The organism is Thauera sp. 28, from assembly GCF_000310145.2.
Taxonomy (GTDB): Bacteria; Pseudomonadota; Gammaproteobacteria; order Burkholderiales; family Rhodocyclaceae; genus Thauera; species Thauera mechernichensis.
On sequence record NZ_AMXA01000018.1, the window covers coordinates 1 to 55084 of the forward strand.

The following is a 55084-nucleotide window of genomic DNA, read 5'->3' on the forward strand; positions in this document are numbered from 1 at the left end:
CTGCGGGCGCCGCTGCGCCGGTTGCCGCGCCGGTGCAGGCGGTGACGCCGCCGCCGGCCGCTCCCGCCGCCTCGGCCGCGGGTGCTGCAAGCCCGGCCGCGCGCAAGATCCTCGATGAGAAGGGCATCGCCGCCGGCGACGTCGCGGGCTCCGGCCGTGGCGGTCGCGTCACCAAGGAAGACGCCGTCGCCGCCCAGCCCAAGGCTGCCGCTGCTGCTGCCCCGGCGGTGATCGCCGCCGTCGGTGATCGCCCCGAAGAGCGTGTGCCGATGACGCGCCTGCGCGCCCGCATCGCCGAGCGCCTGATCCAGTCGAAGAACGAAAACGCCATCCTGACCACGTTCAACGAGGTCAACATGGCGCCGGTGATGGCGCTGCGCAAGCAATATGGCGACAAGTTCGAGAAGGCCCATGGCGTACGCCTGGGCTTCATGGGCTTCTTCGTCAAGGCTGCGGTGGCCGCGCTGAAGAAGTTCCCGATCCTGAACGCCTCGGTCGATGGCAACGACATCGTCTACCATGGCTATATCGACATCGGCATCGCGGTCGGTTCGCCGCGCGGCCTGGTGGTGCCGATCCTTCGCAACGCCGAGTCCATGTCGATCGCCGAGATCGAGCTCAAGATCGCCGAGTTCGGCCAGAAGGCCAAGGACGGCAAGCTGTCGCTCGACGACCTGTCGGGTGGCACCTTCTCGATCTCCAACGGCGGCGTTTTCGGCTCGATGATGTCGACCCCGATCATCAACCCGCCGCAGTCGGCCATCCTCGGCATCCATGCCACCAAGGATCGCGCTGTGGTCGAGAACGGCCAGGTCGTCGTGCGTCCGATCAACTACCTGGCGATGTCCTACGACCACCGTATCATCGACGGTCGTGAGGCCGTGCTTGGTCTGGTGACGATGAAGGAAGCGCTGGAAGATCCGGCTCGCCTGATCCTCGACGTCTGATCACAACGCACAGGGGCGCGTCACGCCGCCAGGCTGCTTGCCTGTGCGGCGGGGCGGCGCCCCGTTTTCCTGAAGGGAGAGATGAATGTCCAAAGAATTCGACGTCCTCGTCATCGGCGGCGGTCCCGGCGGCTATGTGGCGGCCATTCGCGCTGCACAGCTCGGTTTCAAGACCGCGTGCTGCGAGTCCAACCCCTATGCCGATCCCAAGGGCGAGCCGCGCCTGGGCGGTACCTGCCTGAACGTGGGTTGCATCCCGTCCAAGGCGCTGCTGCACACCTCGCACCTGTTCGAGGAAGCGGGTCACAGCTTCGAGAGCCAGGGCATCAGCGTCGGCACGCCGAAGATTGACGTCGCCAAGATGATCGCGCGCAAGAGCGGCATCGTCGACCAGCTCACCGGCGGCATCAAGGGTCTGTTCAAGAAGAACAAGGTCACGCTGCTGAACGGTCACGGTGCTTTCGTCGGTAAGGGTGACGCCGGTTGGCACGTCAAGGTCGGCGAAGAGCTCGTCGTCGCCAAGCAGGTCATCGTCGCCACCGGTTCGGCGCCGCGCCACCTGCCCGGCATTCCGGTCGACAACAAGATCGTCTGCGATAACGTCGGCGCCCTCGACATCGACGCGGTGCCCAAGAAGCTCGCGGTGATCGGTGCCGGTGTGATCGGCCTCGAAATGGGTTCGGTGTGGCGCCGCGTGGGCGCGGATGTCACCGTGCTCGAAGCCATGCCCGACTTCCTTGCCGCTGCCGATCAGGATGTGGCCAAGGAGGCACTCAAGGTCTTCACCAAGCAAGGCCTCAAGATCAACCTCGGTGTTCAGATCGGCGAGGTGAAGGTCGGCAAGAAGGGCGTCACGATCGCCTACAAGGACAAGGACGGTGCAGAGCAGAAGCTCGAAGCCGACCGCCTGATCGTGTCGGTTGGCCGCGTCCCCAATACTGCCGGCCTCAACCCGGAAGCCGTCGGTCTCAAGATCACCGAGCGCGGCATGATCGAGGTCGATGACCACTGCCGGACGAATCTGCCCGGCGTGTGGGCGGTTGGCGATGTGGTGCGCGGTCCGATGCTGGCACACAAGGCAATGGAAGAGGCCGTGATGGTCGCCGAGCTGATGGCAGGCCAGGCGGGTCACTGCAACTTCGACACCGTGCCCTGGGTCATCTACACCAGCCCTGAGATTGCCTGGGTCGGCAAGACCGAGCAGCAGCTCAAGGCCGCTGGCGTGGCCTACAAGGTCGGCAAGATTCCCTTCCTGGCCAATGGTCGCGCGCTCGGCATGGGCGACCCCACCGGCTTCGTCAAGATGCTAGCCGATGCCAACACCGACCGTATCCTCGGCGTGCACATCATCGGCGCCAACGCGTCGGAGCTGATCTCCGAGGCCGTGGTAGCGATGGAGTTCGCCGGTTGCTCGGAAGACCTGGCGCGTATCTGCCATGCCCACCCGACACTGTCCGAGGTGGTGCACGAGGCTGCGCTGGCCTGCGACAAGCGGCCGCTGCATTTCTAAGCCGCGCCTGCGGTAACGGGGGGTGGGTGCGAGTCCTGCTCGCGCCCACCCCTTCTTGCGTTAACCTGCTGCCCCCAGCACAGCTGAACATCGACCCAAAATGCCTCATCGCATCCTGAACGTTCCCCAGCACGGGATGATCGACGCCTATGAAGCCCAGCTGAAGGCGCGTGGATTCCAGTCCGACCCGGCCCAGCGTGCTGCCGCCCAGCGCCTGCAAGGACTGTACACCGAACTCGTCGGCTTCAAGGCTGCCCGCCAGGGCAGCAGGATCAAGCAGTTCTTCAACAAGCCCCAGATGCCTCGCAGCGTATACTTCTGGGGTGGTGTCGGGCGTGGCAAGAGCTTTCTGATGGACTGCTTTTTCGATGCCGTGCCCTACAAGCGCAAGCGCCGGGTGCACTTCCATGCCTTCATGCAGGAAGTGCAGAACGACCTCAAGAATCACAATCACGAGCCCGACCCGCTGCAGAAGGTAGCGGACCGCATCGCGGGCGCAACCCGGCTGCTGTGCTTCGACGAGTTCCACGTATCGGATATCGCCGACGCGATGATCCTCGGTCGCCTGCTTGACGCCCTGTTTGCGCGCGGTGTCATCTTCGTCATGACCTCGAACTATCCGCCGGATGGCTTGTATCCCAACGGACTGATGCGCATCAATTTCCTGCCCACGATCGAGATGATCAAGCGCCGCTTCGATGTGGTCGAGGTCGACGACGGCACGGACTACCGCTTGCGCACGCTTGAGAAAATGGAGATTTACCTCGTGCCGCACGACGCTGCGGCAGAGGCCAAGATGGGAGAGGACTTCCGCCGTCTCGCGGCCAGCCCGGGCGAGGGCGGCGACATCGAGATCCTCGGACGCAGCTTAGCGGTCGTACGCCAGGCGCCAGGCGTGATCTGGTTTGATTTTGCGACCTTGTGCGGCGGACCACGGTCGCAGAACGACTACCTCGAAATTGCGCGCGAGCACCACACGCTGATCCTGTCCGCCGTACCGAAGATGCTCGTCGGCAATGCGTCCGAGGCGCGCCGCTTCACCTGGCTCATCGATGTGCTCTACGACCACCGCGTCAAGCTCATCATGAGCGCAGAGGTCGAGGCTTACGAGCTTTACACCGAAGGCCACAACGCACACGAGTTCGTACGCACCGTGAGCCGGCTCATGGAAATGCGCACCCGCGACTACCTGGCCGAAGCGCACCGCACTGAATGACAGCCCGTCGCGCTGGGACCACGTAGGAACGGTGCAGGCCGCGCGCTTTTCGGTCGTTGGCAGACGACGTCGCCTTCAACCCCTCGCGGCTTGCGCCGTTCCCACGGCAGCCCCCAGTTGCGGGGGGCCACGCAGGAGCGGCGCAAGCCGCGAGCTTTTCCGCCGGTCAGAGACCGATCACGCCGCCGTCGTTGCGGGTGATGATCACCGTGGCGCAGCGCGGACGCGGGCCCGACGGGTCGACCGTCGTGTAAGGCTGCGGACGATCGGGCCAGTTGCTGGTGAAGTTGCCCGGCGTCGAGCGGTCCCCGGGGTGCTGGTTGTTCACGAACATGGTCTTCCCATCAGGTGTCGTGATGACGCCAGTCACCTCCTGCTCCCTCGGCCCGACATAGAAGCGGCGGATCTCGCCCGTTGCCGGTTCGGCGGCCAGCATCTGGTTCTCACCGAATGGGCCCGAACCCTGCTGCGAGCCGCTCATGTCGGTCTGGATCCACAGGATACCGTTCGGGTCGATCCAAAGGCCGTCCGGGCTGGCATGGATGGCATCCTCGCCCAGCGGCTGAGTGGCGTCGCCGAGTTTGCCGCTGTCGGTCAGCGTGCCGGAAAGCACGAAGATATCCCACTCGAAGCTCAGTGCCGCAGCGTCGTTGCCGGTTTCGCGCCAGCGCACGATATGGCCATAGGGGTTGGGCGCACGCGGGTTGGCCGCGTCGGCAACGGTACGGCTGCTGTTGTTGGTGAGCGTGAAGTACACCTCGCCGGTATGCGGGTGCACCGCGCCCCATTCCGGCCGGTCCATCGGTGTCGCGTCAACCGTGGCCGCGGCGAGGCGGGTGTTCAGCAGCACATCGCCCTGGTCGCTGAAGCTGACGCCCTTGGCCAGGCAGGCAGCCAGGAAGTCGGCGTTGTTGAAGTCGAGCGCGAGCCAGCGACCGCTGCCGTCGGCATCGAAGCGGGCCACGTAGAGCGTGCCGTCGTCCAGCATGCTGCCGTTGGCGGTGGCAGCCAAGTAGTTGGCGCGGGTCACGAACTTGTAGATGTACTCGTTCTGCGAGTCATCGCCCATGTAGAAGACGACGGGGCGGCCTTCGACCACCGGCGCATACACACAGCCCTCGTGCGCGAAGCGGCCGAGCGCGGTGCGCTTGATCGGGGTCGAGTCAGGGTCGAAGGGGTCGATCTCGACCACCCAGCCGAAGCCGTTGACCTCGTTGCGATAGTCCTCGCTGGCGGACGCGGCCTTGACGCTGACGTCGAAGCGCTCGTACTCGTCACCGGCCACGGTCTCCCAGCGGTAACGGCCGCTCGAGGTGGCAACGCCGTATCGGCTGTGTTCGCGCGGACGGCCGGTCTTGTTGACGAAGTAACCGGCCCAGTTCTCCTCGCAGGTGAGGTAGGTGTTCCAGGGCGTGTAGCCGTGAGCGCAGTTGTTGAGCGTGCCGCGCGTGCGGGTGCCATCCGGACTGTACTTGGTGCGCACCTTCTCGTGGCCGCGCACCGGACCACGGATGGCCATCGGGGTGGCGCCGGTGATGCGGCGGTTGTAGGCACCGCGTACGATTTCCCACTGGCCATGGGCGGTGCTGCGAATCTCCACCACCGCGACGCCGTGGGCGGCGATCTCCTTGCGGACCTCGTCGGGCACGGTGCGGATGCCGCCCACCGTCGTCGCGCCATTGGCATGCAGCACGGGCTGCACGATGTACTCGTGGTTCATCACCAGCAGGCCATGAGTCGAACTGCCGCCGATCGGGAAGAAGTGCATGCCGTCATGGCACATCCCCATCTGCTGCTCCTGCTCGGCGCCGGTGTTGGTGCCGTCGGGCTTGTACTCGGGGTAGGTGCCGCAGATCGGCGTGCCGAGCGGCAGGAAGGGCGTGGCCGTGTAGCCGGCGGGCACGGTCGTGGTGTCGGCACGCGTCACCGCGACAGCCTGGAAGCCAAGCTTGGGCTCGCTGAAGCCGGGTGCGGCGGGTGTCTCGACTGCCGGGGTGTCATTGTCGCTGTCCGACACGCAGGCCGTCAGCGTGGTCCCGAACAGGGTGGCTGTGGCCGCAGCCATGCTCCCCTTCATCAATTGCCGGCGCGACATGCGCACGGCAAGGACCTCGTTGAAATGGGGGGAGGGGCAGTCCTCGCGCAGCGGTTCGTCGAGGTAGGCCTTGGTCGGGGAATTGCTCATTGGTGTAAGGCTCCGTGGCCGTGGTTGAGAAACCGACAACTTAGGGGCTTAGCGATACAAAAAAATTATGAATTTCTTGCAGTTTGATTAAAGGCTCCCGTGCCGCCACTGAACTTGTAGCGTGCCGTCGGCCTGACGCTGCATCACGTCACCGGTCAGGGCGCCGAGTTGCTTGACTAGCTCGGGGTCGCCACCGATACGGATGTCGCCACTGCTGCTGCGTGTGGCGTGCACCACCATGCTGGCGCTTGCCTGCAGCCGGTTGTCGCTTGGGCTGACCACGACGATCGATAAGGTGCGCTCTTCAAGTCCGAGCTGTAGCCCGAAGCGACCGAGCGAGGGCCCTGGCAACACGCTGGTCGCAAGGGCGGACAGCTCCAGTGCCATCGCGCCCCTACACCTCATGCGCCAGTTGCATGTGCCTTCGCCTGCAGGCACTGAGGCACGTGCATGCCAACCGAGGCGGGCGGCAGGATGCGTGAGCGTCCGGATCAGTGGTGCGATATCGACCGGGTGGACCTGCCAGCGCAGTTCCAGGCCGCTCTGGCTGGCTGTGACGTTCAGTACTGGCTGGTCGTCGAACTCGACATCCAGTATCGGCCTCCCATGAATGAGCCCGAAGGGGGCGATCTGCCAAGCCACGGTCAGCCAGCGTATATGACCCTGCGGGGTGCTTTCAGCGAGTACGCCCCGGCCTCTCCAGAGCGTTCCCGAGCGCTCGAGCAGACGGATGTGATGTCCGCTATGGGTAGCCAATGCGGTATCGATGAGCGCTGCCGGGGCCTGGGTGACGATGAAGGCAAGCAGGAGGAATGCCGCTAGCAGCCACTGGCGGGATGTTGGTTGGAGGCTGCTCGTCATCAACGTACGAGCGCTGTGGGGTCGAGACGGATCAGGAAGCGACCGTTGCCGGCATCGAAGTCGAGTTCACTCACGCGCAAGCGGTGCCGGGAATGCAGTTCAGCCAGCCACGGCAGCAAGCGTTCCAGGGAGCTCGAACCGGAAACGATGACTGCTGCCTCCTCGACCCGGATGTCGGTGACGAGGCCGTGCGCCATGGCCGACGCTGCCAGTTCTGCGGGGCCGGCTGGTGATGCGGTGGATGGGCTGCGGCGCAGGTGGGCGAGTTCTGCTGCATCTCGCTCCATCATCTGGATGCTGAGGATGAGGGCGGGAAGCTGGCGGTCGAGCCGCGTGCGTTCGGCGATCATCCAGTCGCCGATCATCCATGCCAGCGCACACGGCACGAAAAGGCTGGCGATGCGCAGCACCCATCGTTCGCGTGGTGCGAGGTTGGCGAACTGCATACTCAGGGCGGAGGCGAGGCGTTTCATCATGACGGGGCGTATGGGGGCGTATGGGGGCGTATGGGGCGCGTTCGGAGGGCGGAGAAGCGGGAGACAGTAGCGGTCTCAAGGCTGCGGCTGGAGGTGGATGCGATGGCCCTCCAGCCTGGCGCTCAGACCACGGTGGGCGAGCGGCGCCGTAGCCGGCAGCGGAGACGCGAGCTCCGCCTCGAGCCGCGGCGTGCGGTAGGCCATCTGCAGTGGCAGGGAGCTGTTCGCCTCGATGAGCGCCTGGAGCAGGGCCAACAGGTCGCCCGCGCTGAGCAGGCCGTGATCGCGTCGTGCTTCATCGAGGGCTCGACGCAACTGTAGCTGCGGCGCAATCGCAGGCGTGGCCGGCAAGGCATCGGCGAAGATCGCACGCTCGCGGCCTTCCAGCTCAGCGACCGTGTTGCGGTCGACCGCGATGCCCACCGCAAGCGCGATACCGGCGATGAGGGTGGCGGCGCCGGCTAGAGCGGCCGGCAGGCGCAGGGCGCCCCATATGCCTGTGCCCGCAGATGCTGCGGGGGCGAACGGACCGTGCAGCAGGTTGGCGGCAAGCAGGCTTCGCCCCCACAGCCCATCCAGCGAGCATTGGCTGATCTCCATCGCGCACTGTCGCGACAGCAGTGTCATTTCGGCATCGGTGAGCGGCGTGGCGGTGGTGAAGACGAGTTCGGCCGGCTGCTGTGCCGGTTCGGCCATGGTTGCCAGTGTCAGTGCGCAGGCCAGGGAGTCCCCGCGGGCAGGGGCGGCCGTGGTCGATGGTGTGTGCGGTGGCATGTCGACGGTGATCGCCCCGTCGGGACCCGCGCGCAGGCTGAGGCTGCCCGTTCCGGCATCGATCGCCTGCCAGCACGTGGTGGTCGCAGGCAGGCAGTCGACAAGGGCCACCGCGCGCCCGAGCGGACGGCGAAGGGCTTCGAACTGTGCGCAGATCTGGCGCAGGCGGGCGTGGGCAATCACCACCGCAAGCAGTCGCCGTCCCCCGGGCTGCTCCTCATCGGCGCGTTCGCTCGTGATCGTCACATGCTCATGGTCGATGTCACGCGCCAGACGTGCCTCGAGGGCGTAGCGAATCAGAGGCAGGCGGTCGCGTCGCTTGCTTGGCGGGACGCGGAGGGCGGCGAGCAGGCAGTCCGCGCCGTCGATGAGCGCGACGTGCTCGCCTGCGTTCGGCCAGTGCGACGGTGCACTGCGGCCATGTTCGACGATGCGGCCGTCGCGGTCCAGCAGCGCCCACTCGCAGTCGGGTTGATCTGGCCAGCGTTCGGGGATGATGAGGGCGAGTCGGGTGTTCATTCGATGCGATACCAGATGATGTCCACGCTGGTCTGGCGACGGTCGAGCAAGGCTTGCAGGCGCGTGATGGCCTCACCGTAGCCGGCGTGGATGTGGGCAATGAAGAAGCGGCTGTGTACGTCGAGCGCGCTGGCTGCGGGCAGGTCGAGGCCCGGTCCCAGCAGCGCAGCGATATCGCCGCGGTTGCGGAACCAGGTGTGCGTGCGTGCAGCGACCATGGTCCGGGCCGCAGACAGGTCGAGCCCATCGATGGTGGCGGCAAGGACCTCGGCGCTCGCCATGTTGGCGTTGATCGGGGCTCGGGCCGGCAAGGTGGCGACATGCGGCGTGAGTTGCGCGATTGCCTCCGGCGTGAAGGCGGGGATCGCGATCAGCTCGCCGACCTCGGTGAGCTCGAAGGCCTGCTTGCCGGACTCGGTGCCGGTGGCCGGCTGCAGGTGCGCTTCGAGCGCGTCCGCGAGCAGTCGCGCGCGCACGGCGTCACCGAGCACGAGCGCGAACAGACGCTCGGCTTGCCCGCGTGCGCTGGCGTGCGCGGGATTGCCCGGATGCAGGGCGTTGAGGTCGAAGCGGCCGGACAGCTCGTTGATGCGGCCGCCAACCGTGCCTGCCTTGGGGTCGCGGTCGATGGGTGTGGGCGGGATCTCGATTGCCCACGGCTCGCCGGCGTGGTCGGCTGCACTGGTGCGGCGGTCGTCTGCAAGGACGTTGCGTGTCCAGTCCACGGCGGCGATCGCGAGTTGCCGCGACTGCGCCTGTTCGAAGCGGCCCTCGTGCACTTCGATGCCGAGGCTCAGATCGGCGAGCGCTGCCGCGGCGAGCACGGCGGCGAGGCCGACGGTCAGCAGGGCGAGCACGATCGCGGCACCGCGCTGGCGTGCGTGGCCTTTAGCGCAGCGCGAACACACGGCGAATCGTTCCCACATCCGACAATTCCATTTCGAAGGCGATTGCAGCCGGTAGACCGGCGTCCTGTGGCTGCTCGGGCGGCCACGCTGCGACCCAGCGGTCACCATGCAGGAACCGCCAGTGCAGCGCGTTCACACGGTCCAGAAGGCGCACGCGGCTGGGTTCCGCGGCTGCATCGGGGCCGTCCCAGATCCACCACTCGAGGCGATCGCCCACGAGCAGCAAGGCGGCGTCCTGCACCGGCCCGCCATCGGCCCCAGGCGAGGCAAAGCGCAGCATCACCTGGGCCGGGCCGGTGCCGACCGCTTCGGGTTGCCGGCTGGGGGGCGGCCTGTGGGCTAGGCGGCCGGTGCCGGGCAACGCCTGTAGCAACTCTTCGTCCACGCGTGCGACGGCGGTCGTGATCGCACGCCAGCGCTCGAGTTCGGCTCCGACATGCTGGCGCGTGGTGATCAGGCTGTCGGTCGCTCGCCAGGTGAGCAGGCCGAGCAGCGCGAAGAGCGCGAGCGCAATCATGAGTTCGATGAGGGTCATGCCGCGCGCGTGGTCAATGCGCAGGCTCATCGCGGCGGCCTCGCGACGTACCCGCTCATGCGTCCGAGCGGGCGTTTGTCGTCAGCCGCGCTCACCTCGACGTCGATACGGCGGAAGAGGTTGTTCGGCGTCGCACTGATGCGTTCGGTCCACACATAGCTGCCGCCCGCCATGTCGACCCGACCCTGGCGTTGGCCGAGTGCGGGCCACTGACGGTGGGCGCGCATCTCCGCCAGCCGGTTCTGCGCCACCCAGCTTGCAACGGCGTGTTCGCGCAGGCCTGCCGCGGCATGGATCGTGCTCCCCAGCGCCCGTGTTGCAGAGAGCAGAGCGATCGCCACGATCGATAGCGCCACCAGCATCTCGAGCAAGGTGAAGCCCGCTGCGCGCCTGGCGTTCATCGTCCGGCTCCGGGATGCTCGAGGCGATGGAGCACGCTACCGGCGCGGCTGCCGTCCAGGACGTGCAGTACCCCTTCGTGCGCGAGCGCCAGCCGGTACTGTGGCGGTCTCGTACCAAACTCGATGCGGCGGTGAGCCGGCGAGGCGGTGGTGCCGGCCTGTCGGCTGCTCGTGGCCAGACTGTGCCAGGCCAAGCCTGCTGGCAGGCGCCTGGGCTGCAGGGCAGGATCCGCATCGATGCGCTGCCATTGGCCGTGCCGATCCAGGCTGGTGAAGCGGTAGCCGTCGGCCTGGAACTCGATTGCCAGGCGCTGGCCGCGGATGCTGGCACGGTAGGCGGCGGTCTCTAGCGCCTTGCGCAGCTGCTCTACGGCCACAGCCGGGTCGCGCTCACGGTCGGCAGTCACGGCGAGACTCATCGCCCCGGCCGCGATACCGAGCACGAGCAGGGTGACCAGGACTTCGACGAGCGAGAAGCCGCGGGCGGGGCGCATGGCCTGGTGGCTGGCAGGGAAGCGGGCGGTGCCGGACTGGGCCTGCGCTCAGGGCTGCCAGGAGCCGATGTCGGCATCGAAGCCGTCGCCGCCGCTGCGGCCGTCGGCACCATAGCTCATCACATCGACCTCGCCATTGATGCCGGGGTTCAGATACTGGTACGGGTTGCCCCAGGGGTCGCGCGGCAGGCGCTCGACATAGACTTTCCAGTTGGGCGGCAACGGGGCCAGCGTCGGCCTGCTCACCAGGGCCTCGAGGCCTTGCTGGGTCGTCGGGTAGCTGCGGTTGTCGAGTTTGTACAGTCTGAGCGCCTGCATCAGCGAAGCGATGTCCTGGCGGGCGGCGACCACGCGTGCTTCATCCGGACGGCTCATCACCCGTGGTACGACGAGCGCGGCGAGCACGCCGAGGATGACGATGACGATCATCACTTCGATGAGGGTGAAACCGCGCGCGCACGGCGCCTTGTGGAGCAGCAGTCTGGACATGTGGATTATCTCATCAGGGTGTTGATCTCGATGATCGGCTGCATGACGGCAAGCACGATCAGCAGTACGAAGGCGCCCATCAGCAGCAGCAGGGCGGGTTCGAGCAGGCTGGTGAGGGTGGCGCTGCGACTCTCGAGCTCGAGTTGCTGCAGGCGGGCGGCCTTGTCGAGCAGCGCTGCGATCTGCCCGGTTGCTTCGCCGTTGGCGACCATGTGCAGCAGCAGCGGTGGAAAGCTGCGGGTGGCCGCAAGGGCGCGCGACAAGGCCATGCCTTCGCGCACGCGCTCGGTAGCGCTCGTCACCGCCTCGCGCACCGGAAGACGTTGCACCACGCGGCCACCGGCATCGAGCGCGCGCAGCAAGGGGACGCCGCTGCCGACCAGGATGGACAGGGTGCTCGCGAAGCGGGTGGCGTCGAGGGTGCGCAGGTGGCGGCCAATCAAGGGCAGGCCTAGCAACAGTAGGTCGGCCCGGCGCCGAAAGGCCGTGTCGCGCAGCGCCGCAACGAACGCGAGGCCGAGGATGCTGGCAGCAATCAGCATCACCAGGCCCCATGCCTGGATGAACTCGGACAGCCCGATCGTGATGCGGGTGAGTGGCGGCAGGCTCTGCCTCGACTGGGCAAATACGCCCACCACTTGCGGCACCACCCAGACCATCAGTGCGACGACGATGACGAGCGCGACGCAGGCAACCAGGCAAGGGTAGATCAGTGCCTGTTGGGTCTTGCGGCGAAGGATGTCGTTCTGCTCAAGATGGTCGGCCAGTTGCAGCATCACGCGTGCAAGCTCGCCCGATTGCTCGCCAGCCGCGACCGACGCCCGATACAGGGTGGGGAACTGGGCCGGGAAGCGCTCCAGCGCGGCGGCAAGGCTCAGCCCACCGACGATTTCGCTACGCACTCCGGCGAGCACGCGGCGCACCGGCTCGGTGTCGGCCTGTTCGATCAGCGCCGCCAACGATTGCTCTACCGTCAGCCCGGAGGCAAGCAGGGTGGCCCACTGCCGGGACATCAGGGTAAGCACGCTCGCCGGCAGGCGCGCACGCATGGCAGTGTTCGCGTGCTGGCGGCCGATGCCGCTGACCTCGAGCGGTGCGAGGCCACGTTCGCGCAGCGCGCTGCGGGCCGCGCGCGCGCTGTCGGCCTCGATCACGCCGCGCTGTTCGCGTCCGCCGGCGTCGAGCGCTCGGTACTGGAATGCCGCCATGGTGTTCGCCGCCTCAGTCGCGCATCACACGCTGAAGCTCTTCGAGCGTGGTCGTGCCGTTGGCAACGTGGCGCATGCCGTCGTCGTAGAGGCTGCGACTACCCGTCGCGCGTGCGCGCTGACGCAGCTCGGCTTCCTGGCAGCCGTCGTGGATCAGGCGCGACAGCGTCTCATCCACCGCAATCAGCTCATGGATGCCGAGGCGCCCGGCGTAGCCGGTGTTGCCGCAACTCGGACAGCCGACCGCGCGCCAGCGGCCCTCGCTGCTTTCGGTATCAGCGGGTTGCCGGCATGCGGTACACAGCTTGCGCACCAGGCGCTGGGCAAGCACACCGCGCAGGGTGGATGCGAGCAGGAAGGGCTCGACACCCATGTCGATCAGGCGGGTGACGGCTGCCGCGCTGTCGTTGGTGTGCAGGGTTGCCAGTACGAGGTGTCCGGTCAGGCTGGCCTGGACGGCGATGCGGGCGGTCTCGAGATCGCGGATCTCGCCGATCATGATCACGTCCGGGTCCTGGCGCAGGATGGCTCGCAGTGCGCGCGCAAAGTCGAGATCGATGCGCGCATTGACCTGGATCTGACCGACGCCGGGGAGGTCGAACTCGACCGGATCCTCGACCGTGATGATGTTCATCCGGGTCGCGTCGAGCGTGCGCAGCGCGGCGTAGAGGGTGGTGCTCTTGCCTGAACCGGTGGGACCGGTGACGAGGATGATGCCGTGCGGTTGGGACAACAGAGCCTGGAACTGCCTTATGCTGTCCGGCGCCATGCCGAGGGCGTCGAGCCCGAGCTGCCCCGCGCTCTTGTCGAGCAGGCGCAGCACCAGGCGTTCACCGTGGCTGGTTGGCAGGGTGGAGACGCGCACGTCGATCTGGCGTCCGGCCAGGCGCAGGCTGATGCGGCCGTCCTGCGGGAGGCGTTTCTCGGCGATGTCGAGGTTGGCCATCACCTTGATGCGCGAAGCCATCGCGGCGTGCAGGGCGCGGTGGGGGCGGGCGATGTCCTGCAGCACGCCGTCGCGGCGCAGTCGTACCACGGAGGACTGCTCGTAGGGCTCGATGTGCACGTCAGAGGCACGGTCGCGTACCGCTTGGGCGAGCAGCGCGTTGATCATGCGGATGATGGGGGCGTCGTCCTGGCGCTCGAGGAGGTCCTCGACCGCGGGGAGCTCGGTCATGAGCTGGGCGAGGTCGATCTCCTGGCCGACGTCCGCAACCACCTCGGCCGCATTGCGCTCGCCATCTCCATAGGCCTGCGCCAGCGCAAGCTCGAATGCGCCCGGCGTTGCGGTCTCGATGCGTAGCGGGCGGCGCAGGAAGCGTCTGGCCTCGTTGACCGCGCCGAGTGCGGCACCACTGCGGACGAGCAGTTCGGCTTGCGCTTCGTCGCCGCCACGCAACAGCACGCCTTGGCTGCGTGCGAACGCATAGGGCAGGGAGGGCTGGCTCATCGCGACCCCTCGTCCGCAGGGGGGCGGATCAGCAACTCGGCAACCGGTACGATGCGGGCGTCGACAATCGGCGGTAGTTCGGGGGCGGAGTCCTCGCCGCGCATCAGCTGCCTGGGAAGGGCGCTGGCGCGCTGCTGGCCGATCACATATTCATAGCGAGACTGGGTCATCTCGGCGTAGCTGTCGCGGTCGCGCAGGATCACCGGGCGCAGGAACACCACCAGATTGGTCTTGCTGCGCTTGCGCGTGTTGTAGCGAAACAGGCTGCCGGCGACCGGCAGGTCGCCGAGCATGGGCACCTTCTCCTCGCCGCCCGCATAGCTGTCTTCGACCAGGCCGCCGAGGGCGATGATGGCCCCGTCGTCTACCAGCACCATGGACTCGATCGAGCGCTTGGTGGTAACCGGGCCGGTTGCTGCATCGACGTTGCCGACGACCGCCGAGGCTTCCTGGTAGATCTGCAGGCGAATGGCGCCGCCTTCGGAGATCTGCGGCCGCACCTGCAGGGTCAGGCCGACATCGCGGCGCTCGATGGTCTGGAACGGGTTGGCCGGCGTGGTGCCGCCGCCTGTGTTGGTGTACTGGCCAGTGACGAAGGGCAGGTTGCGGCCGACGACGATCTTGGCCTCCTCGTTGTCGAGGGTGACGATGTTGGGCGTCGACAGGATGTTGGCGCGTACCTCGTTTTCCAGAAAGCGAGCCAGGACGCCCAGGCTCAGTACCTCGCCGATCCCCGGGATGTTGACTCGACCGCCACCGATCGCCAGGTTGAGCCCGTTCCCGGGCAGGCTCGGATTGCCGCTGGCGGTGCTGGCGATGAGCTGCAGCAGGTTGTTGCCGCCGCTGCCGAAGCTGCTCCCGCCGATGATGCCGGTTGCGCCCGAACCGCCACCGACCGAACCTGCCCCGACCCACTGCAGGCCGAACTCGGCCGCGCGCTCGGTGGAGATCTCGGCAATGAGGGCTTCGATGTAGACCTGGGCGCGGCGGCGATCCAGTTGATCGATCACCTGGCGCAGGTTGCGGTAGATGGCGTCCGGTGCGGTGATGATGAGGGCGTTGTTGACTACGTCCGCCTGGACGCTCGCGATGGGATTCGCGCTGCCGCTCGCAAGCGGGACGTCGGCGCTCGGGCGTCCGCCGCCGTCGCCGCCGTCGGCTGCAGTGTTCGCGAAGCCGCGCGCTGTGGTGGCCGCTGCGGCCGGAGTCGCAGTGCCGCTCAGGGCGCTGTTGAGCGTCGCGGCAACATGGCGTGCTTCGGCGTTGCGCAGGTACACGACGTGGATGTTGCCGCCTGCGCCTGGGCGGTCGAGCGAAGCGACGAGCTGACGGATTGCAGTGAGCCGGCTGGGGTTGTCGGCACGTACGAGGAGGGCGTTGCTTCGGGGTTCGGCCATGACCTGGGGCGCCGTGGTGCCGGGTTGGCCAGCGCCGCCCTGCTCGGCCAGCAGGCGAGCGAGGACTGGGGCCAGGTCGGCGGCGGCGGCATGCTGGAGTTCGAGCACGGCGACGTCGGTCTGGCTGATGTCGATGGCGGCGATGACTGCCGCGATCTGCTCGATGTTGGATGCGTAGTCGGTGACGACCAGGGTGTTGTTCGACGGGAACGCGGTAACTGTGTTGTTCGGCGAGACAAGCGGTCTGACAACGCCGAGCATCTGTGTGGCTGACTCGAAGCGCAGGGCGAAGACCTGGGTCACCAGGCGGTCGCCGCGTGCGCTGACCTGGCGGGTGCCGACAGGTGCCGCATGCTGCTTGGCATCGGCCTCGGGAACGATCTTGACCACGCCTTCGCCTTCCACCGCGGTAAACCCCTGCAGGCGCAGCGCGGACAGCAGGATCTGGTAGCTGAGGGCACGCGGCACCGGGGTGTTGGTGACGATGTTGAGCTTGCCCTTGACGCGCGGATCAATGAGGAAGTTCTGCCCGGTGATCTCGCCCACGGCATGGATAACCGCGTCGATCTCGGCATTCTGGAAATTGAGCGAGATGGTCTCTTCACGCTGCTGGGCGCTGGCAGGCATGCTCAACGCGAGCAGAACGGCAACACAACTCGCACGCAGGCACATTGGCAGCAGGGGGAGGATCGACTTTCGGATCGCCTTGCGGATCGATGTTGTGAAGCGGGCTGAAGGCGAAGGTCGGGGAATTGAGGCGACCGGATTGGGCTCAGCGTTGATGCGCACTGCTAGGGGCATTTTCTTGGGCTGCAGATCGGGAAATGGAAGGGGGATGGGGCGGATGCTCGGACTGGTCAGGGGGGTTGCGCCGATGGGGTGACTGGCCGCGGACGTGGGGAGGGGGTTACTCCCCTTGTTCGGCGGTGAGGTGCTGGCCTGCTGCCAGATCAAGCCTCACCGAAGCACCCTCGCGCTCGAGGATGACGTGGTCGGGGTGGATGGACGCCAGTCGCCAGCCGTCGCTGCTGGTGCCTCCAGCCCCGATTGTCTTCACGCTGCCGTCAGCGGTCTTGAACAAGGCGAATCCACCTGCGTCGCCAAAGCCGGTGGCCAGGCCGTGGAGGGACAACGGCGGCCGGGCCGTGGCGCTGCTTGCGCTGCTCGGCCCGGGCGTGCCGCCGGTGCCGGCGATACGCAGGATGCCTTCGGCAGCGCTGACCGGATCGGTTTCATGGAACGCCAGCGCCGCAGCTTGCGGTGTCGCGTGGAAGGACCAGTACGCCGCAGCCGCCAGCCAGCTGGTGAAGCTCAGGGCCAGAATCCAGGCCAGCGGCGCAATCCACCGCATCGCCAGCATTGCGGCTCGCCTCTGTGCCTCCCCCCTCAATGACATGCGTACTCCGGCTGACCGTTACAAATTCGTTGCGGATGATGCATGGCTTGTGTGACGCGAGTGTTATCTGCCCCGGCGCAGTGCTTTGGAGGCCGGCTGTGGAACTGCCCGGGTCGCTGGTGGGTCTTTACGGGCCGGACATGAAGGAGTTCCGTTTTGGCACGTAAGCTCATTCCCTTGTTTACCCTGATCGTCCTGCTTGCGCTCGCAGGCCTGTTCTCCGCAGCGGCGCTGGCTGCCGCAGCCGCCCCCGTGGATCCGACTCAGCCGCCACATCAACGTCTGGCGGACCTGCTCGAGGATGACGCCACCCGCAGCGTGCTGATCGAACAGCTACGCAGCCTGGGCGAGGAGGGTGCCGCGCGTGCGCTTGAACCCGAGGCGCCCGTCGAGTCGATGGCGGGGCGCGTTGCCGCGCTGACGCAGAGCCTCGCGCAGGGAACGGTCAGCGAGTTCGGCGCCGCTCTGTCTGCGCTCGGTGAGGCGACCGGGCAGCTTGCCGATGCCCGGCTCGATTCCGTGCTGTGGCAGCTTGGCGAATTTGCCGTACTGGTCGTTGTCACCCTGGTCGTCTTTCGCGCGCTGGCGGCGGCCGCCGGCGGGTTGTTCGCCGCGCTCGATCGGCAGGCCGGCGCGGCCGATGGGCCGCGCGCACTGGTCTGGGGGCGACGGCTCCTGGCGACGGCCGGCGCAGGACTCATCGACCTGCTCACCATTGCATTCGCCTGGCTTGCCGGGTATGGCGTGGCGCTGTTCGTGATCGGCGAGTCCGGGGCGATACGCGTGCACGAGTCCCTGTTTCTGAACGCCTTTCTGATGGTCGAGGCCACTCGGGTGGGGCTCCGTATCCTGTTGTCCAGGCATGGCGACACGTTGCGCGTGCTTCCCGTGGCGGACGAAGAGGCCGCCTACTGGTACCTATGGGCATCGCGCATGGTGTTCTTCGTCGGCTATGGCCTGATGCTGCTGGTGCCGGTGATCGGCCACTATCTCAGCCCAGCGCTAAGCCGTGCGGTGGCCATCGTGATCATGCTCTCCGCCCTCCTCAAGGCGGCCGTGATCGTGATGCAGAACCGACAGCGCGTGCGTGCTGCCATCGAGGCGCTGGCCGAGCGCATGCAGTCGTCCTTTGCTCGCATCAGCATCACGATTGGCGCGCGTACCTGGCACATCGTGGCCATTGCCTACCTGGGTGCAATCCTGGTCACCGCCATTCTCTATCCGCAGGATGCGCTGCCGTTCATGGTCGCTGCAACGGCGCAGACCGTGCTGGCAGTTGCCTTGGGCATCGGCCTGGCGGCATTGCTGACGCAGGTGATCCTGCGCCGGATCCGGCTCAGCGAGGCGCTGCAACAGAAGTTTCCGTTGCTCGAAGCGCGTCTTAACGCCTATGTGCCGACGGCGTTGAAGATCGCCCGCTTCGCGATCCTCGCCATGGTCGTGGCGGCAATCGTGGACGCGTGGACGCCATTCGACCTCGGCGCCTGGCTGGTCTCCGACGCCGGCACGCGTCTGCTCGGCAAGCTGGTGTCGATCGCGCTCATCGTGGCGCTCGCCTTGCTGCTGTGGCTCATCGTTGCGAGCTGGATCGAGTTCCGCCTGAACGCCGAGGCGGGCGGCGAGCCCAATGCACGTGCGCGCACCCTGCTGACGATCTTCCGCAATGCGGTGGCGATCGCGCTGGTGGTGGTGACCACGATGGTGGTGCTGGCCGAGATCGGCCTCAACATCGCGCCGCTGCTCGCCGGCGCAGGCGTGCTCGGGCTTGCGATTGGCTTCGGCGCCCAGAAGCTGGTTCAGGACGTGATCACTGGCGTCTTCATCCAGCTCGAGCGCGCGATCAACGTTGGTGACGTGGTCACCGCCGCCGGGGTTACCGGCACGGTGGAGAAGATGACCATCCGCTCGCTGGGCATGCGTGATCTCTCCGGCACCTATCACCTGTTGCCGTTCTCATCGGTCACCACCGTGGCCAACTACAACCGCGACTTCGGCTACCACGTTGGCGAGTACGGCATCGGCTACCGCGAAGACAGCGACGAGGCCATCGTCCAGCTGCGCGCGGCCTTCGATGAACTGCGCCAGGACCCCGCTTTCGCAGGGTTGATCCTGAGCTCCGAGCTCGAGGTGCACGGGGTGACGGCGCTGGCCGACAGTTCGGTGAACATCCGCGTCCGCATCAAGACGGTGGCGGGTTCACAGTTCCCGGTCGGTCGCGCCTACAACCGCCTGGTCAAGCGTCACTTCGACGCGGCCGGCATCGAGATCCCATTCCCGCACATGACGCTCTACTTTGGCGAGGACAAGCAGGGCAAGGCGCCGCCTGCGCGCATCAGCATGCTGGGGGTGGGGCACGCGCCGGGTGGGGTGGGGAGGCCTGCCGGAGAATGACAAACGGGTGAAGTCGCGGAGGCGGATAGGGCCGGCAAGCGCTATACTCGCGGTTCTGCCCAGAACCCGCCGTGCCCATGTCCGACCCGACCCCGCTTTTCGCCGACGATGGCCCGCTCGCAGCTGCGATTCCTGGCTTCCGAGCCCGTCCGCAGCAGATCGAGATGGCACGGAAGATCGCCGAGGCGCTGCGCGAGAGCCGTGTGCTGGTGGCCGAGGCCGGAACCGGTACCGGCAAGACCTTCGCTTATCTCGTGCCGGCGCTGATGGCGGGCGGCAAGGTCATCATCTCCACCGGCACCAAGACCCTTCAGGACCAGCTCTTCAACCGCGACCTGCCGACCGTGCGTGCCGCGCTCAAGGTCCCGGTGAGCATCGCGCTGCTAAAGGGCAGGGCCAACTACGTCTGCCACTACCACCTCGAGCGTAATGCGCGCGATGGCCGCTTCCTCACCGCGCAGGACGCCGCCGACCTGCGCGCAATCGGCCGTTTCGCCCAGGTCACGCAGACGGGCGACAAGGCCGAATGCACGGACGTGCGCGAAGACTCGCTGGCCTGGATCGCCGCAACCTCGACGCGTGACAATTGCCTCGGCCAGGACTGCCCGCACAAGGACGAGTGCTTCGTGATGCAGGCGCGGCGTAATGCGATGGACGCCGACGTCGTGGTGGTCAATCACCACCTGTTCTTCGCCGACGTGATGCTGCGCGACGAGGGCATGGGCGAGTTGCTTCCAGCCTGCAATGCCGTGATCTTCGACGAGGCTCACCAGTTGCCGGAGACCGCGAGCCTGTTCTTCGGCGACAGCGTGTCCACGGCCCAGGTGCTGGAGTTGGCGCGTGACACTCGCTCCGAAACGGTGGCCGCAGCGCGCGACTGCGTGGCGATGATCGACCAGACGCGCAACCTCGAGAAGGCCGCGCGCGACCTGCGCCTGGTGTTCGGTACCGAGACTGCGCGCATCTCGGCTGCGCAGGCGGCCGAGCGGGAGAACTTCGATGCCATGGTCGAGGCGCTGGAGAAGTCGCTGACCGAGTTCCAGGCCGTGCTCGACACCCAGGCCGAGCGCTCCGAAGGGCTCGCAAACTGCCTGCGCCGCACCGAGGAGATGGCTGCGCGCCTGGCCAGCTGGCGCAGCCCCGAGGACAAGGACCTCATCCGCTGGGTCGAGGTGTTTACCCAGTCGCTGGCGCTCAATGCCACCCCGCTGCATGTATCGGACGTCTTCAAGCGCCAGCTCGAGGGCCACCCGCGGGCGTGGATCTTCACCTCTGCGACGCTGGCGGTGGGCAAGGCGGACTTCGGCCACTACTGCCGCGAAATGGGCCTGGCCTGGATGGATCCGCCGCCGCTCACCGCGGTGTGGGGTAGCCCCTTCGATTATGCCGAGCAGGCCTTGCTGTATGCCCCCGCCGGCATGCCCGAACCAAACTCGTCCGAATATACCGAGCGTGTCGCCCAGGTGGCGCTGCCGCTGATTCGCGCCGCGCGAGGGCGTGCCTTCGTGCTGTGCACCTCGCTGCGCGCGATGCGCCGCATCCACGAGCTGATCCTCGACGGCCTGCAGCAGAATGGGGACGAGTTGCCGGTGCTGCTTCAGGGCGAGGGTTCGCGTACCGAACTGCTAGAGCGCTTCCGCCGTCTTGGCAATGCAGTGCTGGTGGCGAGCCAGAGCTTCTGGGAGGGCGTGGACGTGCCCGGCGATGCGCTGTCGCTGGTGGTGATCGACAAGCTTCCTTTCGCTCCGCCGGACGACCCTGTGCTGGCCGCGCGCGTCGAGCACATGCAGAAGCAGGGCTTGAGTCCCTTCGTGCATCATCAGTTGCCCAAGACCGTGATCAATATGAAGCAGGGCGCCGGGCGGCTCATCCGTACCGAGCGCGACCGTGGTGTGTTGTGCATCTGCGATCCGCGCATGATCGAGAAGTCCTATGGCAAGGTGGTGTGGCGCAGTCTGCCGCCGATGCGGCGCACGCGGGCCGAGACCGACGCGGTTGCCTTCCTGGCTTCGTTGCCGCCGCCTCGTGCCAGCGCACGCAGCCCCGCGCAGGGGAGCGGCTGAGAGCGGTCTGTTGTATCCTTCAAGGCTATCTCACGATGCCTGCGGGCAATGCTCCGATGAAAGTCTTCGGTTTTGGCGGTTGGTCGGGCTCAGGCAAGACGACGCTGGTGGAGAAGCTGATCCCCGAGTTCACCGCGCGTGGTCTGCGCGTGTCGGTCATCAAGCATGCACACCATGGTTTCGATCTGGACAAGCCGGGTAAGGACTCCTGGCGCCACCGCGAGGCCGGCGCCACACAGGTGCTGATGCTGTCCAACGACCGCTGGGTGCTGATGCATGAGCTGCGCGGCGCGCCCGAGCCCAGCCTGGAAGAGCAGCTGCGCTTGCTCGAGCCCTGCGATCTGGTGCTGATCGAAGGCTACAAGGCAGCGGCCGTGCCCAAGATCGAGATCCATCGGCCGGCCTTGGGCAAGCCGCCGCTGTGGCCGGATAACCCCCATGTGGTGGCGGTGGCAAGCGACCTTGCCATCGATTGCCCGCTGCCTCTGCTTCCGCTCAATGAACCGGCGCGGGTCGCCAACTTCATTCTCGACCATCTGAAGATTCAATGAACGGCACCATGCTCTCTTTTGACGAAGCCTACGAAAAGCTGCTCGGATTCGCGCGTCCGGTACGCGAGATCGAGCAGGTAGACACGATGTTCGCCGCCGGCCGGGTGCTCGCGGTCGCCCAGTTCTCAACGATCGACCAGCCGCCGATGGACAACTCGGGGATGGATGGCTACGCGCTGCGTGCCGCCGACGTTCCCGTTGCCGGCACGCGCCTGCCGGTCAGTCAGCGCATTCCGGCGGGCAGTGTCGGCCACGAGCTTGCGCCGGGCACCGCGGCGCGCATATTCACTGGCGCCCCCTTGCCGCAAGGCGCAGATGCCGTGGTGATGCAGGAGTTGTGCGAGCACGATGGCGCCGAAGTCATCATCAACACCGTGCCACGTTCCGGCGAGGCGGTACGAAGGATGGGCGAGGACATCGCACGCGGTGAACTGATCCTGCCCGCAGGCGAGAGGCTTACGCCGCAGGCTGTCGCGTTGGCGGCGTCGGTGGGCCTGGCTCAGCTGCCCGTGCTGAGGCGGGTGAAGGTGGCGATGTTCTCCACCGGCTCCGAGTTGGTGATGCCGGGCGAGCCTCTGCCGCCGGGGGGTATCTACAACTCCAATCGCTACATGCTGCGCAGCCTGCTTGTCGGCCTGGGGTGCGAGGTGGAGGATTTCGGCATCGTCCCCGACCGTCTCGACGCCACCCGCGAAGTCCTTCGTCGCGCTGCGCAGGGCCATGATCTCATCCTTACCAGCGGCGGGGTGTCGGTCGGCGAGGAGGACCATGTCAAGCCTGCGGTCGAGGCCGAGGGTAGTCTGGATATGTGGAAAATCGCGATGAAGCCGGGCAAGCCCTTGGCGTATGGCCATGTGGCAGGAGCTGCATTCATCGGCCTGCCAGGCAATCCGGTGTCGAGCTTCGTCACCTTCCTGATGATGGTGCGTCCCTTCCTGCTGGCCACGCAGGGCGTGCGCGAGGTGGCGCCGGCGGCGCTGGCCTTGCGTGCCGATTTCGATTGGCCGCGGCCCGATCGCCGACGCGAGTTCCTGCGTGCGCGCATGAATTTGCAGGGTGGGGTGGAGCTGTTCGACAACCAGGGTTCGGCGGCGCTCAACTCGACGGTGTGGGCAAACGGGCTCGTGGATATCCCTGCGGCCACATCCGTCAAGCGCGGCGAGAGTGTCCGCTTTTTGCCCTACGGCGATCTGCTGCACTGAACGAGTACATTGACGGGACAGGACATGACGAGCAAGGTGAAGGTTCTTTATTTCGCCAGCCTGCGTGAAGCGGTTGGGACGCCTGGCGAGGAGTTGGCGTTGCCGGCCAACGTGGGCACGGTCGGTGCGCTGCGGGAGCATCTCGCTGCACGGGGCGACGCGTGGGGGGCGATGGCGGCAGGCCGTAACGTGCGCAGTGCGGTTAACCAGCGCATGGTTGGTGCCGACGCGCCGGTGGCGGCGGGGGACGAGGTCGCTTTCTTTCCGCCTGTGACCGGAGGCTGAGTATGGGGCGCTACAAAGTCTGCGTTCAGGAAGACGACTTCGACGTCGGCGCGGAGATTGCCGCGCTCAGTCAGGAGCGTGCCGATGTGGGGGCAGTCGCCAGCTTTGTCGGCCTGGTCCGTGACGTCAACGACGGTAGCGGCGTATCGGCGATGACGCTCGAGCACTATCCCGGGATGACCGAGCGTGCCCTCGAAGAGATCGTGACCGAGGCGCGTGCACGCTGGTCGGTACTGGATGCGTGCGTCATCCATCGCCATGGTCGACTCATGCCCGCCGAGCGCATCGTATTCGTCGGCGTAGCCAGCGCACATCGCGGCGATGCATTCGCCGCCTGCGAATTCATCATGGACTACCTGAAGACACGGGCTCCGTTCTGGAAACGTGAAGAGACCCCGGATGGCGGGCGCTGGGTGGATGCGCGCGAGGCGGACGATTCGGCGGCTGCGCGCTGGAGTGCCGCGCCGGCCGACGATGTCTCGATAGACGACAGCTGGGACGAGATCGAGCAGCGTCGTTGAGCGTGCTGCAGCCCCGCAAGGCATGACGGCGCCCGAGGGCGCCGTTATGCCTGCCTGCGCGGGACTCCGGCGGGCAGCTTACTTGCGGCCCTTGCCGCCCTGCTGGGTGAAAGCCTGGAAGGCCTCCGTCGAGGCACGGGTCATCTGCTCGAAGGCCGCGCGCGTGGTGTCCATCGCCGTCTGCATGGCACCGAGGGCGTTCTGGTCGGCGATCGGCATGCCCTTGAACATCTTCTGCATGGCGTCGAACATATCGGTGCTGCCGGTGCTCAACTGCTCACCGACGAGCTTGCCGAACTCGGCCTGAGTGCGTGCCGTGATCTCGGCGATTTCGCGCGCACATGCGAGCATCTGCTCGGTAGTGCTCTGCGCGTAGTGGGCGCGCAGCTCCATCATGCCCTTGGGGTCCTTGGTGCTCGACAGTGCCTTGGCATTCTCGACGCCTTCCTCGAACAGGCGCTTGGCTGCGCCGACCTGGATTTCCATGATGCGCTGGGAGTTCTCGATCGACATCTGCGCCAGACGCATGGCCGCTTCGAGATTCTTCTTCTGAAGTTCGTTGAACTGATCCTGTTTGGTAGCCATAAGCACTCTCCACTCCCGCCATGCGGCGCTGATTTATATGTCGTGAGGCGTCCCTCGGCACGATTGCAGATCGATATCCCTGTCCGGGTATGCAAGCTCGTGCTCCCTCGCCTCAGCCGCACAATAGCACAGCGCGGGTGTGCGTTAGCGGGCAATCGCCTGTTACTGAGCCCGAATCGGGCAGTGCGCCCTGCATAGCGGGGTGTGTTTCTTGTTCTTCCTCAAGGCGACGGCCTTTGCGGCCAAATACGATTTCCAGGCTGCGAATCCGGCCGCAGGACAAGTCCGGTATCCCAACGATGGAAGACACCACGATGTTCCAGAACGACGTTCACCCCTTCGACGCGCGCGGCGTCGCCAAGCGCTTCCGCCATGCTGCCATCTTCGGTGCCCTCGAATCGCTCGAAGACGGCGAGGTGATGCGGTTCGTCAATGACCACGACCCGCTGCCGCTGCTTGGCCAGATCCAGCAGCGCTACGGCAACCAGGTGGGTATCACCTATGTCGCGCGTGACCCGGGCAATATCGTCATCGACTTCAAGATCCAGCTTGGTGCGCCGGCCAGCGCGGGTGCACCCGCCGCTGCGGCGGCAGCCACAGGCGGCGGATGCGGCGGCGGCGGCGGACACGGCTGCTGCTCCGGCCACTAAGGCTTGCCGTACTTGCGATAGACGGCACGTGCGTCGGCGGCCGCGCGCTCCGGCGTACAGATCGACGGATCGTCGTCGTGACCGCTGAAGAAGTCGTCCGCCTGGGCGGCCATCACTAGTTTGATGGCCGCCTTTTCGCTTTGCTCGTAGCGTTCGTAAAGCAGGGTGGCCACTTCGTCCAGGTGCTGTTCGTAGGTCATGGGCATGGGGAAGCTCCGTTTCAGCGCAGGGTCACGAACTCTTCGGCGCTGGTAGGGTGGATGGCAATGGTGTCGTCGAAATCGCGCTTGCGGGCGCCCATCTTCACCGCCACGGCAAAACCCTGCAGCATTTCGTCGGCTCCCTCGCCGATGACGTGGGCACCGACGATGCGCTCGTCTGCGCCGGCGCAGATCAACTTCATCGATGTCCTTGGTCTGTGTTCGGTCAGGGCGTGGTACATCCCGGTGAAGCGGGTGCCATAGACCTTTACCTGCTCATGGCATGCACGTGCCTCCTCTTCGGTCAGGCCTACCGTGCCAATCGGGGGGTGGCTGAAGACGACGGTGGGTATGGTGTCGTAGTCGAGCTTGCTGTCCTTCTGGCCCAGGAACAGGCGGGCTGCGAGTCTTCGCCCTGCCGCAATTGCGACCGGGGTGAGTTCTGCGCGACCGGTGATGTCGCCGATGGCGTAGATGCCGTCGACGCCCGTATTCTGGAACGCGTCGGTCGCGACCATGCCGCGTGCGTCGGCACTCAGGCCTGCCGCTTCGAGTCGAAGGCGGTCGGTATTCGCCCGGCGGCCGGTCGCCCACACCAGGGCGTCGACTTCGAGCACGCCGCCGCCATCGCAAGCAACGCGCAGGCTGCCGTCCGCCTGCCGTGTCACTGCCTCCACGCGAGTGCCGAAACGCAGGTCTACGCCGTCTTCGCGCATCTGGACGCCGAGTTCGTCGCGCAGCATGGCGTCGAAGGGGCGCAACAGATGCGGTCCGCGCACCAGCATGTGTACAGCGCTGCCAAGGGCGTTGAGTACGCCAGCCAACTCCACCGCGATGTAACCCGCACCGACCACCGCAACCCGACGCGGCTGGGTCTCGAGTGCAAAGAATCCGTCTGAGTCGATGCCGAACTCTGCGCCGGGAGTATCGGGGACCTCGGGTCGGCCGCCCGTGGCGATCACGATGTGAGGCGCGCTGAAGCGTTCTTCGTCGACCTCGATGGTGTGTGCATCGACAAATCGTGCAAAACCCCGAACGACATCCACGCCTGCCTTGTCGAGCATGCTGGCGTAGATACCATTGAGGCGCAGCACATAGGCATCGCGCCGGGCCTTGAGCGTTGACCAGTCAAAGTGGGTGGAGCCGACCGTGAAGCCATAGCCGGGCGCGTCGCGCATCGCCTGGGCGAGGTTTGCGGCGTACCACATGACCTTCTTCGGCACGCAGCCGACATTCACGCAGGTGCCGCCGAGACGCGCGGCCTCCACGACTAGGGCGCGGGCACCGTATTCCGCCGCGCGGCGGGCGCTGGCAACACCTCCGCTGCCGCCACCGATGGCGATGAAGTCATAGTTGCGCATGTGCGGGCTCCATTGTGTGCTGGGGCGGCGGTCATCGCCGCCGGGTAAGGAATGGGCGACATTTTCGCTGCTTGCCCCGCGTTTGTGGACTTGCCGGACGCGATATCGCTGCTTCGCCCAAGCTCGGGATGTAGATCTGTCTGGGGATATAAAAAGATAACTTTATATTCTTTTGAGATCTTTGAGCGATCCGGTAAGGTGCGAGTCTTCATTTTGCACTGCACCACTCCGCCATGCTCATTCCTGACAGCGCGCATGCACTGATCGTCGGCATCGTCCTGATCGGGCTGTTCATCACTTTCGTGCGCGAATGGGTCAAGGCCGACGTTGCAGTGATCTGCGCCGTTGCCCTGCTTCTTGCGCTGGGACTGCTCACGCCTGCGAAGGTATTGAGCGTGTTCAGCAACAGCGCACCAATCACCATCATCTGCCTGTTCATCATCAGCGGGGCGCTCGGTCGTACGGGCTGTGTTGACAGGCTCGGGGAGTGGATCGGCAACGTGGCGGGACATAGCGAGCGCCGCCTGCTGCTCGCGATGCTGCTCGTCGGTGTTGCCGTGTCGCCCTTCATCAACAACACACCGGTTGTCATGGTCATGATTCCGGCAGTGATTGCGATGGCTGGGCGATTCTCGATTGCCCCCTCGCGTCTGCTCATTCCTCTGTCCTACGCAACGATCCTGGGCGGCCTTATCACCATGGTGGGGACCTCGACCAACATTCTGGTCGATGGTGTCGCTCGTGACATGGGGTTGGCGCCGTTTACGATGTTCGAGATCAGTGCGCCGGCGATAGTCATGGCACTGATCGGCTGCACGTTCATGCTGTTCTTTGCGCAGCGCTTCCTGCCGGCACGCGAGACACTCACCCAGCAGTTCTCGGGCAGCAGCGACCGTTTGTTCATGACCGAGCTTTTCGTACCCGAGAACTCGCGTCTGGCAGGTCGTACGCTGAAGGAAGCGCGTCTGTCGAATGGCGTGATCAAGGTTCTCAAGCTCTTCCGCGGCGAGGAGGAGTGGTCTGCGCCGGCTCCCGACACACGTCTCGAGGTTGGCGACCGGCTGGTCGTGCACACCCGCAGCAGCGCAATGGTCGATCTGCGCAGCACCGATCTCGTCGGTTTGCGCGCGCAGACGCCGCCTGCGGCCGACCCTCAGGACCTGGAGACCCTGCGCAGACGCGACGTCGTGATCGTCGAGGCTCTGGTAGGACAGACCTCGCGTTACGTGCAACGTCCGATCCGCGACCTCGATCTGGCCGCTCGCTACGGTATCCATCTGATCGCCGTACATCGGCGCAATGCCTCCATCCCGGACGTGGGGGACGACTTCCAGCTCCAGTTCGGTGACGTGCTGCTGGTCGAGGGCACACCGACCCAGATCAAGCGCTTCTGCGACAACGGCGATCTGTTTGCCATCACCGATGGCAAGGTGTCGGCGACCCGAAGCACCAAGGCGCCGATCGCACTCGCGACCATTGCGGGGGTGATGCTGCTTGCCGCATTCAACGTGATGCCGATCGAGGGCCTGGCGATCATCGGGGCGGCGGTCGTGCTGATCACTGGCTGCATTCGTCCCGACGAGGCCTACAAGTCCGTCGAATGGCCCATCATCGTGCTCATTTTCGGCATGCTCGCAATCAGCATCGCGATGCGGGATTCGGGTCTGGCAGCGATGCTGGCGGGTAGCCTGGTGACGGTGGGAGAGGGCTTGTCGCCGTGGATGATGCTTGCGCTGGTGATCCTGATCACTTCGATCGCCACCGAGTTCATCAGCAACAATGCGGTGGCGGTCCTGTTCACGCCGGTCGTCATCGGCGTCGCCCAGCATCTGGGCGTTGATCCGCGCCCCTTCGTGGTCGGGGTGATGTTTGCCGCGAGTGCAAGCTTTGCCACGCCTATCGGCTACCAGACCAACACGCTCGTCTATAGCGCGGGCAACTATCGCTTCTCGGACTTCGCCCGCCTCGGCATCCCGATGAACCTCATCGTGTGGCTGACGGCAAGCCTGTTGATCCCGCTGTTCTGGCCACTGAACCCGCTCTGAACGGCAATTGCCGAGTACGTCGCGCTCAGAGGATGCGCTCGATCGCTTTCAGCACCTCGGGGGCGTCAGGTTTCACGCGGCTTGGAAAGGCAGCAACGACTCGACCGTTGCGGTCGATGACGTACTTGTGAAAGTTCCAAGTCGGTGCAGAGGACTGGCGGGCGATCTCGCGAAACAGCGGGTGGGCCGCCTCGCCCGTCACCGTGATCGGCGCATACATGTCGAATGTGACGCCGAAGTTCTGGAAGCACACTTCGGCCGTCTTGGCTTCGTCGTCTGCCTCCTGGCGAAAGTCGTCCGAAGGGAAGCCGGCAACTTTCAGGCCACGGTCCTTGTACGTCTGGTGCACCACCTCGAGTTCACGGAACTGACGGGTGAAGCCGCAGTGGCTCGCGGTGTTCACCACCAGGACCGGTTGGCCTGCGTAACGCTCGGCCAGCCGCACCAGCTCGTCGGCGTGCAGACGCCTCAGTTCGTAACCGCTTCCCTGGCCAAAGATGGGCGCTACCGTAGGCGACTCGTCCGCGAGCGCTGGCGCGCACAGGATGGTCAAGACAAACGGCAGCAAGTGCCGGCGAAAGGTGTCAAGCGGCATGGCATGGCCTCCGGTCGAATGGGCGAGTACGCGTGTTCGCGTGTTCGCGTGTTCGCGAGTGCTCGGTGTAGACCATAGACCGCGGTCGCCGCAGCCAGTTCGTCCGCTCAACGGATGCGAAAGCCACCTACTGCTTGAGAAAGTTCGCGCGCGGCGCGGTCGAGGGAGCCCACTTCGAGCGCCACCTTGCTGGCCGAGGCCTCAGTCTCGTCCGCAAGGTTGGCGACCGATACGACTGCGCCGGCAATACTGCGCGCGGCGGCACTGTGCTCGCCAAGATTGTTTGCGATCGACTCGAATACCTGTTCGACGCGACCCGCGTCCTCGGTGATGCGCGCGATCGAAGCGCCTGCCTCCGCGGCCAGAGCCGTACCTGTGCCTACTCGCTCCACTGCCGACTCGATGTTCGCCAGCGCCTGACCCTTGCTGGTCTGGATGTCATTGATCATCGCTACCACTTCTTCGGTCGCCGACGCAGTCCGTTCGGCCAGCTTGCGAACCTCGTCGGCAACCACGGCGAATCCGCGCCCCTGTTCACCGGCCCGTGCGGCCTCGATCGCGGCATTGAGCGCGAGCAAGTTGGTCTGGCCTGCGATGTCCTTGATCAGGCTGACGACTGCTGCGACGCGGTCCGACTGCTTGCCCAGTTCCTCGACACTATCGGCCGAACTTTGAATTGTGCTTGCAATGCTGGCGATCTCGTCAATCGCAGCCTTGACGATACCGGCACCTTTGCGGGCGGATGTACCCGAGTCTTTTGCAAGAGTACGCGCCTGTTCGGCATCGTCGGCGAGCGCGGTGAGGCCTGCTGTCAGGGTGTCCACCGAGGCTGAAATATCATTGGTTGCAGCACGCTGCTGTCGCATGCGCTGGGCGGCAACGTCGGAGTGGTGGTCCAGTGCTTGCGCGCTGCTTGCAACCGACCGTGCTTCCTGGTCGAAACGCTCGAGCATGCCGGCAAGCTTGGTGCGCATGTCCAGCACTGAGCGCAGCAACTCCGAGTCTTCGCCGCGACTGGTGATACCGCGCAGATCCCCTTCGCCAATGCGGGCGGCGAGCTGTCCGACACGTGCCGATACCACCGCTTCGCGCTCGAGGCGGATCGCCATGTAGATCAGCATGCCCGCCTGCACGACCACATAGGCCGCATGAGCGAGCACGCGCGCGATCGAAGGGCCGGCGTCGAACACGTAGAAGCCCCAGTTGAGCGCCTGCAGGTAGTTGAAGGCCACGTGGTGGACGGCAATGAGTGCAGCGGCAAGCAGGATCGGCCGCCAGTCACGGTAATAAAGCAGGAAGGCAAGCAGCACGAATATGCTGAAGTGCGCCTCGATCACGCCGCCGAACTGCTGGATCGTGAGCGCGGAGAACACCATGAACGCCGCTGCTATCGCCGTTCGTGCGAGCAGTGAGCCAGGCCCAGTGGCCACCAGCGCAGCGGGCGCCAGTACGGCGGGTAGCCCCACTGCAATTGCGAGCAACCAGGTGCCGGTATGCGCGGCTATGCCGAGGGTGATCAGCAGATGCGCGCCCAGGAAGGCGAGCATCAGGCGATCTGCCGATGCGCGGAAAGGGCGCAGGACGTCGTTCGATTCTGGGTGGTCGGACATGAGAGCCTCCGGGTTCTGGTCGATGCCTGCCTCAGCGTACGAGGCAGGCATCGGCGGGCTGTGCGCTTAGGGCGTGCCAGCCCAGCACAGCACCGCTGTAGGCGATCCACAGAATGAACACGAGCCAGCCCAAGTGGCGACCAAGCCTATCGCGCCGCGGCACTTGCGCACTGCGGGGTTGTTGGTCTTGGCCGGGGGAAGATCGCGTTTCTGAACTCGACATAACAGTCGTGAACGGCATGCAGGCCAGAAACTTTAGCCCCTGCGAGCGAACGGGCTCACATCCGGTTCAGGTCTTGAAGCGCATCGACCACGAGTCCTGTGCCGACGGCGATGAGCAGGATGTCGGCCGCTACGCGCACGTAGCGATGACCTTCCGGAGGCATCCCGAAGTGCAGCACAATGTCGCGCGGGGCGTCGTAGTAGTCGACATGGCGTGGAAGAGGCTGTCCTATGCGCCACTGCTTGGTGAGACCCGGCGGCATGCAGCCGTTCTGCCTCTTCGCGAGACCGGGTGGGCAGTGCCCGCTTCTGTAGCTTTCGCCGTAGTAGCGTCGCACGATCTGGACGTGACGGTCGGTGAAGTGCGTGCCCAGAACCAGACCACTATCACGTCCCTGTCGCTGCTTGCTGTCGCGCTCGGGGTTGCGTCCACGCTCTCGGCTGTCCACTTTGTCATCGCTTCTGAGAACTTCGTTGTGGCGCCTGTCGTCGCGCCGCTCGGGGCGCGCACCGGGGTTACGGTCTGACGAAGTGCTAAGTTGCCGGTCGGGCTTGCCGTTGCCGGCGTGTGCTGGGCGCTCGGCCAGCGCCGAGGTCGAGAGTATCGTGCCGGCAAGGGCAATGGTGAGCACGGCGATGCTGGTCATGGAGCGAGTTTGTACCATCAGCGGTTCTCCCTTCATGTTGTTCCACCCATCGTCTTGGATGGGGCTTGGCCCCAGTGTAGCCGTGCGCCCGGATGCAGTTGGCAACACGCTTACGAGTTGTCACTGCTACGGATGATTTGATTCGAAAAACCTGCGCTCAACTCGGGGTTCGCGGCGAATTACAGCAACGGTATGGCGTCCTTCTCGCCACGCTCGTATACGACGTTCGCCCGGCCGACCAGCAAGGGGTCGAGCGGGCCGACACGGTCGATCTCCTTGTTGGAGTAGGGCAGCTTGTGCAGTACGTAACGCAAGGCGTTCAGGCGTGCACGCTTCTTGCAATCGGACTTCACCACGGTCCAGGGAGAGTCGGCGGTGTCGGTGTAGAAGAACATCGCCTCCTTGGCCTTCGTATAGTCGTCCCACTTGTCGAGCGACGCGAGGTCGATCGGCGACAGTTTCCATTGCTTGAGCGGGTGCGATTCGCGCTCGCGGAAACGGCGGCGCTGCTCGTCGCGGCTGACCGAGAACCAGAACTTGATCAGGTGGATGCCGCTGCGCACGAGGTTGCGCTCGAACTCGGGTACCTGGCGCATGAACTCGTTGTATTCGTCGTTGGAGCAGAAGCCCATCACTCGTTCGACGCCGGCGCGGTTGTACCAGGAGCGGTCAAAGAGAACGATTTCGCCGGTCGAGGGCAGGTGCTGGATGTAGCGCTGGAAGTACCACTGTCCGCGCTCGGTCTCGCTTGGCTTCTCGAGTGCCACGACGTGTGCACCACGCGGATTGAGGTGCTCCATGAAACGCTTGATGGTGCCCCCCTTGCCCGCGGCGTCGCGGCCCTCGAACAGGATCACCACGCGTTGGCCGGTCTCCTTGACCCAGGCCTGCAGCTTCAGCAGTTCGACCTGCAGTCTGTATTTCTGCTTTTCGTAGGCCTTGCGCGACATCAGGTTACGGTACGGGTAGCCACCCTGGCGCCAGTCCTCGGCAAGTTCGTCATCGGGGTTGGCTGTGCCGGTCACGATCGGGCTGTCGGCCCGCATCAAGGCCCGGCGCAGCATGTGGACGTCGTCCGGTGAGGCACCGGCGAGGATGGACTCCAGTGCCTTGAGCGCCCGCTTCGGGTCCTGGCGCGACTCGGTCTGAAGAATCTCGGTGACAGCGACGATCTTGGACTCTTCGGCGGCCCCGATGGCCTGTTCGACTTCGAAAGTCTCGATGTCGGCAGGGGTCAGGGAGGGCGCGGTATCGCCTTGCTGCGAGCGCCGCGCGGCCTTCTTTGCTCTCGGTATGGCGGGAGCGGGCGAGGGCGCGCTCGAGTCGGCTGCGTTCGGGGCACGGTTGTTCTTTTCGGTGTCTGTCATATTCAATGTCCTCGCTGTCAACTGTGGAAATTGTAGCGCTGATGGATGGCTTGCAGCGCGCGAAAAGTCGTAATGGCAGCATGGTTTTATCGCCCGGCTGTAGAATCCGCCTTTTCTCGAATAGAAGGGCGCGCCGACGCGCCTCGTTCTGCCTTCCATGCCCCTGACGCCCCACGCTCGCTCCCTTCTCGACATGGCTTACCGTGTCGGTGCCCCCCGCTTTCACGAACTTGGTGAAGCCCAGGCACGTCACTCTTTCGAAAAGCTGCAGTTTGCATTCCGGCCGGAATCACCCGCTGTGGCCTCTACGGTGGATGTACCCATGCCACGGCCCGACGGTAGCGCCTTGCTGGCGCGGCTTTACCGCCCGCTGTCGAGCCACGCCGACGAGCCTTTGGCGCTGCTTATCTACTTCCATGGGGGTGGTTGGTGCGTTGGCGATGTCGCAAGCTACGACGTGCTGTGCCGGGAGCTTGCCAATCTCGCGCGCTGTGCCGTGCTTTCCGTCGACTATCGCCTTGCGCCCGAGCACCCATTCCCGGCTGCGATCAGGGATGCGCGCCTGGCCTTCGAGTGGGCGGTGGAAAATGCTTCTCTGCTTGCCATCGATCCCGCTCGGATTGCCCTCGGCGGTGATAGCGCAGGGGGCAACCTGTCGATCGTGACCGCCCTCGCACTGCGCGATGAACCTGCAAGGCCGAGCTGCCTGGCGCTGGTCTATCCGAGTACCGAGATCGTCAGCACGCGGCCATCACGAGAGCGTTACGCCGAGGGCTTCTTCCTCGATCGCGGGACACTGCAGTGGTTCTTCGAGCGTTACCTTCCGGACGGCAATACGGAGGATTGGCGTGTGTCACCCATGCGGGCCGAGCGGCTTGCCGGCTTGCCGCCAACGCTCCTTGTCGGGGCGGAATTCGATCCTCTGGTGGACGATTGCGTCGCCTTTGCGGAGCGGATGAAGGCCGAGGGCTGCACGGTGGACTACGTCGAGATGCCCGGCGTCATCCATGGTTTCCTGACGCTGGGCAAGGTCTTCCCCGAGTCGACGCAAACACTCGTACTGCTTGCTCGCCACCTGCAGACCTGCCTCGCGCTGCCGCCGGCCTGAAGCGGCGCACGGCCCGGACCAGTCAACCGCACACCGCTGCGAGCATTTCCTGGCGGGTGTCGCGTGCCGTGACAAGGAGGGCGTCGAAAGCCTCCTTGCCGGCCTCACCCAGGCTGGCATCGAGCAGTTCCGGCCGGCGTTGTACGCCAAGCAGGCTCTCGAAGGGGTTGGGCGTCTCGGCTGCCAGTGTGGCAAAGAAGACGATGTCGCCCATGGCTGCGGGAGGCCACTCGGTGTGCGCCACCGGATCGGCTTCGCAGGCGTCGACGATGAGCGCGGGCATCTCGAAGGCGTCGAGCACTGCGCTGCGCACCGGGTCATCCCAGAGCGAGACGATCTCGGCGAAGCGCTTCATGTCGCCTTCGATCGCTGGATAGCGGGCCGCTCGGGCGAGCAGGTAGAACTGACCGACGTTGATCATCAGCCCGGCGAGCAGGGCCGTATCCGGCGTGTGGCGTCCGAGGTGGCGCGAGAACGCGAATGCCCAAGATGCGACGTCGATCGAGTGCATCCACAGTCCGCTTGCCACCAGCCGCATCTGGCGTGAGCGGTGGTCTCGGGCCAGCTGTTCGGCGGCGACCGCGTAGGCAAGGCAGCGCAGCGCGGACAGACCGATGCGCCCGATGGCGTCGCCCACGCTGTTGATCTCGCCGCGATATGGGTTGAGCGCTACCGTATTGGCCATGCGCAGCACCTTTGCCGCAAGCACCGGTTCGGCCCGGACCACTTCGGCAATGTCGGACAAGGAGCTGTCGGGGTCGTCCGCCATCTTCTTGATGCGCAGCGACAGGTCGAACACGGTCGGGAAGCTCAGCACACCGTCGCGCAGTTCTTCCTCGATCTGTTGTGCGAAGGCTTCGGTCTGAGATTCGAATTCTTCCATGGCGGCTAGGCTTCCTGCGGGTGGCGTTGCGACGTGCCTGGATTCAAGAATGCGGCACTGGGCGCACCGCGGCTGCAAGTCTAACGCCGCTTGGCTTCGGCGTCGCGTGCAGTTGCTGCTCAGCGCGGGAGTCGCATGCGCGCCGGTGTGCGTGCCGTGGCGTCATGGCTGGCTCAGAACCGCACGCCCGTTTTCCAGCGCCTCCACCTGGGCGAGCGTCGAAACCGGCACGCCCTCCGCCTCGATTGCGCCGTGGCCCTGCTTGAACCGCTTTTCGACGATGAAGCTTGCGCACAAGACCTCGGCTCCCGCTTCGCGCGCCATCTCGATGAGCGCGACTGCGGTGCGTCCGTTGGACAGGAAGTCGTCGACGATGACGACGCGATCACCCGGCACGATGTAGCGCTGCGAGAGCACCAGCTTGGTTTCGCCGCCCTTGGTCGGCGACGGGATGATGCGCGCGATTGCGGGCGACTCGACCTGCGGGGCGTATTTCTTGGCATAGACCAGCGGTACCCCGAGGGCCTGAGCAACGACGAGCCCGGGGGCGATGCCGCTCGCTTCCGCAGTCAGGATGACGCTGGGTTCGAAGCGGCCGACACGGCGTGCCAGTTCCCGGCCCATCTCGGTGATGAAAGCAGGCTCGATGCGGTGGTTGAGGAAGTGGTCGATCTTCAGGATCTGGTCACCGATCACGGTCGCCTCGGCTTCGATGCGGCGGACCAGAGGCCCATAGGGGGCGGTGAGCGAAGGGGTGTTGAGCGCGGCGGCGTTATTCATACTGCGGATTCCGGTGGTGGGCACCCGGGGGGCGAGTGCGGATGCGCCGCATTCTAGCGCAGCCCTCGTCCGGTAGAATCGCGTCTTTCAACCGCGACGGCGGGGCGCCTTGGCTCGTCCTGCAGCGCATTCGACACATGCCGATGAACGACGAAGACTACATGCGTGCGGCGCTCGAGGAAGCGCGCCGCGCGGGGGCCTGCGACGAGGTGCCGGTGGGGGCGGTGGTGGTACTCGACGGCCAGATTGTGGGCCGAGGCTTCAACCAGCCCATCGGCCGCCACGATCCGACCGCGCACGCCGAAGTGATGGCCTTGCGCGATGCCGCCGCGCGTCTGGGCAACTATCGCCTGCCGGGGTGCGAGCTCTATGTGACCCTGGAGCCGTGCGCCATGTGCAGCGGCGCGATCATGCACGCGCGCATCGCCCGCGTCGTGTTCGGGGCGCGGGATCCGAAGACGGGTGTCGCAGGCAGTGTGATGGATCTCTTTGCCGAGTCGCGGCTCAACCATCATGCGCGCGTCGAGGGCGGCGTGCTTGCCGACGAGTGCGGGCGCATGCTGTCGAGCTTTTTTGCCGCGCGGCGCGGCAAGACGCAGGTGGCTTGAGTGCGTATCGAGATCGATCTTGGCTCACAGACGCTCGCCCTTTTTGGGGCGGACGACGCTTGCATCCGGCGCTACAGCGTGTCGACGGCGGCCAGGGGGGCAGGGGAATTGAACGGCAGCCTGTGCACACCGCGCGGGCGCCATCGCATACGCGCCCGGATCGGCGCCGGTGCGCCGGAGGGCGCAGTGTTCCGCGGACGCCGGCCCACCGGGGAGCGCTGGAGTCGCGACTTCGCCGCAGCTCATCCCGGACGCGACTGGGTCCTGACGCGCATCCTTTGGCTGTGTGGCGAGGAGTCCGGGCGCAATCGCGGCGGTGATGTCGACTCGATGCGGCGTTTCATCTACATCCACGGCACTGGCGACGACCAGCCCATGGGGGTCCCGCGCTCGCATGGCTGCATCCGCATGCGCAACCGCGACCTGATCGAACTCTTCGAGCTGGTCGCCGCAGGCACGATTGTGGATATCCGCGCATGAGCATGGCCGTCCTGCCCACCGTTTGCGTCCTCGACTGGGCACAGGTGCAAGCCCTGGTTACGCCGCTGCGCACGGCAGTGTTCGTCGAGGAGCAGGGCGTACCGGTCGAGATCGAGCGCGACGTCTTCGACGCGGTGAGCCGGCATGCGCTGGCGCGCTCTGGCGCCGGCGAAGTGATCGGTACCGGGCGTCTGCTGCCCGACGGCCACATCGGTCGCATGGCGGTGGCTTGCCGCTGGCGAGGCAAGGGTGTGGGCGGACTGGTGCTGGCGGCCTTGGTCCAGGAGGCCGTCCGGCTGAACATGGGCGAGGTGGTACTCAACGCGCAGGTGCATGCCGAGGCCTTCTATCTGCGCCATGGCTTCGTCGCCGAGGGCTGCGTGTTCGAGGAGGCCGGCATTCCCCATCGCATGATGCGCCGACGCCTCGATCAAGGAGGTCGCAGCTGACGCTGTTCAGGTCGTCGGCTGGGTGGCGAAGCGGTGGGTGACGGCGCTGGCCTGTTCGCCATGTGCGTCCCAGGTCCATTCATCGAAGCGGATACGGCCATCGTCGTGCTGCACTACGACGCTCGTGCATCGTGTGCCATAGCCCGGCGCGCGAATGAAGGCGGGCGACAGCCAGCGCTCCCATTCGAGGCTGACGCCGGTGGCCGGCAGGTGCGGGTCGGCCGCCGGTCGAGGGTCGCGCATCAGGGCCAGCAGTCCCTGGCTCAGGGCGTGCTCATCGAGCGCGTCCACGTGGCCTTCTGCCCGCCCCGCGCCGAGCAGATCGGCAAGGCCGGCACGGGTCTTGAGCAGCTTGGGCCATGGGCTGTCGAGCAGGTGGTTCGACAGCCCGTAGATGCCGGGCTCGAGTGTCCGAACGGTGCCGTTGGTGCTCTCGAGAACGGCCAGCGTGCTGCCGTCGCCGACGAGGAGATTGAAGCCGGCATAGCGCGAGCACTCGGCGCCCAAACCCTGCAGGACCCGCGTCGCAGGTAGCTCGGCCTCGAGCGCCTCGCGCACCAGCACACCACGCGAGGGCGCACCTTCCACGTGCCGGCTGGGGTCACGGTAGTTGGTGAGTGCGGCGAAGCGTCCGCTGCGGCTCAGCCCCATCCAGGTGCCACCGGCTTCGAGGTCACGGCCCGCGAGCAGGTCAGGCGCGTCGGTCCACCAATGGGCGGGGGAGGACGGCCGCGAGAGGTACTCGTCGCGGTTGGCGGCGACCACGAGCGGGTAGCGTGGATGAGCGCGCCACGCGAAAACGATCAGGCACATCGGATACGGCGGTGTGCGCTCAGCCCAGGGCGTAGGGCAAGGGCAGCAGTTCGAGCGTCGCCCCTTCGCCAGCGCCCAGGCGCAACTGCCCCGCCTCAGCGCTGCTGGACTGGATTACCGCCAACGCTTCGACGCCACCATCTGCGGTCGGTGCCACATTGACCACCTTGCCCGCGGACTGCTCGCCGAAGTCGGGGGCGTGGATGTCCATCCCCGCGACGACCTCGATGCCGGGGGCTGCGGCAACGCGGTACATCCGTTTCTTGAGCTTGCCGAGGTACTGCGTACGCGCGACGATCTCCTGACCAGGGTAGCAGCCCTTGTGGAAGCTCACGCCGCCGATCAGCTCGTAGTTGAGCATCTGGGCGACGAATTCTTCCTGCGTCGGCGCGGTAACCAGCGGCAGGCCTGCGCGGATCATGCTGAGCTGCCAGGCCGCAGTGCCCGCCTTGACGGCACCGCCGGCGACGAGGGCGTCGAACACCCCGGCAGCATCGTCCGCAGCCACTGCCAGGAGGTAGCGCTCGGCGTCGATGCGCACGCAGCGCGCGCCGTCGGCCGTGAGGGTCTGACGCATGTCGGCCGCCGGCATCTCGATACCCGCCGCCTGCAATACCGCCGCCGCGTTCTTGCCGCACACGCCGATCAGGGCGAGGGTGTCGCTGGCGTTGGCAAGCTTGACCTTGCTGCGCAGTACGTACATCGACAGTTTCTTGAGGAAGGCGGGCAGGATGTCCGCCGACAGGACGAGGCCATGACCTTCGTCTTCCGCCCACATCAGGAAACTCGCGATCATCCGGCCCTTGGGCGAGTTGAAGCTGTTCCAGGCAGCGCCGTCGGCAGGGAGCTTGTTGACGTCGTTCGAAACCAGGTTGTGCAGGAAGGCCGCCGAATCAGGCCCCACGGAGCGGATGATGCCCAGATGAAGCAGAGGCACCACGACGGTCGATTCGCTTGCGGCGCGGGCTTCGTCGGTCGCGTCGGCAAAGCGAACGGAGGGCAGCGGGGCGGCGGTAGTTTGGGACTCGGCCAGGGTGGCACCCAGGCGGGAGAGGTGTTCGGTCCAGACGGTCATGGGGCGGTCAGCAGTAGCAAGGGGGTTGGCAGTAGCAAGGCGGGTTGGCGGTAGCGCACGACCTCGCTCGGAGGTGCTTGCGCGATGAAGTATTATAGGCGCCCGCCGCAAGTCGGTCGCCCCTGCGCCCGACATGGCTTTTTCCGTCGATGCTGTGCTGATGCGTTCCCTTGTGCGCTTCGTTGTATACCTCTTGATCTTGTCCATGCTCGGCGCGATGTTGCTCGTCGGTGCGGGGTGGTGGTACGCGCACGCACCGCTGACGCTGGCGTCCGAAAAGGTCGAATTCACCGTGCCGCGTGGGGCTGGCATGCGCCATGCCGCCGGTGTGATCGAGGATGCGGGCGTGGGTGTCGATGCGCGCTTTCTCACCCTGCTCGCACGTATCGGCGACAAGGCGCACACGATCAAGGCCGGCAGTTACGAAGTGCGCACCGGAGTGACCCCCTGGCAGCTGATCGAGAAGCTGGCGAGCGGGGATGTGACACAGGGCGAGCTGCTGCTGGTGGAAGGCTGGACCTTCCGCCAGGTGCGCCAGGCGCTCGAGAGCAATCCTGACCTCGAGCAGGACACGAGTGGCTTGTCGGACGCGGAGCTCTTGCAGCGAATCGGTGCCAGCGAGACACACCCCGAGGGCCTGTTCTTCCCCGACACATACCGGTTCGACAAGCGCTCGAGCGCGCTCGCGGTGCTCAAGCGCGCTTACGACGCCATGCAGCTGCGCCTGGCCGCAACGTGGGAGGCGCGCGACCCGGCGATGCCGCTGGCTTCGCCTTACGAAGCCCTCATCCTGGCCTCGATCATAGAAAAGGAGACCGGCCGTGCGGAGGACCGTGGACTGGTGGCATCGGTATTCGCCAACCGCCTGCGCGTGGGCATGCGGCTGCAGACCGACCCCACGGTGATCTATGGTCTGGGGCCGGAGTTCGATGGGCGCTTGCGCCGTGTCCATCTCGACACCGATCACCCCTGGAACACCTACACGCGCGCCGGTCTGCCGCCGACGCCGATTGCGATGCCGGGCGAAGCGGCGCTGCGTGCGGCCTTGAAGCCGGAGAACAGCGAGTTCTTCTATTTCGTCGCACGTGGGGATGGCAGCAGCGAGTTCTCGCGTACCCTGGCCGAGCACAACCGGGCGGTCAATCGTTTCATCCGCAATGGGGGTGGTCGATGAGCGCAATGCCGCCGCGCCTGCCCGAACCGATCATCTCTGCCTCTCCCGCGACGGCCATGGAACGTCTTTCTCACGAGGCCGCAGGGCGCGGCCGCTTCATCACTTTCGAAGGTATCGACGGCGCCGGCAAGAGCAGCCAGATCGGCGCGGTCGTCAGCTTGCTGCGTGCGCAAGGCAGGGTCGTGGAGCAATCTCGTGAACCCGGCGGTACTGCGCTGGGCGAGCGTTTGCGCGAACTGCTGCTGCATGAGGCCATGCACCTCGAGACAGAGGCGATGCTGATGTTCGCAGCACGTCGCGAACACCTCGCCGCACGGATCGAGCCCGCGCTCGCTGCCGGGCACTGGGTTGTCTGCGACCGCTTCTCCGATGCCACCTTCGCCTATCAGGTTGGCGGGCGGGGGCTCGCACGCGACAAGTTCGAAGCACTCGAGGCCTGGGTTCATCCGGGACTCCAGCCTGACCTGACCCTGCTCTTCGATCTTCCACCGGAGATCGCTGCTGCGCGTGTCGCTGCCACTGGTGCCGCGCCCGATCGCTTCGAGCGCGAGCAACGTGACTTCTTCGAGCGTGTACGTGCCGCTTATCTCGAGCGTGCCCGACTGGACCCGGCGCGTTTCTGCATCGTCGACGCCACGCGTTCTCCTGCATCCATCCGCGCCGACATCGAGGGCGTCGTGCGCGACCGACTGCAGCCATGATCCATTCCTGGTTGCAGCCCACCTGGACACGACTCGTTGAGCTTGGCGATCGTCTGCCTCACGCCTTGCTGCTGGTTGGTCCGCCTGGCCTGGGCAAGCGCGAGCTTGCCGATGCGCTCGCCGCTCGTCTGCTATGTGATTCTCCGGCTGACGATGGCCACGCCTGCGGACGCTGTGAGCCTTGCGTCTGGCGGCTGGCCGACAACCATCCCGACCTGCATCGGGTGGTCCCCGCGGCAGCGGCAGAGGCCGCTGCCGCCGAGCGCGGCGAGGGCGAGGGCGGCGATGCCGCTGGCGGGCGCGAGGGGGGCGGCAAGGCGGCGTCGGCGCAGATCGTCATCGAGCAGATCCGGGACCTGCAAGCGGCCTTGAGTGTCACCGGACACCATGGTGCACGCCGTGTTGTCGTACTCGATCCGGCAGAGGCGATGAACCCCTTTACCGCCAACGCCTTGCTCAAGCTGCTCGAGGAGCCGCCAGCGGGCTGCGTGTTCCTGCTCGTATCCTCGGCGCCACGCCGGCTGTTGCCGACGATTCGCAGTCGGTGCCAGCAGTGGCTGTTTGCGCGTCCGGAAGAGCACGCGCTCGCGCACTGGAAAACGCGTGCGGACCCCGATGTGCTTGCGCTGCTCGCCCTCGGCGGCGGAATGCCGCTGGCGGCCGAACGCCTCGCGCGTGCGGGCGGTGGGGCCCTGCTTGCACGTTTCGTACGTGATCTGGCCGGCTTGCAGGCCTCCGACGCACTCAAGCTGGCCGCCCAGTGGGAGAGTTGGCTGAAATCGCGCGAGGCCTTGGCCGCTGGTTTCGGATTGCCAGAACTGTGCGACTGGATGCAGCGCTGGGTCAGTGACCTGGCCAGCGTACGACTAGGTGGCCGTGTACGCTTCTTTCCCGCCCAGCAGGCTGTCCTCTCTTCCCTCGCCAGCCGTTGCAGCGTGGCGGCGGCGAGCGCCTGTTACAATGAAATGGCGCAGATTCGCAGGGTGTCGCGGCACCCCTTGAGCTTGCGCCTGGTACTGGAGGATCTGCTGATGCGTTACGTTCGCGCCACTGCTGGAGTTCGTGGATGAGTGATGCGTCTCGAACGACACCGACGCGGCCGAGCGTGCTGTCGCTCAACATCAACAGCAAGTCGGCGCTGTACGCGGCCTATATGCCGTTTCTCGTCAATGGCGGCATCTTTCTGCCTACGCCCAAGAACTACAAGCTGGGCGATGAGGTCTTCCTTCTGCTGCAGTTGATCGACGACCCCACCCGTCACCCGGTGGCCGGCAATGTTGCCTGGATCACCCCTCATGGTGCGCAAGGGGGCAAGACGCAGGGGATCGGGGTGCACTTTTCGGCCGACGAGTCAAGCAAGGTGCTGCGCGGCCGTATCGAGCAGATCCTTGCCGGCCATCTGGGCTCGAGCCGGCCTACGCATACCCTCTGAACCCTGGGCGCTTGCTGCACGCCAGTGCCTCGTACCGGCTTTCGATGCCGACCCATTACACCAACCCGGTCCAATGTTCGTAGATTCTCACTGCCATATCGACTTCCCCGACCTTGCCGCGCGAGAGGACGAGGTGCTTGCCAACATGGCGGCCAATCGGGTCGGCACAGCGCTTTGCATCAGTGTCACGCTTGAAGCCTTTCCCCGCGTGCTCGGGCTGGCCGAACGCCACGCCCAGCTTTGGGCATCGGTCGGCGTCCATCCCGACAACGATGGTTGCGAAGAGCCTGACGTGGCCCGGCTGCTCGCGTTGGCCGACCATCCCAAGGTGGTGGCCATCGGCGAAACCGGGCTCGACTACTACTGGCAGAAGGACGAGCCGGAGTGGCAGCGCGAGCGTTTTCGTACGCACATCCGTGCCGCGCGCCAGTGCGGCAAACCGCTGATCATCCATACGCGCAGTGCTGCCGAGGACACGCTCAGGTTGATGCGCGAGGAGGGCGCAGGTGAGGCGGGCGGCGTGATGCACTGCTTCACCGAGAGCTGGGAGGTTGCTGAAGCCGCGCTCGAGTTGGGCTTCTACATTTCCTTTTCGGGCATCGTCACCTTCCGCAACGCCAAGGCGCTCAAGGAGGTCGCGTGCCGGGTACCGCTCGAGCGCCTGCTCATCGAAACCGATGCGCCCTATCTTGCTCCGGTTCCGCATCGTGGCAAGATCAACGAACCCGCCTGGGTCGTGCACGTGGCCGAGGAGATCGCTCGCCTGCGTGACGAACCGCTCGAGCATATTGCGCGGGCGACCACCGACAACTTCTTTCGCCTATTCCGCCATGTCACCAGACCAGCCTGACGTCCGTGTCGCGGACACCTCCGCCGCAACGCTGCGCCGCTTCCTCCTTGTTGGGCTGTTGGCCACTGCGAGCCTGATTTCGGCGCCCGCATTTGCCAACAGCTATGAGGCCGCGCTCAGTTCTGCGCGCCTCGGTGACACCCGCCAACTCGTCGGTTTGCTCAATCGTGGCATCGATCCTAATACCGTCGATGCCAATGGCAATACCTTGCTGATCCTGGCCGCACGCGAGGGCCAACTCGCAACCGTTGAGGCGCTGCTGCGTTACCGGGTGCGTATCGATTACCGCAATCTGGCAGGCGATTCAGCACTGATGCTTGCCGTCCTGCATGGCCATGCGCAGGTGGTCGAAGCGCTGATCAATGCGAGCGCAACACTGGACCACGAGGGTTGGGCACCGGTGCATTACGCCGCGTTCGAGGGCCGGGATGCAATCCTCGACAGGCTCCTCGTCGCCGGAGTCGATGTAAATGCGCGTGCGCCCAACCAGGCAACGGCGCTGATGCTGGCGGCGCGCAATGGCCATGTGGGGGTCGTACGGCGCTTGCTGTCGCTGCCCCAGATCGATCTCAATGCGCTCAACGAGGCAGGCCTGTCAGCCGATGCATGGGCTGCACAGAACGGGAACACCGATATCGCCGAACTGATCGCTGCCGAGCGCAAGCGCAGGGGATTGGCTGCGCCGGCCATACGGCTGACGATCGACTAGTTGGTAACCGACGGTCGATTCTGTCGGGGACTCAGGAAGCAAGACGGCCGGTATTACCGGCCGTCTTGCTTATGTCCGGGCGTTTATCCATGGCAGGAGCGGATACGCATTCAGCGGGAAATTGTGCATTGCACAATTCATTTGACAACGCCCGAGAGACTTATATAATCATTGCCATGTTGCATCGCAACATAGCGGCCTGGGAACTTGGTCGCACGTGCAGTTGGACGAATCCTCTCACCACCAGTTTTCAAGGATGTTAAAGATGACCAAGATCACCACCCCCGAGCAGCTCCTCGCCGTCAACAAGGCTCAACTCGAGACCCTGCTGTCGCTCGCCAACAGCGCCCTGGCCCGTGCCGAGCGCCTGACCGAGCTCAACCTCAACACCACCCGCTCGGTGCTCGAGGACGGCGTTGCCATCACCCGCAAGCTCGCAGAGGCGAAAACCCCGCAGGAGCTTGCGAGCCTGCAGGCCGAACTCACCCAGCCGATGCTCGACAAGGCCGTCGCTTACGCACGCAACGTCCAGGAACTGGCTGCCGAAGGCCAGCAGGAGACCGCCAAGCTGGTCGAGTCTCAGGTGGCCGAGCTCAACAGCGCCTTCAGCACCGCGCTCGAGCAAGCGGCCAAGACGGCGCCGGCTGGCTCGGAAGCTTTCTTTGCCGCCGTCAAGTCGGCGATGGATACCGCCAATGGCCTGTATGAGAACGTCAGCAGCGCAGCCAAGCTTGCCGAGGCCAAGCTGGCCGCCGCTACCGAGCAGGCCGTCGAGGCAGTGACCGCGAGTGTCAAGAGCGCGACGCCCAAGAAGCGCGCCTAAGCTACCGTACAGGGCAGCCACGCTGCCCTCTGCGCTGGACAGGAAAGGGACCGTGCGGCCGTGAGCCGGACGGTCCCTTTTTGCGTCGTCGTGCCCGCGCTTAGCTGGACAGACGGGACCTCATTGCCTCCGACGGCAACATACCGAAGGTGGATCTGTAGAGTTCCGAGAATCGGCCGAGGTGGGTGAATCCATACTCGAGTGCAACTGCAGTGACGTTGGGCGCCTTGCTCGCGGGATTGGTCAGGGGCGCGTGCACATGCTCGAGCTTTTTCTGGCGGATGAACTGCTTTGGCGTCGTCTTCGCGTTCTTCTCGAACAACAGATAGAGCGAGCGCAGGCTCAGGCGGGAAAAGTGGGAGAGCTGCTCGGCGCTGATGTCCTGCTTGATGTTGTCGTTGATGTACTGCACGAGACGCTCGAAACACGGCGCATGCTGGCAGGGCTCCTCGAGCCCCAGGTTGTGTTCGAGCATGGTCATGAGCTTGGTCGTGACCACGCGGTTGTAATGCTGGAGCATCTGGGGGGTCGTCAGGGCAGACTCGGCTTCTTCGCAGATGAGCTGGAGCAGAACGATGAGGCTCTCGAGCTCCTGGAAGCGGTAAGGCACCTGCTTGAAGGTGATGCGTTCGCGCGAGCGGGTCCAGCGATGCTCTGCACAAGCGTCACCGAGCATCGTCGCGGGTAACTTGACGATGAATTTCTCACAGTCCTCGGAGTAGGTGATGTCGAGCGGGTCGTCCGGGTTTAGCAGCAGGAAATGCCCGGCCGACAGGTCAAGCGTGGTGTGGGGCAGGGTGTAGCGACAGTAGCCGCGCAGAATGAACTGGAGGTGGTAGATGTCGGCCAGCCCCTCGGAGATCACGCGCGCACGGGCGCCATAGCTCAGCCGGCACAGGTCGAGTCCACCGGCCTTGCGATGCGAAAGTGACGCGCTGCCCTGACTGCGCGAACTCAGGCTCAGGCTATGAGACCCCACGTTCGCGCGCACGTAGTCCGACACCTCGAAAGGATTGGCACCATTGAAGATGCTGCTTTTGGCGTTCAGGAAGGCCAGGGGCATGATCAGACCCCGGCGCGTAGAACAGGCGATCGGTCCGATGCGGCCCCCGCAGTTGCAGGCAAGGCCAAGGTAGTCTCTCGTGCGCGCATCATCTCTCTCCCGGTGGGGCTATCTCCCGTCGCCCAGTTCTGCGCTGTGCGTCGAGAATTTTTGGAATCTCGAGTTTATTCTCGATAAAAAATTTTGTCTATGGCCGCATAGTCTGAACGAACGGTTGCTGGCCTGTAAACGTGGCAAGGCCGCAGCGCAATGATGCGCTACGGCCTTGCCAGGGACGTTGCCGGGGGTGATCAGCCCTGGTCGCCACCTCCGACCGGGATGACGGTGCCGGTGATGTAGGCCGAGTCGTCGGAGGCGAGGAACAGGATCGGATCGGCCTGCTCGTCCAGCGTACCGTAGCGCTTCATCAGGCTGCTGTCGATCGACTGGCTGTAGATCTGCTTGTACCAGCGCTTCTCATCCTCGCTCTGCTTTTCCGTGTTACGCGGCACCAGACGCGGCGGAGCCTCGGTGGCACCGGGGGCGGTCGCATTGACACGGATACCGCGCTCTGCGGTCTCGAAGGCCAGGCAGGCGGTAAGGGCATTTACGCCGCCCTTGGCCGCCCCATAGGGGACGCGGTTGACGCCGCGGGTGGCGATTGATGACACATTCACGATCGAACCCTTGCCCTTGTCCAGCATGTGGGGCAGGGCTGCGCGGCAGCACCACAGGGTGGGGAACAGCGAGCGTCGCACCTCGGCCTCGATCTGATCCTCCTGATAGTGCTCGAAGGGCTTGGTCCAGATCGTGCCGCCGACGTTGTTGATCAGGATGTCGATGCAGCCGAACTTCTCCACCGCGGCATCCATGACCCGCTTGCACTCGGAGAACTGCTCGAGGTCGGCCGTGAGGCTCAGCACCTCCACCTTCGTTGACAGTTCCTTGGCCACCTCATGCACGATCTCCGAGCGGTCGACCAGCACCAGGGTGCCCTTTTCCTTGGCCATCTTCTCGGCGACCCGCTTGCCGATGCCTTGTGCGGCACCGGTGATCACGGCCACTTTCTTCTTGAAACGGTTTGCCATTGTCGCTCCTGACGGGATGGGCAGCGCTCAGACGCTGGCGGCGAACTTCTCGTAGTGGAAGCTGTTCGGCTCGACCTTGCGTTCGCGCAGGTCATGGGCCACAGCCTCGACCATCGGCGGGGGGCCGCACAGGTAGATGTCGACATTGCCGTGGTCAAGGTGGGCCGGCTCGATGTGGGCGGTGACGTAGCCCTTCTTCGGCCAGCTGCTGTCATCGGCGACGACGCATACGTCGTAGCTGAAGTTGGGCAGCGCGGCCTTGAAGGCATCCAGGCGCTCGAGCTCGACCACGTCGGCGTCGGTGTTGACGCCGTAAATGAGGTGGATCGGGTGGGCGCTGCCACCGCCGGTGACGAGCTTGTCGAGCATGGCGAGGAAGGGCGCGAGGCCGGTGCCGCCGGCGAGCATCAGCACCGGGCGTGCGACGTCGCGCAGGTAGAAGCTGCCGATCGGGCCGGCGAGCTTGATGGTGTCGCCGGCCTTGGCGGTGCCGGTGAGGTAGCCGCTCATCAGGCCGTTGGGTACGTTGCGGATGAGGAAGCTGACCTTGCTCTCGGCAGGCATCGAGCTAAAGGAGTAGGCGCGCGTCTGCTCGGTGCCGGGCACGGTGAGGTTGGCGTACTGGCCGGGCAGGAAAGCGAGCTTGGCGATGCCTTCACCCTGGAGCACCAGGGAGAGCGTGCTCGGCGACAGCTGGCGCACTTCGGCCACGGTGGCGGTGAGGGTAGCGTGCTTGATCTTGCACACCTCGGACGAGGCGGGCACGTTCACCACACAGTCGCTCTTGGGGTGCATCTGGCAGGTGAGGACGTAGCCGAGCCTGGCCTCTTCTTCGCTCATCGCGTCGTCGATGTAAAAGCCGAGCTCGTACTGGCCGGATTCGGCCTTGCACTTGCACGCGCCACAGGCGCCGTCACGGCAGTCGATTGGGACGTTGACGCCCTGGCGGTAAGCGGCGTCGGCCACCGTCTCGGTGGCGTTGCAGTCGATGAAGCGGGTGACGCCGTCCTCGAAGTTCAGCGCGATCTTGAATGTCCTGGTTGTCTCTCCGGGATGGGGCAGGGTCGCCGCTGTCTGTGCAGGCTGGCGCCCCGCCCTCGTTATCAGACGTGGTACACGTCGATGACGTGACGGATGTAGTCGGTCTTCAGAACGACCTTCTTGAACTTGATCACCGGGTTGGCGCCCGATACGTCGAGGGTGTAGAAGCTCGTGCCGCAGAAGTGGTCGGTGTGGTTGTAGCGCACGCTCATGGTGTGCCAGTTGAAGCGCAGCTTGACCGTGTTGCCGTCCTGCGCCAGCACCTCGATGTTGCTGATGTGGTGATTGGTGCGGGTGTCGGGGATGGTCGCGCTCGAACGCTCGGTGCGGATGCGGAATACGCGGTCTTCCAGGCCGGCACGGCGGCCGTACCAGATCAGCGAGATTTCGGACTGGGGGTCTTCGGTCAACTCGCCGTCGTCATCCCAGGCGGGCATCCAGAAGGTGCAGTTCTCGTCGTACATCGCCAGCCAGCTGTCCCAGTCGCGATCGTCCAGGTAACGGGCTTCGCGGTACAGGAAGGCACACAGGTCTTGGTAGCTCAGGCTCATTTTCTCGTCTCCGCTCAGGCTTGTGCTTGTTCGGCCGCAAGGGCCTTCTTCATCTGCTCCAGCCAGTAAGTGTGCTGCGCCACGTACAGGCCTTCGTCCTCGGTCTTGACGCCCGAGAGGATGGGCTTGAGGCCGATCTTGTCGGCTTCCTCGTCCGGGCCTTCTACCCAGTGCTCGGCGCCGCGCGCCATGTCGTTCCACTCAAGGGCGCGGCCCATGAAGCCTTCCTGGCAGGCGCGGAATTCCTCGAGGTCGTCCGGGGTGGCCATGCCCGAGGCGTTGAAGAAGTCCTCGTACTGGCGGATGCGGCGCGCACGCGCTTCGGCCGACTCGCCCTTGGGCGCGATGCAGTAGATGGTGACTTCGGTGCGATTGACGTCGAGCGGGCGGAACACGCGGATCTGCGAGCTGAACTGGTCCATCAGGTACACGTTCGGGTACAGGCACAGGTTGCGCGAGTTGCCGATCATCCAGTCGGCCTTGGCCTCACCGAACTCGGCGACCAGGCGGTCGCGCTGTTCCATCAGCGGACGGTCCTCGGGGTTGTCCCAGCGCGTCCACAGCAGCAGGTGGCCGTTCTCGAAGGAGTATGAACCGCCGCCCTTCTTGGCCCAGCCGCCGGCGCTCATCGCCTTGATGTCGTCACCGGCGTCGCGGCTTTTACGCTGCGCCTGGGTGGCGGCGTAGTTCCAGTGCGTGGCGGTGACGTGGTAGCCGTCGGCGCCGTTCTCGGCCTGCAGCTTCCAGTTGCCCTCGTACACATAGGTGGACGAGCCGCGTAGCACCTCAAGACCTTCGGGCGACTGGTCGACGATCATGTCGATGATCGCCTTCGATTCGCCGAGGAAGGCTTCCAGCGGCGGCACGTCGGCATTCAGGCTGCCGAACAGGAAGCCGCGATAGGACTCGAAGCGGGCGATCTTCTTGAGGTCGTGCGAGCCCTCACAGTTGAAGCTCTCCGGATAGCCGGTCTCGGTCGGATCCTTGATCTTGAGCAGCTTGCCCGAGTTGTTGAAGGTCCAGCCGTGGAAGGGGCAGGTGTAGGTGGCCTTGTTGCCGTGCTTGAAGCGCGCGAGTGTGGCGCCGCGGTGGGCGCAGGCGTTGATGAAGCAGTTGAGCTGGTTGTCCTTGTTGCGGGTGATGAACACCGGCTGGCGGCCAATCTTCGTCGTGTAGTAATCGTTGATCTTCGGCAGTTGGCTCTCGTGTGCGAGATAGACCCAGTTGCCTTCGAAGATGTGCTTCATCTCCAGCTCGAACAGTTCGCGGCTGGTGAACATTTCACGCTTGCAGCGGAACAGGCCTTGGGCCTTGTCCTTCTGGATCAGTGCGTCCAGGTATTCCATTGTGATCATCGCCGAGGTCTCCGATGGTGTTAGTACGGAGTCCGCATCGTAGGTAGGGCGGCGGCGGCGAAATATCCAGTTTCTGCACGATCGCTATCCACTCCTTGCATACGCCGTTGCGTGCACAAAGCGGATAAGCATCGTGCAGAAACTGGATATTGCCGTTCCCCGGCACCGCCTAATCTGCGCTCCACACGAAGCCCGGGCGCCATCGCAAAGCGTTTGCCGGCCAGGACCCGGTGCTGCGTGAATGGCGAGGCCGTCGCGGTGCCCGAGCACGCGGAAGGCCTCCCGCCCCCTGACCACAAGGAGAGAGGAAATGGCGACAAGTGGTGTGATGCGTCCCGGACATATCCAGCTGCGTGTGCTGGACCTGGATGAGAGTGTCAATTTTTACCGGAACGTGCTCGGACTGGTCGAGACGGGCCGTGACGCCGCTGGCCGCGTCTACTTCAAGGCCTGGGACGAGCGTGATCACAACAGCGTGGTCCTGCGCGAAGCCGAGCAGGCAGGCATGGACCTGATGGGTTTCAAGGTCAAGGACAGGGCCACCCTCGAACAACTCGACAAGGATCTCCAGGCCTACGGCGTGCAGACCGAGCGCATCCCGGCTGGCGAACTGCTGGAGACTGGCGAGCGCGTGCGTTTCACCATTCCGACGGGTCACGTCATGGAGCTTTACGCCGACAAGACCGACGTGGGCAACGGCCAGCCCTACACCAACCCTGATCCGTGGATTCCGGCCGCAGAGCACGGCATCGCGCCGCATCGCTTCGATCACTGCCTGCTTTACGGTCCGAACCTGGAGGACAACCTCAAGCTGTTCACCGAGGTACTGGGCTTCCACCTCGTCGAGCGCGTGCTGCTCGAGGACGGCAAGTCGCTGCTGGCGACCTTCATTTCCTGTTCGCACAAGGCGCACGACCTCGCTTTCGTCGCCCACCCGGAGCCAGGCAAGCTACACCACCTGTCCTTCCTGCTTGACAGCTGGGAGCAGGTGCTGCGTGCGGCCGACATCATGTCGATGAACCGTGTATCGATCGATATTGGCCCGACCCGCCACGGCATCACCCGTGGTACCACGATCTACGCCTTCGACCCCTCCGGCAACCGTTTCGAGACCTTCTGCGGCGGCTACGAGACCTACCCTGACCATGCCCCGATCACCTGGACCTTCGACGAGGTCGGCGCGGGCATCTTCTATCACGACCGCAAGCTCAACGAGCGCTTCCTCACCGTCGTGACCTGAGCCTGACCCAAATTCGAAACTGCTCCAAAGGAAGAGACAAATGGACAAGCACTATAAAATCGTTTGCAACCTGATCCTTGGTGCCGCGCTCGTGACGACCGGCATGGGGTCGGCGCTGGCGCAGGACAAGGTCAAGGTCGGCCTGATGCTGCCCTACACCGGCACCTTCGCGGCACTCGGCAACAACATCACCAACGGCTTCAAGCAGTACGTCGAGGAGAACGGTGGCAAGCTCGCCGGCCGCGAGGTGCAGTACGTTGTTGTGGACGACGAATCCAACCCGGCGCGTGCCACCGAGATCGCCCGTCGCCTGGTAACCCGCGACAAGGTCGACGTGCTGATCGGTTCGGTGCACTCGGGCGTGGCGCTTGCCGCCGCGCGCGTCGCCGCCAACACCAAGACGCTGATGATCGTGCCCAACGCCGGCGCCAACGAGATCACGGGTGCGCAGTGCTCGCCCTACGTGTTCCGTTCCTCCTTTTCGGCCTGGCAGCCGTCCTACGCAATGGGTGAGGCGCTCGCCAAGCGCGGCGTCAAGAACGTCGTCACCCTGGCATGGAAGTACTCCTTCGGCACCGAGTCGGTCGAAGGCTTCACCGAGGGCTTCACCAAGGGTGGCGGCAAGATCGTCAAGGACATGAGCCTGCCCTTCCCGAACGTGGAGTTCCAGCCCTTCCTCACCGAGATCGCCGCGCTCAAGCCCGACGCCGTGTTTGTCTTCTTCGCCGGCGCTGGCGCCGCCAAGTTCGTGAGCGATTACGCTGCAGCAGGCCTCAAGGGCAGCATCCCGCTTTATGGCCCGGGCTTTCTGAGCGAGGATGTTGCGGCCATGGGGGGCGCCGGCGAGGGGCTGCAGACCACGCTGCACTACGCCGACGGCCTCAATACTGAGCGTGACAACGCCTTCCGTACCGCTTACGCCGCTGCCTACAAGGCGCAGCCGGACGTCTACGCGGTGCAGGGCTACGATGCGGCGCAGATGTACCACGCCGGTCTCAAGGCCGCCAATGGCGACCCTGGCAAGCTCGACGCCGTGATCGACGGCATCCGCGCAGCCACCATCGACAGCCCGCGCGGCAGCTTCACCCTGTCCAAGGCCCACAACCCGGTGCAGGACATCTACCTGCGCGAGGTCAAGGACGGCAAGAACGCCGTCGTCGAGGTCGTCTCCGCCGGGCTCGAGGATCCTGCCCGCGGCTGCAGCATGTAAGCGTCCCGCTTCCCTTCCCAACTCAACGCATACGTCGTCCCGGCAGGCTTGCGCCTGCCGGGCGGGGGATAGTCATGGATTTCGCGAGCTTCCTGATCCAGGTGCTGAACTCGCTGCAGTACGGCTTGCTGCTTTTTCTGGTGGCGAGCGGGCTGACGCTGGTGTTCGGCATCATGGGCATCATCAACCTGGCGCACGGCAGTTTCTACATGATCGGCGCCTACCTGGCCTTCGTGCTTACGAGCGCGACCGGCAGCCTGGTGCTGGCTATTGCGCTTGGCATTCCGCTGGCACTGATTTTCGGTGCTCTCCTGGAGTGGGCGCTGTTTTCCCACCTCTACAAGCGTGACCACCTCGAGCAGGTGCTGCTCACCTACGGCCTCATCCTGATCTTCGAGCAGCTGCGCAGCCTGCTGGTGGGCGATGACGTGCACGGCGTGGCCATCCCGGCCTTCCTCGACGCGTCTATCCAGCTCACCGAGGTGATGAGCTATCCGGTGTATCGCCTGGCCATCTCGGTCGTCTGCATCGTGCTCGCGGTGGCGCTCTACTACGTCATTCAGCGTACCCGCCTGGGCATGATGATCCGCGCCGGCAATGACGACCGCAGCATGGTCGAGGCGCTGGGCATAAACATCAACATGATCTATCGCGTGGTGTTCGCGCTCGGGGTGGCCCTGGCTGCGCTCGCCGGCATGCTCGCCGCACCGATCTCCTCGGTGTTCCCGAACATGGGCAGCCATGTGCTGATCATCTCCTTCGTCATCGTCGTCATCGGCGGCATCGGTTCGGTGTGGGGCGCGCTGGTTGCTGCGCTGATCGTCGGCTTCGCTGACACCTTCGGCAAGGTTCTGCTGCCCGAGATCTCCGGAATGATCGTGTACCTGGTCATGGCCGTGGTCCTGCTGTGGCGCCCCGAAGGCATCCTGAAGAAGGGCTGAGATCATGAACGTCAATGCTTCCCTCATCGTCAAGCTCATCGCGGTCGCCGCGATTGCCTGTGTGCCCATCTCGGGCGAGTCCTTCTACGTCGAACTGGTGGCGAAGATGCTGCTCATGGCGATCTTCGCCATGAGCCTGGACCTGCTGGTGGGCTTCACCGGCCTGGTGAGCTTCGGCCATGCGGCCTACTTCGGCATCGCCGCCTACTCGGTGGCCCTGTTTACCGCCAAGTTCGGTCAGATGAGCCTGTGGGTGATGCTGCCCGCGGCCATCCTGCTGTCGGCTGCAGCTGCGCTCGTGATCGGCATCTTCGTGATCCGTACCAAGGGCATCTATTTCATCATGGTCACGCTCGCCTTCGCCCAGATGGCGTACTTCGTGTTCCATGACACGCCCCTGGGCGGTGGCTCGGACGGCGTCTATGTGGACGCACGGCCGACCGCGGCGATCGGCAGCTGGGTCCCCTTCGACCTGGATAACGAGCTGCACATGTTCTATTTCGTGCTCGTCATGATGCTGCTGGTGTACCTGTTTCTTCATCGCGTGCTGCAGTCGCCCTTCGGTCGCGTGCTCATGGGCATCAAGAGCAACGAGCACCGCATGCAGTCGCTGGGTTACTTCACCTTCGGCTACAAGCTGGCCGCATTCACCCTGGCGGGCGCGCTGGGCGGGGTCGCCGGCTTCCTCTACGCGGTCCTGTTCGGCTTCGTCACCCCCGAACTGCTGTCGTGGCACGAGTCGGGCAACGTACTGCTGATGGTGATCCTGGGCGGCATGGGCAACCTTGCGGGTGCGGTACTGGGCGCCTTCGCCTTCGAGGCCATGCGCGAGTTCTTTGCCGATATCACCAAATACTGGCAGCTGCTGATGGGGGGCGTCATCGTGGCCCTGGTGCTCTTTCTGCCGGGTGGGCTGACCGCAATTCCGGGCCGCATCAAGCGCGCCCTGCAGGGAGGTGGCGCAAAATGAGCCAGACCAGCAAGAACGAAGTGTTGCTCGAGGCGCGCAAGCTCACGCGTCGCTTCGGCGGCCTGGTGGCCAACCAGGATATCGACGTCACCCTCGAGCGCGGCATGATCCACGTGCTGCTCGGCCCCAACGGGGCAGGCAAGTCGACCTGCATCAACATGCTGTCGGGCGACCTGCCGCCCTCCGAAGGCGAGATCCGCTACCTGGGCAAGGACATCACCCGGCTCAGCGCGGCGCAGCGCTCGCAGGAAGGCATCGGGCGCAGCTACCAGCGCACCAATATCTTCCCTCAGTTCACCGTGCTTGAAAACGTGCGCCTTGCCGCGCAGTCGCGCCGCCAGCAGCCGTGGCGCATCTTCAGCAAGGCCATGGAGCAGCAGTGGGCGCTGGAGAAGGCGCGCGCCTGCATCGAGGAGGCCGGCCTCGGCAGGCGCGTAGACTGGTTGTCGGGCGTGCTCAGCCACGGCGAACAGCGCCAGCTCGAGATCGCCATGGTGCTCGCCACCGACGCCCAGGTGCTGCTGCTCGACGAGCCGCTCGCCGGCATGGGCTCGGAAGAGTCCGCGAGCATGGTCGCGGTGCTCAAGCGCCTGCCCCAGACGCGCGGCATCCTGCTCGTCGAGCACGACATGGACGCCGTGTTCGCAGTCGCCGACAGGATCACGGTGATGGTCAATGGTCAGTTGCTGGAGTGCGGTCC

Annotated in this window: 56 protein-coding genes (1 of these 56 cut by a window edge); 27 read left to right on the forward strand and 29 right to left on the reverse strand. The window is 65.3% G+C overall.

All coding sequences use genetic code 11. The features are described 5' to 3' along the window. The 3 genes from odhB to zapE all read left to right on the forward strand — a co-directional run. Positions 1-947: 2-oxoglutarate dehydrogenase complex dihydrolipoyllysine-residue succinyltransferase (odhB, locus tag C662_RS12750; RefSeq protein WP_002929729.1), on the forward strand; the 947-nt coding region annotated here is incomplete at its 5' end. Between the two features lie 85 nt (positions 948-1032). Then, the gene (lpdA, locus tag C662_RS12755; protein WP_002929731.1) at positions 1033-2457 is read left to right on the forward strand and encodes a dihydrolipoyl dehydrogenase; all 1425 of its coding nucleotides are present in this window, start codon (positions 1033-1035) and stop codon (positions 2455-2457) included. A gap of 100 nt (positions 2458-2557) precedes the next feature. Then, entirely contained in the window at positions 2558-3673 is a 1116-nt protein-coding gene (gene zapE, locus C662_RS12760; RefSeq protein WP_002929733.1) for a cell division protein ZapE, read from the forward strand. Between the two features lie 166 nt (positions 3674-3839). Here zapE and C662_RS12765 read toward each other — a convergent pair whose 3' ends face one another. From C662_RS12765 to C662_RS12830, 13 genes are all read right to left on the reverse strand, one after another. Then, a complete protein-coding gene (locus C662_RS12765; protein ID WP_002929734.1) occupies positions 3840-5858 on the reverse strand; it encodes a PhoX family protein in 2019 nt (672 codons plus the stop codon). 87 nt (positions 5859-5945) lie between these two features. Continuing rightward, entirely contained in the window at positions 5946-6719 is a 774-nt protein-coding gene (gene gspN, locus C662_RS20545; RefSeq protein ID WP_232433271.1) for a type II secretion system protein N, read from the reverse strand. Then, a complete protein-coding gene (gene gspM, locus C662_RS12780; protein ID WP_037984611.1) occupies positions 6719-7195 on the reverse strand; it encodes a type II secretion system protein GspM in 477 nt (158 codons plus the stop codon). Before gspM ends, gspN begins: the two co-directional genes overlap by 1 nt. A gap of 75 nt (positions 7196-7270) precedes the next feature. Beyond that, positions 7271-8488 carry a type II secretion system protein GspL gene (gene gspL, locus C662_RS12785; RefSeq protein ID WP_002929741.1) on the reverse strand — a complete coding sequence of 406 codons (1218 nt, stop codon included), beginning with the start codon at positions 8486-8488 and terminating at the stop codon, positions 7271-7273. Beyond that, on the reverse strand, positions 8485-9414 hold the full coding sequence (gene gspK, locus C662_RS12790) for a type II secretion system minor pseudopilin GspK (RefSeq protein WP_002929742.1): 930 nt from the start codon (positions 9412-9414) through the stop codon (positions 8485-8487). The genes gspL and gspK overlap by 4 nt, the downstream gene beginning before the upstream one ends. Continuing rightward, positions 9377-9961, reverse strand: coding sequence for a type II secretion system minor pseudopilin GspJ (gene gspJ / locus C662_RS12795; RefSeq protein WP_002929743.1), 585 nt, complete (start codon positions 9959-9961; stop codon positions 9377-9379). Before gspJ ends, gspK begins: the two co-directional genes overlap by 38 nt. Then, the gene (gspI, locus tag C662_RS12800; RefSeq protein WP_002929749.1) at positions 9958-10332 is read right to left on the reverse strand and encodes a type II secretion system minor pseudopilin GspI; all 375 of its coding nucleotides are present in this window, start codon (positions 10330-10332) and stop codon (positions 9958-9960) included. Before gspI ends, gspJ begins: the two co-directional genes overlap by 4 nt. Further along, complete coding sequence (locus C662_RS12805; protein ID WP_002929752.1) at positions 10329-10826, reverse strand: prepilin-type N-terminal cleavage/methylation domain-containing protein; 498 nt, start codon at positions 10824-10826, stop codon at positions 10329-10331. The genes gspI and C662_RS12805 overlap by 4 nt, the downstream gene beginning before the upstream one ends. Before the next feature lie 48 nt (positions 10827-10874). Further along, complete coding sequence (gene gspG / locus C662_RS12810; RefSeq protein WP_002929754.1) at positions 10875-11315, reverse strand: type II secretion system major pseudopilin GspG; 441 nt, start codon at positions 11313-11315, stop codon at positions 10875-10877. Positions 11316-11320: 5 nt separating this feature from the next. After that, positions 11321-12523, reverse strand: coding sequence for a type II secretion system inner membrane protein GspF (gspF, locus tag C662_RS12815; RefSeq protein ID WP_002929757.1), 1203 nt, complete (start codon positions 12521-12523; stop codon positions 11321-11323). A 13-nt stretch (positions 12524-12536) separates the two neighbouring features. Then, positions 12537-13973, reverse strand: a complete 1437-nt coding sequence (gene gspE, locus C662_RS12820) for a type II secretion system ATPase GspE (protein WP_002929759.1) — start codon at positions 13971-13973, stop codon at positions 12537-12539. Next, positions 13970-15997 carry a type II secretion system secretin GspD gene (gene gspD, locus C662_RS12825; protein WP_002929761.1) on the reverse strand — a complete coding sequence of 676 codons (2028 nt, stop codon included), beginning with the start codon at positions 15995-15997 and terminating at the stop codon, positions 13970-13972. The genes gspE and gspD overlap by 4 nt, the downstream gene beginning before the upstream one ends. A gap of 280 nt (positions 15998-16277) precedes the next feature. Continuing rightward, on the reverse strand, positions 16278-16730 hold the full coding sequence (locus tag C662_RS12830) for a type II secretion system protein N (protein ID WP_002929763.1): 453 nt from the start codon (positions 16728-16730) through the stop codon (positions 16278-16280). Between the two features lie 192 nt (positions 16731-16922). On the opposite strand from C662_RS12830, the gene C662_RS12835 reads away from it, so the two are divergent. The 6 genes from C662_RS12835 to moaE all read left to right on the forward strand — a co-directional run bounded on the left by C662_RS12835 (position 16923) and on the right by moaE (position 23779). Next, complete coding sequence (locus C662_RS12835; protein ID WP_002929764.1) at positions 16923-19157, forward strand: mechanosensitive ion channel domain-containing protein; 2235 nt, start codon at positions 16923-16925, stop codon at positions 19155-19157. A 77-nt stretch (positions 19158-19234) separates the two neighbouring features. Next, on the forward strand, positions 19235-21220 hold the full coding sequence (locus C662_RS12840; protein WP_002929766.1) for an ATP-dependent DNA helicase: 1986 nt from the start codon (positions 19235-19237) through the stop codon (positions 21218-21220). Positions 21221-21255: 35 nt separating this feature from the next. Next, a complete protein-coding gene (mobB, locus tag C662_RS12845; RefSeq protein ID WP_002929768.1) occupies positions 21256-21771 on the forward strand; it encodes a molybdopterin-guanine dinucleotide biosynthesis protein B in 516 nt (171 codons plus the stop codon). Beyond that, positions 21768-22973, forward strand: coding sequence for a molybdopterin molybdotransferase MoeA (locus C662_RS12850; RefSeq protein ID WP_002929770.1), 1206 nt, complete (start codon positions 21768-21770; stop codon positions 22971-22973). The genes mobB and C662_RS12850 overlap by 4 nt, the downstream gene beginning before the upstream one ends. Before the next feature lie 24 nt (positions 22974-22997). Continuing rightward, positions 22998-23258 (forward strand): molybdopterin converting factor subunit 1, encoded by a 261-nt coding sequence (gene moaD / locus C662_RS12855; RefSeq protein WP_002929772.1) that lies wholly within the window; start codon positions 22998-23000, stop codon positions 23256-23258. 2 nt (positions 23259-23260) lie between these two features. After that, entirely contained in the window at positions 23261-23779 is a 519-nt protein-coding gene (gene moaE / locus C662_RS12860; protein ID WP_002929774.1) for a molybdopterin synthase catalytic subunit MoaE, read from the forward strand. Positions 23780-23857: 78 nt separating this feature from the next. On the opposite strand, the gene C662_RS12865 is transcribed toward moaE, so the two are convergent. Further along, positions 23858-24364 carry a phasin family protein gene (locus C662_RS12865; protein ID WP_002929777.1) on the reverse strand — a complete coding sequence of 169 codons (507 nt, stop codon included), beginning with the start codon at positions 24362-24364 and terminating at the stop codon, positions 23858-23860. Positions 24365-24663: 299 nt separating this feature from the next. Here C662_RS12865 and C662_RS12870 point away from each other — a divergent pair, with 299 nt between their 5' ends. Then, on the forward strand, positions 24664-25014 hold the full coding sequence (locus C662_RS12870) for a DUF2249 domain-containing protein (RefSeq protein ID WP_002929783.1): 351 nt from the start codon (positions 24664-24666) through the stop codon (positions 25012-25014). On the opposite strand, the gene C662_RS12875 is transcribed toward C662_RS12870, so the two are convergent. Together C662_RS12875 and gorA are read right to left on the reverse strand one after the other, a co-directional pair. Next, positions 25011-25220, reverse strand: a complete 210-nt coding sequence (locus C662_RS12875; protein WP_002929785.1) for a hypothetical protein — start codon at positions 25218-25220, stop codon at positions 25011-25013. The genes C662_RS12870 and C662_RS12875 overlap by 4 nt on opposite strands. Positions 25221-25234: 14 nt before the next feature. Next, positions 25235-26575: a glutathione-disulfide reductase gene (gene gorA, locus C662_RS12880; RefSeq protein WP_002929787.1), complete on the reverse strand. Its 1341-nt coding sequence runs from the start codon at positions 26573-26575 to the stop codon at positions 25235-25237. Between the two features lie 233 nt (positions 26576-26808). Here gorA and C662_RS12885 point away from each other — a divergent pair, with 233 nt between their 5' ends. Continuing rightward, positions 26809-28620: an SLC13 family permease gene (locus tag C662_RS12885; protein ID WP_002929788.1), complete on the forward strand. Its 1812-nt coding sequence runs from the start codon at positions 26809-26811 to the stop codon at positions 28618-28620. A 25-nt stretch (positions 28621-28645) separates the two neighbouring features. Here the strand turns inward: C662_RS12885 and C662_RS12890 are convergent, their stop codons facing one another. The 4 genes from C662_RS12890 to ppk2 all read right to left on the reverse strand — a co-directional run bounded on the left by C662_RS12890 (position 28646) and on the right by ppk2 (position 33061). Then, the gene (locus C662_RS12890) at positions 28646-29215 is read right to left on the reverse strand and encodes a glutathione peroxidase (RefSeq protein WP_002929790.1); all 570 of its coding nucleotides are present in this window, start codon (positions 29213-29215) and stop codon (positions 28646-28648) included. Positions 29216-29322: 107 nt separating this feature from the next. Beyond that, the gene (locus tag C662_RS12895; protein ID WP_037984623.1) at positions 29323-30825 is read right to left on the reverse strand and encodes a methyl-accepting chemotaxis protein; all 1503 of its coding nucleotides are present in this window, start codon (positions 30823-30825) and stop codon (positions 29323-29325) included. A gap of 278 nt (positions 30826-31103) precedes the next feature. After that, positions 31104-31694 (reverse strand): RcnB family protein, encoded by a 591-nt coding sequence (locus C662_RS12900; RefSeq protein WP_002929800.1) that lies wholly within the window; start codon positions 31692-31694, stop codon positions 31104-31106. 179 nt (positions 31695-31873) lie between these two features. Continuing rightward, on the reverse strand, positions 31874-33061 hold the full coding sequence (ppk2, locus tag C662_RS12905; RefSeq protein ID WP_002929801.1) for a polyphosphate kinase 2: 1188 nt from the start codon (positions 33059-33061) through the stop codon (positions 31874-31876). Between the two features lie 322 nt (positions 33062-33383). On the opposite strand from ppk2, the gene C662_RS12910 reads away from it, so the two are divergent. Continuing rightward, the gene (locus tag C662_RS12910) at positions 33384-34169 is read left to right on the forward strand and encodes an alpha/beta hydrolase (protein WP_002929802.1); all 786 of its coding nucleotides are present in this window, start codon (positions 33384-33386) and stop codon (positions 34167-34169) included. A gap of 22 nt (positions 34170-34191) precedes the next feature. Here the strand turns inward: C662_RS12910 and C662_RS12915 are convergent, their stop codons facing one another. Beyond that, a complete protein-coding gene (locus C662_RS12915) occupies positions 34192-35052 on the reverse strand; it encodes an HDOD domain-containing protein (protein ID WP_002929803.1) in 861 nt (286 codons plus the stop codon). A gap of 162 nt (positions 35053-35214) precedes the next feature. Further along, positions 35215-35832 (reverse strand): xanthine phosphoribosyltransferase, encoded by a 618-nt coding sequence (xpt, locus tag C662_RS12920; protein WP_002929804.1) that lies wholly within the window; start codon positions 35830-35832, stop codon positions 35215-35217. 143 nt (positions 35833-35975) lie between these two features. On the opposite strand from xpt, the gene tadA reads away from it, so the two are divergent. The 3 genes from tadA to C662_RS12935 are packed head-to-tail and all read left to right on the forward strand — an operon-like array spanning position 35976 to position 37369. After that, on the forward strand, positions 35976-36440 hold the full coding sequence (gene tadA / locus C662_RS12925; protein WP_198291777.1) for a tRNA adenosine(34) deaminase TadA: 465 nt from the start codon (positions 35976-35978) through the stop codon (positions 36438-36440). After that, positions 36441-36920: a L,D-transpeptidase gene (locus C662_RS12930; protein ID WP_002929808.1), complete on the forward strand. Its 480-nt coding sequence runs from the start codon at positions 36441-36443 to the stop codon at positions 36918-36920. Then, complete coding sequence (locus tag C662_RS12935) at positions 36917-37369, forward strand: GNAT family N-acetyltransferase (RefSeq protein ID WP_002929810.1); 453 nt, start codon at positions 36917-36919, stop codon at positions 37367-37369. Before C662_RS12930 ends, C662_RS12935 begins: the two co-directional genes overlap by 4 nt. A gap of 6 nt (positions 37370-37375) precedes the next feature. Here C662_RS12935 and C662_RS12940 read toward each other — a convergent pair whose 3' ends face one another. Continuing rightward, positions 37376-38182 carry an NRDE family protein gene (locus tag C662_RS12940; protein ID WP_002929813.1) on the reverse strand — a complete coding sequence of 269 codons (807 nt, stop codon included), beginning with the start codon at positions 38180-38182 and terminating at the stop codon, positions 37376-37378. 19 nt (positions 38183-38201) lie between these two features. After that, complete coding sequence (gene ygfZ, locus C662_RS12945; protein ID WP_002929814.1) at positions 38202-39257, reverse strand: CAF17-like 4Fe-4S cluster assembly/insertion protein YgfZ; 1056 nt, start codon at positions 39255-39257, stop codon at positions 38202-38204. A 133-nt stretch (positions 39258-39390) separates the two neighbouring features. Between ygfZ and mltG the strand changes: the two genes are divergently transcribed. From mltG to C662_RS12980, 7 genes are all read left to right on the forward strand, one after another. Continuing rightward, the gene (gene mltG / locus C662_RS12950; protein WP_002929815.1) at positions 39391-40431 is read left to right on the forward strand and encodes an endolytic transglycosylase MltG; all 1041 of its coding nucleotides are present in this window, start codon (positions 39391-39393) and stop codon (positions 40429-40431) included. Between the two features lie 56 nt (positions 40432-40487). Next, positions 40488-41132 carry a dTMP kinase gene (gene tmk, locus C662_RS12955; RefSeq protein WP_198291903.1) on the forward strand — a complete coding sequence of 215 codons (645 nt, stop codon included), beginning with the start codon at positions 40488-40490 and terminating at the stop codon, positions 41130-41132. Beyond that, positions 41129-42202 carry a DNA polymerase III subunit delta' gene (holB, locus tag C662_RS12960; RefSeq protein WP_002929819.1) on the forward strand — a complete coding sequence of 358 codons (1074 nt, stop codon included), beginning with the start codon at positions 41129-41131 and terminating at the stop codon, positions 42200-42202. Before tmk ends, holB begins: the two co-directional genes overlap by 4 nt. After that, positions 42199-42564 carry a PilZ domain-containing protein gene (locus C662_RS12965; protein ID WP_002939554.1) on the forward strand — a complete coding sequence of 122 codons (366 nt, stop codon included), beginning with the start codon at positions 42199-42201 and terminating at the stop codon, positions 42562-42564. Before holB ends, C662_RS12965 begins: the two co-directional genes overlap by 4 nt. 73 nt (positions 42565-42637) lie before the next feature. After that, positions 42638-43414, forward strand: coding sequence for a TatD family hydrolase (locus tag C662_RS12970; RefSeq protein WP_002929824.1), 777 nt, complete (start codon positions 42638-42640; stop codon positions 43412-43414). Beyond that, complete coding sequence (locus tag C662_RS12975; protein WP_002929826.1) at positions 43395-44123, forward strand: ankyrin repeat domain-containing protein; 729 nt, start codon at positions 43395-43397, stop codon at positions 44121-44123. Before C662_RS12970 ends, C662_RS12975 begins: the two co-directional genes overlap by 20 nt. 265 nt (positions 44124-44388) lie before the next feature. After that, positions 44389-44946, forward strand: coding sequence for a phasin family protein (locus C662_RS12980; RefSeq protein ID WP_002929828.1), 558 nt, complete (start codon positions 44389-44391; stop codon positions 44944-44946). Positions 44947-45046: 100 nt separating this feature from the next. Here C662_RS12980 and C662_RS12985 read toward each other — a convergent pair whose 3' ends face one another. From C662_RS12985 to benA, 5 genes are all read right to left on the reverse strand, one after another. Beyond that, a complete protein-coding gene (locus C662_RS12985) occupies positions 45047-46009 on the reverse strand; it encodes an AraC family transcriptional regulator (protein ID WP_002929830.1) in 963 nt (320 codons plus the stop codon). Between the two features lie 290 nt (positions 46010-46299). Then, positions 46300-47076, reverse strand: coding sequence for a 1,6-dihydroxycyclohexa-2,4-diene-1-carboxylate dehydrogenase (locus tag C662_RS12990; RefSeq protein WP_002929833.1), 777 nt, complete (start codon positions 47074-47076; stop codon positions 46300-46302). Positions 47077-47103: 27 nt separating this feature from the next. Next, on the reverse strand, positions 47104-48138 hold the full coding sequence (gene benC, locus C662_RS12995) for a benzoate 1,2-dioxygenase electron transfer component BenC (RefSeq protein ID WP_037984620.1): 1035 nt from the start codon (positions 48136-48138) through the stop codon (positions 47104-47106). 41 nt (positions 48139-48179) lie between these two features. Continuing rightward, complete coding sequence (gene benB / locus C662_RS13000) at positions 48180-48668, reverse strand: benzoate 1,2-dioxygenase small subunit (protein WP_002929839.1); 489 nt, start codon at positions 48666-48668, stop codon at positions 48180-48182. Positions 48669-48682: 14 nt separating this feature from the next. Then, on the reverse strand, positions 48683-50023 hold the full coding sequence (benA, locus tag C662_RS13005) for a benzoate 1,2-dioxygenase large subunit (protein WP_002929843.1): 1341 nt from the start codon (positions 50021-50023) through the stop codon (positions 48683-48685). A gap of 310 nt (positions 50024-50333) precedes the next feature. On the opposite strand from benA, the gene C662_RS13010 reads away from it, so the two are divergent. The 5 genes from C662_RS13010 to C662_RS13030 all read left to right on the forward strand — a co-directional run. Then, complete coding sequence (locus tag C662_RS13010) at positions 50334-51263, forward strand: catechol 2,3-dioxygenase (protein WP_002929845.1); 930 nt, start codon at positions 50334-50336, stop codon at positions 51261-51263. Positions 51264-51303: 40 nt separating this feature from the next. Next, entirely contained in the window at positions 51304-52473 is a 1170-nt protein-coding gene (locus tag C662_RS13015) for an ABC transporter substrate-binding protein (RefSeq protein WP_002929846.1), read from the forward strand. 74 nt (positions 52474-52547) lie between these two features. After that, complete coding sequence (locus C662_RS13020; protein ID WP_002929847.1) at positions 52548-53414, forward strand: branched-chain amino acid ABC transporter permease; 867 nt, start codon at positions 52548-52550, stop codon at positions 53412-53414. Between the two features lie 4 nt (positions 53415-53418). Further along, the gene (locus C662_RS13025) at positions 53419-54384 is read left to right on the forward strand and encodes a branched-chain amino acid ABC transporter permease (protein ID WP_002929851.1); all 966 of its coding nucleotides are present in this window, start codon (positions 53419-53421) and stop codon (positions 54382-54384) included. Further along, positions 54381-55084: the 5' portion of an ABC transporter ATP-binding protein gene (locus C662_RS13030; protein ID WP_002929855.1), read on the forward strand. It continues 73 nt past the right edge of the window; 704 of the gene's 777 nt are visible here — the first part of the coding sequence; the start codon lies at positions 54381-54383; its stop codon lies off the right edge, out of view. Before C662_RS13025 ends, C662_RS13030 begins: the two co-directional genes overlap by 4 nt.

What these genes read in the sequence shown, in the direction of transcription:
- gspG (WP_002929754.1), bottom strand. Translation starts at nt 11,315, where the DNA reads ATGTCCAGACTGCTGCTCCACAAGGCGCCGTGCGCGCGCGGTTTCACC.
- C662_RS13025 (WP_002929851.1), top strand. Translation starts at nt 53,419, where the DNA reads ATGAACGTCAATGCTTCCCTCATCGTCAAGCTCATCGCGGTCGCCGCG.
- C662_RS12865 (WP_002929777.1), bottom strand. Translation starts at nt 24,364, where the DNA reads ATGGCTACCAAACAGGATCAGTTCAACGAACTTCAGAAGAAGAATCTC.
- C662_RS12830 (WP_002929763.1), bottom strand. Translation starts at nt 16,730, where the DNA reads ATGCTGGCGATGCGGTGGATTGCGCCGCTGGCCTGGATTCTGGCCCTG.
- C662_RS12985 (WP_002929830.1), bottom strand. Translation starts at nt 46,009, where the DNA reads ATGCCCCTGGCCTTCCTGAACGCCAAAAGCAGCATCTTCAATGGTGCC.
- C662_RS12885 (WP_002929788.1), top strand. Translation starts at nt 26,809, where the DNA reads ATGCTCATTCCTGACAGCGCGCATGCACTGATCGTCGGCATCGTCCTG.
- gspM (WP_037984611.1), bottom strand. Translation starts at nt 7,195, where the DNA reads ATGATGAAACGCCTCGCCTCCGCCCTGAGTATGCAGTTCGCCAACCTC.
- tmk (WP_198291903.1), top strand. Translation starts at nt 40,488, where the DNA reads ATGGAACGTCTTTCTCACGAGGCCGCAGGGCGCGGCCGCTTCATCACT.
- zapE (WP_002929733.1), top strand. Translation starts at nt 2,558, where the DNA reads ATGCCTCATCGCATCCTGAACGTTCCCCAGCACGGGATGATCGACGCC.
- xpt (WP_002929804.1), bottom strand. Translation starts at nt 35,832, where the DNA reads ATGAATAACGCCGCCGCGCTCAACACCCCTTCGCTCACCGCCCCCTAT.
- C662_RS12915 (WP_002929803.1), bottom strand. Translation starts at nt 35,052, where the DNA reads ATGGAAGAATTCGAATCTCAGACCGAAGCCTTCGCACAACAGATCGAG.
- C662_RS12765 (WP_002929734.1), bottom strand. Translation starts at nt 5,858, where the DNA reads ATGAGCAATTCCCCGACCAAGGCCTACCTCGACGAACCGCTGCGCGAG.
- C662_RS12970 (WP_002929824.1), top strand. Translation starts at nt 42,638, where the DNA reads ATGTTCGTAGATTCTCACTGCCATATCGACTTCCCCGACCTTGCCGCG.
- moaD (WP_002929772.1), top strand. Translation starts at nt 22,998, where the DNA reads ATGACGAGCAAGGTGAAGGTTCTTTATTTCGCCAGCCTGCGTGAAGCG.
- C662_RS12870 (WP_002929783.1), top strand. Translation starts at nt 24,664, where the DNA reads ATGGAAGACACCACGATGTTCCAGAACGACGTTCACCCCTTCGACGCG.
- C662_RS12910 (WP_002929802.1), top strand. Translation starts at nt 33,384, where the DNA reads ATGCCACGGCCCGACGGTAGCGCCTTGCTGGCGCGGCTTTACCGCCCG.
- C662_RS12875 (WP_002929785.1), bottom strand. Translation starts at nt 25,220, where the DNA reads ATGCCCATGACCTACGAACAGCACCTGGACGAAGTGGCCACCCTGCTT.
- gspF (WP_002929757.1), bottom strand. Translation starts at nt 12,523, where the DNA reads ATGGCGGCATTCCAGTACCGAGCGCTCGACGCCGGCGGACGCGAACAG.
- C662_RS12840 (WP_002929766.1), top strand. Translation starts at nt 19,235, where the DNA reads ATGTCCGACCCGACCCCGCTTTTCGCCGACGATGGCCCGCTCGCAGCT.
- C662_RS12900 (WP_002929800.1), bottom strand. Translation starts at nt 31,694, where the DNA reads ATGACCAGCATCGCCGTGCTCACCATTGCCCTTGCCGGCACGATACTC.
- gspN (WP_232433271.1), bottom strand. Translation starts at nt 6,719, where the DNA reads ATGACGAGCAGCCTCCAACCAACATCCCGCCAGTGGCTGCTAGCGGCA.
- C662_RS12940 (WP_002929813.1), bottom strand. Translation starts at nt 38,182, where the DNA reads ATGTGCCTGATCGTTTTCGCGTGGCGCGCTCATCCACGCTACCCGCTC.
- gorA (WP_002929787.1), bottom strand. Translation starts at nt 26,575, where the DNA reads ATGCGCAACTATGACTTCATCGCCATCGGTGGCGGCAGCGGAGGTGTT.
- gspL (WP_002929741.1), bottom strand. Translation starts at nt 8,488, where the DNA reads ATGAACACCCGACTCGCCCTCATCATCCCCGAACGCTGGCCAGATCAA.
- tadA (WP_198291777.1), top strand. Translation starts at nt 35,976, where the DNA reads ATGAACGACGAAGACTACATGCGTGCGGCGCTCGAGGAAGCGCGCCGC.
- ygfZ (WP_002929814.1), bottom strand. Translation starts at nt 39,257, where the DNA reads ATGACCGTCTGGACCGAACACCTCTCCCGCCTGGGTGCCACCCTGGCC.
- C662_RS13020 (WP_002929847.1), top strand. Translation starts at nt 52,548, where the DNA reads ATGGATTTCGCGAGCTTCCTGATCCAGGTGCTGAACTCGCTGCAGTAC.
- C662_RS12890 (WP_002929790.1), bottom strand. Translation starts at nt 29,215, where the DNA reads ATGCCGCTTGACACCTTTCGCCGGCACTTGCTGCCGTTTGTCTTGACC.
- benA (WP_002929843.1), bottom strand. Translation starts at nt 50,023, where the DNA reads ATGATCACAATGGAATACCTGGACGCACTGATCCAGAAGGACAAGGCC.
- C662_RS12805 (WP_002929752.1), bottom strand. Translation starts at nt 10,826, where the DNA reads ATGCGCCCCGCCCGCGGCTTCTCGCTCGTCGAAGTCCTGGTCACCCTG.
- gspJ (WP_002929743.1), bottom strand. Translation starts at nt 9,961, where the DNA reads ATGAGCCTGCGCATTGACCACGCGCGCGGCATGACCCTCATCGAACTC.
- C662_RS12980 (WP_002929828.1), top strand. Translation starts at nt 44,389, where the DNA reads ATGACCAAGATCACCACCCCCGAGCAGCTCCTCGCCGTCAACAAGGCT.
- gspI (WP_002929749.1), bottom strand. Translation starts at nt 10,332, where the DNA reads ATGAACGCCAGGCGCGCAGCGGGCTTCACCTTGCTCGAGATGCTGGTG.
- holB (WP_002929819.1), top strand. Translation starts at nt 41,129, where the DNA reads ATGATCCATTCCTGGTTGCAGCCCACCTGGACACGACTCGTTGAGCTT.
- benB (WP_002929839.1), bottom strand. Translation starts at nt 48,668, where the DNA reads ATGAGCCTGAGCTACCAAGACCTGTGTGCCTTCCTGTACCGCGAAGCC.
- gspK (WP_002929742.1), bottom strand. Translation starts at nt 9,414, where the DNA reads ATGTGGGAACGATTCGCCGTGTGTTCGCGCTGCGCTAAAGGCCACGCA.
- mltG (WP_002929815.1), top strand. Translation starts at nt 39,391, where the DNA reads ATGGCTTTTTCCGTCGATGCTGTGCTGATGCGTTCCCTTGTGCGCTTC.
- C662_RS12935 (WP_002929810.1), top strand. Translation starts at nt 36,917, where the DNA reads ATGAGCATGGCCGTCCTGCCCACCGTTTGCGTCCTCGACTGGGCACAG.
- mobB (WP_002929768.1), top strand. Translation starts at nt 21,256, where the DNA reads ATGCCTGCGGGCAATGCTCCGATGAAAGTCTTCGGTTTTGGCGGTTGG.
- C662_RS13010 (WP_002929845.1), top strand. Translation starts at nt 50,334, where the DNA reads ATGGCGACAAGTGGTGTGATGCGTCCCGGACATATCCAGCTGCGTGTG.
- C662_RS12850 (WP_002929770.1), top strand. Translation starts at nt 21,768, where the DNA reads ATGAACGGCACCATGCTCTCTTTTGACGAAGCCTACGAAAAGCTGCTC.
- ppk2 (WP_002929801.1), bottom strand. Translation starts at nt 33,061, where the DNA reads ATGACAGACACCGAAAAGAACAACCGTGCCCCGAACGCAGCCGACTCG.
- C662_RS13015 (WP_002929846.1), top strand. Translation starts at nt 51,304, where the DNA reads ATGGACAAGCACTATAAAATCGTTTGCAACCTGATCCTTGGTGCCGCG.
- C662_RS12895 (WP_037984623.1), bottom strand. Translation starts at nt 30,825, where the DNA reads ATGTCCGACCACCCAGAATCGAACGACGTCCTGCGCCCTTTCCGCGCA.
- C662_RS12990 (WP_002929833.1), bottom strand. Translation starts at nt 47,076, where the DNA reads ATGGCAAACCGTTTCAAGAAGAAAGTGGCCGTGATCACCGGTGCCGCA.
- gspE (WP_002929759.1), bottom strand. Translation starts at nt 13,973, where the DNA reads ATGAGCCAGCCCTCCCTGCCCTATGCGTTCGCACGCAGCCAAGGCGTG.
- gspD (WP_002929761.1), bottom strand. Translation starts at nt 15,997, where the DNA reads ATGCCTGCCAGCGCCCAGCAGCGTGAAGAGACCATCTCGCTCAATTTC.
- lpdA (WP_002929731.1), top strand. Translation starts at nt 1,033, where the DNA reads ATGTCCAAAGAATTCGACGTCCTCGTCATCGGCGGCGGTCCCGGCGGC.
- C662_RS12975 (WP_002929826.1), top strand. Translation starts at nt 43,395, where the DNA reads ATGTCACCAGACCAGCCTGACGTCCGTGTCGCGGACACCTCCGCCGCA.
- moaE (WP_002929774.1), top strand. Translation starts at nt 23,261, where the DNA reads ATGGGGCGCTACAAAGTCTGCGTTCAGGAAGACGACTTCGACGTCGGC.
- C662_RS12965 (WP_002939554.1), top strand. Translation starts at nt 42,199, where the DNA reads ATGAGTGATGCGTCTCGAACGACACCGACGCGGCCGAGCGTGCTGTCG.